The organism is Micromonospora sp. NPDC049114, from assembly GCF_040648635.1.
Classification (GTDB): Bacteria; Actinomycetota; Actinomycetes; order Mycobacteriales; family Micromonosporaceae; genus Micromonospora.
The window spans coordinates 1-56752 of record NZ_JBEZEA010000018.1 but is presented as its reverse complement, the minus strand read 5'-3'; the positions used below and the strand labels follow the sequence as shown (position 1 = coordinate 56752).

Below are 56752 nucleotides of genomic sequence, written 5' to 3'. Positions count from 1 at the left end.
CCTCGGAAGTGGTTCGGTGTTACCTGTGCTGGTGTTATCGGGTGACGCGGCGGCGGCCACCCACACCGGCGACCAGCGCGACAGCGATCGCGGCGACCACGACCTGCACCAGCAGCTCGGTCCAGTCGATACCGGCGGTCTCGGTCGCGATACCCATCGCCCGCGCCAGCACCGTGCCCAGCAGAGCCGCACCGACACCGATCAGCAGGTGCAGCCACATCGGCATGTTCTGCCGACCCGGAACAACCAGGCGGCCGAGCGCCCCGACGATGAGACCAACAACGATGGCAGTGATGATGCCCCACACGGTGAGCTCCACGGTCGCCCTCCTTCTAAGAATGTCTGACACACAATGTGTGCTTCCTGTCGTGACGACTAAGTTCCCGACCCACCGAAAAACCAAACCGACTCAGCCGCACAGAAGTTGCCGGCGTCGATGCCGAACGGCTGCGTCGATTGGGGTGGGAGCGCGTCCACACAGGTCAGGCAACATGTTGCCCAGGGCGACGACCCCGCCTCACGGCCAAAAAAATTCCTCCACCATCGACCCGCCCGGGCGGGCTTACGCCCACCCGGGCCGGTGATCAAGAGGTTCGCGTCAGGATCCGGACCTCAACTGACGCAAACCTCTTGATCACCGGGACGCAGGAGGCGTCACCGGGACGCAGGAGGAAGGACCGGAGCGCAGGAGGCAGGTACCGGGACGCAGGAGGCGGGACCGGGGGGACCGGGGACGGGGGGCTTACTTCTTTGGGGCCTTGGTGTCGCCGGAGTCGGAGGACAGGGCGGCGATGAAGGCTTCCTGCGGCACCTCGACGCGGCCGACCATCTTCATCCGCTTCTTGCCTTCCTTCTGCTTCTCCAGCAGCTTGCGCTTACGGCTGATGTCACCGCCGTAGCACTTGGCGAGCACGTCCTTGCGGATCGCGCGGATGGTCTCCCGGGCGATGACCCGGCTGCCGATGGCCGCCTGGATGGGCACCTCGAACTGCTGGCGCGGGATCAGGGTGCGCAGCTTGGCGGCGATGGTGACGCCGTAGTTGTACGCCTTGTCCTTGTGCACGATGGCGCTGAACGCGTCCACCGGCTCGCCGTGCAGCAGGATGTCCACCTTCACCAGGTCGGACGCCTGCTCGCCGGACGGCTCGTAGTCGAGTGAGGCGTAGCCCTTGGTCCGGCTCTTCAACTGGTCGAAGAAGTCGTAGATGATCTCGGCGAGGGGCAGCGTGTAGCGCAGCTCCACCCGGTCGGCGGAGAGGTAGTCCATCCCGAGCAGGCTGCCGCGCCGGCCCTGGCAGAGCTCCATCACCGCGCCCACGTAGTCGTTGGGCGTCAGCACGGTGGCCCGCACCACCGGCTCGTACACCTCGGCGATCTTGCCGTTGGGGTACTCGCTGGGGTTGGTGACGACGATCTCGGCGCCGTCGTCGGTGATCGCCCGGTACACCACGTTGGGGGCGGTGGAGATCAGGTCGAGGTTGTACTCGCGCTCCAGCCGCTCCCGGATGATCTCCAGGTGGAGCAGGCCGAGGAAGCCGCAGCGGAAGCCGAAGCCGAGCGCGCCGGAGGTTTCCGGCTCGTAGTCCAGGGCGGCGTCGTTGAGCTTGAGCTTGTCCAGGGCCTCACGCAGGTTCGGGTAGTCGGACCCGTCGATCGGGTAGAGGCCGGAGTAGACCATCGGCTTCGGGTCCTTGTAGCCACCCAGCGGCTCGGCCGCCGGCCGGGCGTTGATGGTGACCGTGTCACCGACCCGGGACTGCCGGACGTCCTTCACACCGGTGATGAGGTAGCCGACCTCGCCGACGCCCAGCGCCTCGGCCTTGACCATCTCGGGTGAGATGACACCGATCTCCAGCAGCTCGTGCACCGCGCCGGTGGACATCATCTTGATCCGGTCGCGGGCGCTGATCCGGCCGTCGATGACCCGGACGTACGTGACGACGCCGCGGTACACGTCGTACACCGAGTCGAAGATCATCGCCCGGGCGGGCGCCTCGGCGTCGCCGGTCGGGGGGATGAACTGCCGGACGATCTCGTCGAGCAGGTGCGGCACGCCCTCGCCGGTCTTGCCGGAGACCCGGATGCAGTCGGCGGGGTCACCGCCGATGAGGTGGGCCAGCTCCTCGGCGTACTTCTCCGGCTGGGCGGCCGGCAGGTCGATCTTGTTGAGCACCGGGATGATGCGCAGGTCGTTCTCGAGCGCCAGGTAGAGGTTGGCCAGGGTCTGCGCCTCGATGCCCTGCGCGGCGTCGACAAGCAGCACGGCGCCCTCGCAGGCGGCCAGCGACCGGGACACCTCGTAGGTGAAGTCGACGTGCCCCGGGGTGTCGATCATGTTGAGCACCGCGTGCTCACCGGCCCGCTCGCCCTCGCGGATGGTCCACGGCATCCGGACGGCCTGGCTCTTGATGGTGATGCCGCGCTCGCGCTCGATGTCCATCCGGTCCAGGTACTGCGCGCGCATCTGCCGCGGGTCGACCACGCCGGTGAGCTGCAACATCCGGTCGGCCAGGGTCGACTTCCCGTGGTCGATGTGGGCGATGATGCCGAAGTTCCGGATGCGACCGGGGTCGGTGGCACCAGGGGCGTTCGCGCCGGGATCGAGCTTCGGTGGCACAGCGGTCCGTTCTGGTCGGCTGACGTGAACAGGCCGGCGCACCGCCGGCCCCCTCCATGTTCCCACGCCGCCGGGGTACGCCCACTGCGCGGGCGACGGATCGGTCCCGAGGACCTCTCACTCCAGGGGCGGCTCGACGAACAGCGCGGCCAGCCGGGGCAGGCGGCGGCGGGCCTCCTCCTCGTCGTCGAAGTCCCAGAAGTCGTTGAGATCGGGCGTACGCACCGGCTCGCGGTCCTCCGGCAGCTCCGACGCGGTGGCCTTGCGGTACGCGTCCCAGGGCACCGAGAGCATCTGCTCGGCGGAGAACTCCTCCCCGCTGAGCGAGGCGGCCCGCACCTGGGGCAGTTCGGCCAGCGAGTCGGGGTCGCCGACCGCGCGGGCGAAGACCGCCCGCCCCTGGGTCATCAGCCAGCCCCGGAAGTGCTCGAAGCCGTCCGCCGACGCGCCGCCGTTGATCAGGTACGCCGCGCCCCACAGATCCGCCTTGTGCGAGGCCGCCAGCACCCGCCGCTGGTGGTGGGCGTACCCGACGATGTCCTCCGGGTCGCGCTCGGCGAGCAGCGCGACGGCCCGCGCGGCGACCGGCCCGGGCTCTCCCCCGCCTCCGGCGCGGGCCTGGTCGATCAGCTGCCAGAAGTCCTCGGTCCTCATGGCTTGGCAGTCTGGCAGTGTCGCCGCGCGCCGCGCACGTACCCCGGGGCAGCATGGTGGGGTGTCCTCCCCGCCGCTGCCCCCGGTGCCGTACCACGCGGGTGCGCTGCGCCCGTCGTGGCAAGACCTCCCGGCCGCGCTGCGGGCCGCGATCGCCGGACGCCTCGGCGTGCCGGTGGTCACCGCCCGGACCGCCGCCGCCGGCTTCACCCGGGGGTTCGCCGCCGTGCTCCACACCGCCGACGGTGGTCGGGCCTTCGTCAAGGCGGCACCCGCCGTCGAGCAACCGCGCCTCGTGCAGGCGTACGCGCGGGAGGCCGCGATCCTCGACCGGCTGCCGGCCGGCCTGCCGGCGCCCCGCCTGCGATGGACGCTGGACGAGGCCGGCTGGTTCGCGCTGTGCACCGACGCGGTCGACGGCCACACCCCGCGCCTGCCCTGGACGCTCACCGAGCTGGACGCCACGCTCGCCGCGTACGCCCAGGTCGCCGCCGCCCTGGCCACCCCGCCGGCCGGGCTGACCGCGCTCGGCCTGCCCCAGCTCGCCGAGCTGGCCCGCGCGGACATCCTCTGGTGGGAGGAGGTCGCCGCCGGCCGGGAGCCGCTCCCGGCGCTGCCCTGCGCCGCCCGGGGCCGACTACCCGAGCTGGTAGCGCTGGAGTCCCGCCTCCCCCGGTACGCGGACGGCGCGACCGGCATGATCCACGGCGACCTGCGGGTGGACAACGTGCTCATCGGCGGTGACGGACGGGCGTGGTTCTGCGACTGGACCTGGACCTGTTCCGGGCCGGCCTGGTTCGACCTCGTGGGCCTGCTGCTCACCGCGTACGCCAGCGGCCTGGACACCGACCGCCTCTTCGCCGAACACCCGGCGTCGGCGGGCGCTCCCCCGGACGCGCTGGACGCCACCCTGGCCGCGCTGGCCGGCTACTACCTCACCGGAGCGGACGCGACAGCGGCCACGGCCTCCCCGCACCGGTCGGCGCACCAGCGGTGGAGCGGCGAACAGGCCCTCGACTGGCTCGCCCGCCGACAGGGCTGGCGGTGACGCGGGGCCGGCCCGGCGCACGCGGAGCCGGTCTGGCGGTGACGCCCCCGCCGGCTGCCGGTGACGCGGAGCCGGCCTGGCGGGGGCGTAGTCTGGTGGTCGTCGGGCCGGGATGGGCCGCGCGATGACCGAGCCGTTTTGGCTCGTCCCGGGCGACCTGGTAACCTGGCTCTTCGCGCAGCGATGACGCATGTTCGTCATCCCGCGCAATAAGCTGACCAACCCGAGCTATCAAGACGAGGCTGTCGCGTGGCGAACATCAAGTCCCAGATCAAGCGCAACCGGCAGAACGAGAAGGCCCGGCTGCGCAACAAGTCGGTCAAGTCGTCGCTGAAGACCGCCGTCCGGAAGTTCAACGAGGCTGCCGAGGCCGGTGACGTCGAGAAGGCCACCGCCCTCATGCTGGACGCCTCTCGCAAGCTGGACAAGGCCGTCAGCAAGGGCGTGATCCACTCCAACCAGGCCGCGAACCGCAAGTCCGCGATCGCGAAGCGCGTGGTGGCGCTCTCCGCCTGACGACTTCACCGTCAGACTGATTCGGAAAGCCCCGGACCCTCGGTCCGGGGCTTCCGTGTGTCCACGGACAGGTCGACGGCCTGACGTGGGGCCGGCGGCCCGATCGGCGTGCCCGTGCCTCGGCCGGCGGTCAGTCCAACGGGTCGGTGCGGCGGGTGGGCCGCACCGGGTCGGCCGTGACCACCACCGAGGTCACCGCGTTCGCGACCCGGGCCCGGCCGACGACCGGCTCCATCTGCCGACGGAAACGGTCCCGCTCCTGCTCGGGCACGAGCGCGGCGGAACGGACCACCACGGCGGCCACCATGTCGTTGAGCTTGACCATCGCCGCCACCACCACGGGCAGCACCACCACCGCCCACCAGGTCACCAGCTCCGCCAGGGCGAGCAGCACCGCCAGGGCGATGGCGCCTTCGAAGAAGAGGAAGCAGAGCACCCCGCCGGGGTTGACGAACCGCAGGCCGAGGAGCCGGGCGTAGAGCGGCCGGTACCTCTCCTCGTCGGCGGGCATGGTGGCCCACGCCGTACGGTTCGGCCGCGTCACCGGCCGCTGCCCTGCCGGGCGGCCGCCACCGAGAAGACCGCGCGCTCCAGGGCGTACGCCCGGTCGTCCGAGCCGCCCTTGACTGCCGCGTTGCACTCGGCGGCGACCTGCATGGCCTGGACAAGCCCCTCCGGCGTCCAGCCGCGCCCCTGCCGCTGCGCCCGCTCGATCTTCCAGGCCGGCATGCCCAGACTGCTGGCGAGCTGGTACGGGTTGCCCCGCCCGGCCGACGCCACCCGGGCCACCGTACGCACCCCGTCGGCCAGGGCGTCGGCGATGGGCACCGGGTCGACACCGACGTGCAGGGCCCAGCGCAGCGCCTCCAGGGCGGCCGGCACATCGCCGACCATAGTGGCATCCGCCACCGTGAAGCCGGTCACCTCGACCCGCCCCCGGTAGTAGCGGGCCACCGTCTCGGCGCTGATCCGCCCGTCGGTGTCGGCGATGAGCTGGGAGCAGGCGGCGGCCAGTTCGCGCAGGTCGTTGCCGACCGCCGCGATCAACGCCTCGGCGGCGTCGTCGGTGCACCTGCCGCCGGACCGGCGGATCTCGTCTCGGACGAAGGCGACCCGCTCGCGGTGCCCCTTGAGCTTGGCCGCCGGGATCACCGTCGCGCCTGCCGACCGCAGCCCGTCGGCGAACGCCTTGCCCTTGGCGCCACCCAGGTGCAGCACCAGCAACTGGACGTCCGGGTCGGGGTTCTTCGCGTACGCCAGGAGCGCGGCGACCAGGTCCTTGCGGGCGTCCTGACCGGAGCGCAGGATGAGCAGCCGCCGCCCCCCGAACAGCGACGGGCTGAGCATCTCGGCGATCTCACCGACGGTGAGCGCACCTGCCTGGTACTCGCGAACGTCCACCTCGGTCTCGACGCTGCGGACCCGCTCGACAGCTTCGGTCACGGCGCGCGTGGCGAGCAGCTCCTCGTCGCCGAGGACGAGCAGAATGGGGGCGAGGCTGGCGGGGGTCACGTCGCCCATATTCGCACGGCCCACGGCGGGTACGTGCCTGCTCATTCGCCGCCCGGTCGGTGCAGCCCGCACTAAGCGCAAATCCAGACATTTACCTCGATTCGCCATTTAATCCGCAAGACGGTCGCCATTTCATCAGCCGCGCTGCAATTTCCACGGCAGAACCGGCCCACTCCCGCGACGGCAGAGCCGGCCCACCTCGCGACGGCAGAGCCCGCCTGCCCGCCGTCGAGTCTCACGGCGGCCGCCCGGGTCGCACCCCTCGACGGGCCACCGCCAGCCCGTCGCCGGTCCGGATCGCCGCCAGGTCACCATCGGTGTCGGTCCGCAGGACCCGGGCGCCGCCTCTGCTGAGCCGGGCCAGAAGCGACGGGCTCGGGTGCCCGTAGGTGTTGCCCGCGCCGACCGGCACCAACGCGACGGCCGGCCGGACGGCGGCCAGAAAGCTGTCGTCCTGGTACGCCGAGCCGTGGTGGGCGACCTTCAGCACGTCCGCCCTCAGCTGCTCCGCCGCCGTCCGGGCCAGCACGGCGTGCTGCTCCTCGGTCTCGGCGTCGCCGGGCAGCAGGATCCGCACGCCGGCGACCGTGGCCCGCAACATCAACGAATTGTTGTTCGGATCGGACCTGGTGCCGGCCAGCGGGTACGGCGGACCGAGCACGAGCAGGTCGACACCGCCGACCCGATGCAGCGCCCCGGCGGTGGTGCCGAGCAGCGTGGCCCGCCCGCCCATCGCCGCCGCGCGGACCGCGTCCCGGCCACTCGCCGGGTCCGTCGATGGCGGGGTCAGCACGGCGGACACCCGCCGGCCCCGGAAGACGCCGGCCACGCCGCCCACGTGGTCGACGTGGAAGTGGCTGACCACGAGCAGCGGCACCTCGGAGATGCCGAGCCGGCGCAGGCACGCGTCCACCGCGCTCGGGTCCGGGCCGGCGTCGACCACCACCGCCCGACCAGGAGCGACGGGCAGCACCAGGGCGTCACCCTGACCCACCGCGCAGGCCACCACCACCCAACCGCGCGGCGGCCAGCCGGTGGCGATCAGCCGGACTCCGAGGACGCCGAGCAGCGCCGCGGCGGCGACGACCGCCACCAGCCGGCGCACCAGCGGTCGACGTGCGGCGACCAGCAGCGCCACGGTCAGCCCGGCCAGCAGCAGTGCGCCCCACGCGCCACCCGGCCAGGGCAGGGTGCCGGCCGGGAGGCGGGCGCCCTGGCGGGCGATGATGACCAGCCACCAGGCGGGCCAGCTTGCCAGCCACGCGACGAACCCGGCCCCCGCCGGCCAGAGCGGTGACAGCACGGCGGCCGTCACGCCCAGCACCGTCGCGGGGGCGATGGCCGGCACCGCCAGCAGGTTGGCCGGTACGGCCACCAGGCTGACCGTGCCGGAGATGCCGGCGACGACCGGGCCGCAGGCCACCTGGGCGGCCGCCGGCACCGCCAACGCTTCGGCCAGTCCGGCCGGGACGCCCCGGCGGCGCAGCCCGTCGCGCCAGCGCGGCGCGAGCAGCAGCAGACCGCCGGTGGCCAGCACGGACAGCGCGAACCCGGCGTCGCCGGCCAACTCGGGGTCGACCAGCACCAGCACCGTCACGGCGGCGGCCAGCGCGGGCAGCGCGGCCCGAGGTCGGCCGGCGGCCAGTGCGACGAGGCCGATCGCCCCCATCGTGGCGGCCCGGACGACGCTCGGCGACGGCCGGACCAGGATGACGAACCCCACCAGCGCCACCCCGCAGAGCAGACCGGCGAGCCACGGGCCGGCGCGCGCCCAGCGGGCCAACAACAGCACCGCACCCAACACGATCGCGACGTTGCTGCCCGAAACGGCATTGAGGTGCGTCATTCCGGTCGCCCGAAAGTCCTCCTCGACGGCGGGCGACAGGCGGCTCGTGTCGCCCACCACCAGCCCGGGAAGCAGGCCACCTGGATCGTCGGGAAGGGGAGCGCAGGCCCGTTGCAGGCCGGCGCGCAGCGTGCCGGCGGCGCGCTGTGCCCAGGACGGCGCACCATGACGCTCGGGGGGTCCGGTGGCGCCGAGCACCGCCGCGGTGAGATCGCCGCCGCGCGGAACGCCGAGGCGACCCTCGGCCCTCACGCGCTGACCAGGCAGCAGACCTCGCCAGCCCGGGTCGGTGGCCAGGACCAGCAGCCGCGCCGACGTCCGAATCCGCTGGCCGTTTGGACCGGTCAGCCGGATCAGCTCACTCGACGTCAGCAGCATGCCGGGACGGCCGGCGGATCGGATCGGGCGCGGATCGTCGCGGACAACCAGCTCGGCGCTGACCGGAGCGCGCTGCTCGGCCAGGACACGGATCGGCGGCGCGTCCCGGACGGCCAGGCGGCCAGCGGTCGCCGCCGCGCCACAGAGCACCCCGAGGCCGACCGCGACGGCGACCCAGCCGTGCCGACGAGCGGCAGCGCGGGGGTGGCCGAGTCGGCCGAGCAGGTGCAGGGCGCTCAGCGCCGACAGCACGGCCGCCGTCCCGCCCACCAGCAGGAGCGGACGGACGCCGACGTGCAGGCCGGTGAGCGCGGTGAGCCAGGCTGCCACGGCCAGCCCGGCGAGCCGGAGATCCGGCGGTGGCGTCCGGGGTCGGACGGGGTCCGGGTGGCTCGACGGCGTGGGATGCGTGCCGCTCACACCGTCACCAGATCCTTGAGCTGTTCGTAGCGCGCGTCACCGATGCCGTCCACCTGACGCAGATCCCCGACGCCCTTGAACCCGCCGTGCTGATCCCGGTAGGCGAGGATCCGCTGGGCGAGCACCGGCCCCACCCCGGGCAGCGCGTCGAGCTGGGCCAGCGTCGCGGTGTTGAGGTTCAGCGGACCGCCGGCGGCCGGTCCCCCACCGGCAGCAGGATCGGGCGCACCCCCCGGCACCGGTGGCGGCGTCACCCCGACCACGATCAACTCGCCGTCGGTGACCTTGCGGGCGGGGTTGAGCAGCGCCACGTCGACCCCGGGCAGCGGGCCACCGGCCGCCTGCACGGCGTCGGCGAGCCGGGCACCGGCTGGCAGACGCACCAGCCCGGGCCTGCGCACCTTGCCCGCGACGGCCACCACCAGCTCGCCGGCCGGCGACGCGCTCCCCTGCTCCGCCGGGACGGCCGGGGTCGCCGCGCCGGTCGACTGGGTTACCGGTTCCGCGTGCGGCCGGGACCGCCACGCCCAACCAGCGGCGGCCAGCACCACCACGAGGGCGACGACCGCCAACGCGCGGACGCCCCGCCGCCCCGGATCGAACGCACCCGGGCCGGGCAGCCGTGCGGCGGCGCCGCCGTCGGGCTCGGCGGGAACGTGCGCAGCCGGGTCGGTCACCGGCGCACCGACCCGGGGTGGCGGCACGCCGAGCGGGAGCGCCTCCGCGAGCGACGCCGCGCCACCCGTGGTGGCCGTCAACCGGCGCAGACGCTGACGTACCGCTGTCTCCTCGTCGTCTGACACGCCGCGACGCTAGGACGCCGGACGCCACGAGAGAGTCATCGCGGGCCCGACCTGTGGACAGCCGACGCCTCTGTGGACAACGCCCTGATCATGCTCGCGTCTGCTAGGACCGGGCCTCCCCTGGCCGCCGGAGGTAGCGACAGACGCATGGATGAAGGTTAATGTTAGCGTTATCATGCGTGACGCCGTCCCCCACCACCACCGCCACCGCCACCGCCACCGCAAGGGGAATCCATGGACATGAAGAGAAGGCTGCACCGTTCGCTGGCCGCAGCGGGGACCCTGCTGGTCCTCGTCGCCGGGGCCGGCGTCTACGTGGTCTCCGGGACGCCCGGCGTCGCCCGGGCAGCCGGCACCGGCCCGTGCGACATCTACGCCTCCGGCGGCACGCCGTGCGTGGCCGCGCACAGCACCACCCGAGCCCTGTACGGGGCGTACAACGGCCCGCTCTACCAGGTCCGCCGCTCGTCGGACAACACCACCCGCGACGTCGGCGTGCTCACTGCCGGGGGCGTCGCCAACGCCGCCACCCAGGACACGTTCTGCGCCAACACGAACTGCGTCATCACGGTCATCTACGACCAGTCCGGCCGCAACAACCGCCTCACCCAGGCGCCCCCGGGCGGCTTCACCGGCCCCGCCGCCGGCGGGTACGACAACCTCGCCGACGCGAAGGCGGCACCGGTCACCATCGGCGGCCAGAAGGCGTACGGCGTCTACATCGCGCCCGGCACCGGTTACCGCAACAACAACACGAACGGCGTCGCGACCGGCGACCAGCCCGAGGGCATCTACGCCGTCGTCGACGGCACGCACTACAACCAGTGGTGCTGCTTCGACTACGGCAACGCGCAGACCAACGTCCAGGCCGACGAGCGCGCCATCATGGAGACGGTCTACTTCGGCGCCAACAAGCAGTGGGGCTACGGAGCGGGGGCGGGCCCCTGGATCATGGCTGACCTGGAGTGGGGCCTGTTCTCGGGGGTGAACGCGGGTTACAACAACATCGCGTCGATCAACCACCGCTTCGTGACCGCCATGGTCAAGGGCGAGCCGAACCACTGGGCGATCAGGGGTGGGAACGCGCAGTCGGGCGGCCTGACCACGTACTTCGACGGCCGACGCCCCAACGGCTACAACCCCATGAAGAAGGAGGGGGCGATCCTGCTCGGCATCGGTGGCGACAACAGCATCACCGGCCGGGGCACCTTCTTCGAGGGTGTGTTGACGTCCGGCTACCCGTCGGCCGCCACCGACGACGCCGTGCAGGCCAACATCGCCGCTGCCGCCTACACCCCCGCCAGCGGCGGCAACCCGCAGCAGAACGTCCAGGTCGTGGGCGCCCAGTCCGGCCGCTGCGTCGACGTGCCGAACGGCACGACCACCAACGGCACCCAGGTGCAACTGTGGGACTGCATCAGCAACAGCACCGCCCAACGCTGGACCTACACCGCCGGAAAGCAGATCCAGGTGTACGGCAACAAGTGCCTCGACGCCAACGGTCAGGGCACCACCAACGGCACCCAGGTCATCATCTGGGACTGCCACGGCGGCACCAACCAGCAGTGGAACGTCAACGCGAACGGCTCCATCACCGGCGTCCAGTCCGGGCTCTGCCTCGACGCCAACGGCGCCGCCACCGCCAACGGCACGAAGCTCATCCTCTGGGCCTGCAACGGGCAGCAGAACCAGCAGTGGGCCCTGCGTAGCTGATCAGGCCGCCGATCGCGCCGTCTCCGGGTCGTCACCACGGCCCGGAGGCGGCACGCCCGCGCCGGGTCAGCGGGCCTCCGGGTCGAGGCCGAGCACGGCTCGTCCGCCGTCGACCGGCAGCGTCACCCCGTTGACGAAGCTCGCCGCCGGCGACAGCAGGTACGCGACCGCCTCCGCCACCTCGTCCGCGCGCCCGATCCGGCCCACCGGATGCAGCCGGGTCAGCTCGGCGTCGATCCACTCGGCCTGGGACGGCTCCTGCGCGGCGAGGAACTCGGCGTGCCGCTCGGTGGCGATCGAGCCGAGCGCGACGGCGTTGGCGCGGATGCCGTGCCGCCCGTACTCGACTGCTAGCGCCCGGGTCAGCCCCTCCACGGCGGCCTTCGCCGTGGCGTACGGCAGGGCGCCCGACACCGGCCGGCGGGCCTGGTGCGACGAGACGTTCACGATGGCCCCGCCCGTGCCGGCGGCCAAAAACCGGCGGACCGCCACCGCCGCGCCCACCACGGCCGGGCGCAGGTTCAGCCCGATCAGGTCCAGGACGGTGTCGGCCGACGCCGAGTGCAGTGCCGCGTCCCGGAAGACCGCTGCGTTGTTCACCCAGCCGGTGAGACGGCCGGCGCGCTCGGCCACCTCGGCGGCGCGCTCGGCCACCCGCTCGTCGCCGGCGTCGCCGACCACCGGCAGCAGGCGGTCGGCGGCCGGGTGCCCGGCCAGCCAGTCCACCGCCTCGGCGTCGCGCTCCACGACGACGACTGTGACGCCGGTGGTCACCAGCCGTTGCACCACCGCCCGGCCGATGCCACGGCCGCCACCTGTCACCACGCACGCGGTGGCCACCGGGTCAGCCGTCCGATCGGCGGTGCACGACCACGCACGCCAGCCCCGGCCCGGCGTGCGCGGCGACCACCGCGCCGGCCTCGGAGACGTACGTGTCGTGCAGCCGTGCGCCGAGCCGCTCGGTGAGCGCGGCGAGCAGCGCCTCGGCACGTTCCGGCGCAGCCAGGTGGTGGACGCCGAGGTCCACGTCGTCGTCGCCGGCCGCCTCGACGGCCAGGTCGACGAGACGGGCCACTCCCCGGCTGGCGGTACGCACCTTCTCGCGGAGCACGATCGCCCCGTCCGGCATGTGCATGATCGGCTTGACCGACAGGGCGGTGCCGAACAGCGCCTCGGCCGCGTTGATCCGGCCACCCCGGCGGAGGAACTCCAACGTGTCGACGTAGAACCAGACGGTGGTCCGGGCGACGGCGGCGAGCGCCGCGTCGCGTACACCGGCGAGGTCTGCCCCGGCCTCGGCGGCCCTGGCGGCCGCGACGGCCGGGAAGCCGAGCCCCATGCCGGCGGAGCGGCTGTCGACGACCTCGACCCGACCGTCGAAGTCGGCGGCGGCCAGCCGGGCCGCCTCGACGGTGCCGGACAGGCCGGCGGACAGGTGTACCGAGACGACGCCGTCGGCGCCCTCGTCGAGGAGGCGGCGGTACGTCCGGGCGAACTGCTCGGGCGCCGGGCGGGAGGTGCTGGCCGAGACCCGCCGCTCGCGCAGCGCCCTGGTGGCGTCGGCGGGCTGGGTCTCCACCCCCTCCAGACCCTCCGCGCCGTTGAGCACGACGGTCAGCGGAACGACGGTCAGCCGGTGCCGACGCACCAGCTCGGGCGGGAGGTAGGCGGTGGAGTCGGTGACGACCGCGACGGGCATGCCCGGCACGCTAGCCGATCACGACGGGATACGCCGAGGCGCGAGCGCGCCGACCCCGGGTGGGGACGGCGCTCAGACCGCGTCGACGACGGCCGGGGCGGTGACCAGGCCGACGTTGTGCCCCCGTAGTTGCCAGCCTCGAACGTCGTCGTGCCGCAGCTCGGACCAGTGGCAGTTGGCCAGCGAGCCGATGGTGCGCAGCACGTCGGTGGGCCAGCCGAGCAGGTGGCCGATGCCCTGGCGGGAGCCGCCGCCGTGGGTGGCGAGGACCACGGTCCCGCCGGGGGTCACGTCGGCCGCCGCCAGGAACGCCGCCGCAACCCGCTCGCCGAGGTCGTGCAGCGGCTCCAGGTCGGCTCCCGGCGCCGGGTCGCCGGCCCGCCAGCGGGCGTACTCGGCGGGGAAGCGCTCGGCGACCTCGGTGAGGTGCAGGCCCTGCCACTTGCCGAAGTGCCGCTCGCGCAACCGGGCGTCGGTGCGGACCGGCAGCCCGGTCAGCGCGGCCAACGCCGCAGCGGTCTCCGCGGCGCGGCTCAGGTCGCTGGACACGATGGCGTCGGGACGCAGCGACGCGAGCAGCGGTGCGGCGGTGCGGGCCTGGTCGCGGCCCAGCTCGTTGAGGGGTACGTCGGTCTGCCCCTGGACGCGGTTGGCGGCGTTCCAGTCGGTGTTGCCGTGCCGCCAGACGATCAGCCGGGTCATTCGGCTGCGGCGGTCCCGCTGGCGTCGGCCTCGACCAGGTCGCGGTCGACGAACGGGATGGTGGGGCAGTCCTTCCAGAGGCGGTCGAGCCCGTAGAACTCGCGCTCCTCGGTGTGCTGGACGTGCACCACGATGTCGACGTAGTCGAGCAGCACCCAGCGGCCGCCACGCTCACCCTCGCGCCGGATCGGCTTGGCCTTCTCCGGAAGCTCCAGCAGGCGCTCCTCGATGGCGTCGACGATGGCGAGCACCTGACGCTCGTTGGGGGCGGCGGCGAGCAGGAACGCGTCGGTGATGGCGAGCTGGTCGCCGACGTCGATGATCGCGATGTCCTGCGCCTTCTTGTCGGCGGCGGCCTGGGCGGCGGCGATCGCCAGCTCGTGAGCGCGTTCGGAAACTGTCACCGTTCTCCTTCGATCAACCGTGCGATCCTCCAAGCGTCTCACACCCGGCGAGGTCACGACCTGTCAGTTCTGGTCGATTAGGCGCACGGAACGGTGCATACCGGACGTGATCAGGGCTGATAGAGGCGTCGCTTGGCGATGTACTGCACCACACCGTCGGGCACCAGATACCAGACCGGTTCACCCCGGGCGACCCGGGCACGGCAGTCGGTCGACGAGATGGACATCGCGGGCACCTGGATCAGGCTGACCGTGTCCGCCGGAAGGTGCTCGTCGGTCAGCGGGAAGCCGGGACGGGTCACCCCGATGAAGTGCGCCAGCTCGAAGATCTCGTCCAGGTCCTTCCAGGACAGGATGCGTTGCAGCGCGTCCGCGCCGGTGATGAAGAACAGCTGCACCTTGGGGCCGTACTCGGCCTGGAGGTCGCGCAGGGTGTCGACCGTGTACGTCGGGCCGCTGCGGTCGATGTCGACCCGGCTGACCTGGAAGCGGGGGTTGGAGGCGGTGGCGATGACAGTCATGAGGTACCGGTCCTCGGCGGGGCTGACCGGTTCGTCAGCCTTCTGCCAGGGCTGCCCGGTCGGTACGAACACCACCTCGTCCAGGCCGAACCGGTCCGCCACCTCACTGGCCGCGACGAGGTGCCCGTGGTGGATCGGGTCGAAGGTGCCGCCCATGATCCCGATCCGCCGGATATCTTCCTCCACCCCGTGATCGTAGGCCGGGCGCCGAGGCAGGCCGCCAGGGCCCGGTGCCGGCGCGTGGGGGTCGCCAGGGGGCCGGTCCCGTGCATATACTCGTCTGCGAGTAGTCGTCAGCGAGTAAGGGGACGTCATGTCGAAGCGGCGCAAGGTCGGCAACCTGCTGGCACTGGCCGTGCTCTCTGCCCTCGTCCAGCGGCCCATGCACCCCTACGAGATGGCCAGCACCCTGCGCGCCCGGGGCAAGGACCAGGACATGGAGATCAAGTGGGGCTCCTTCTACACGGTCATCCGCAACATGGAGAAGCACCAGTTGATCGCCGCAGTGGAGAGCGTCCGCGAGGGCCGACGTCCGGAACGCACCGTCTACCGGATCACCGACGCGGGGCGGGCCGAGCTTGTCGACTGGGCGCGTGAGCTGGTCGCCACGCCGATGCCGGAGCATCCCCGCTTCCGGGCCGGCCTGTCCGTCCTCGCCGCCCTGCATCCCGACGAGGCCATCGACCTGCTCCGGCAGCGACTCGACCGGCTGGACGACGCGCTTCACCAGGACCGCGAGACGCTCGACGCCCACCTGCGGGAGATCCCCCGGCTGTTCCTGGTCGAGTCGGAGTACGACCTGGCCATGCGCGCCGCGGAGACGACCTGGCTGCGGGCCCTGCTCGCCGAGCTGACCTCGGGCAGCTACCCGGGGCTGGACACGTGGCGGGCCTTCCACGAGACCGGCGAGATGCCGGCCGAGCTGACCGAGCTGGCCGAGAGGACCAGCAGCGACCCCGACCCTGCCGACTGAGAAGACAGCTCCGGCGGGGTGCGCCAACACCCCGCCGGAGCCCTACCTCGAACCGACACCTGAGCAGGCACCCGGCCCGAAGCGGCAAGCACGAGGATAACCGGGTTCCCTCCCAGGTCGGTTCGTACGCACGCACCCGACGACACCCAGGGAGAGAACATGACCACGGCACGAACCGCGATCGTCATCGGCGGCGGCATCGCCGGCCCGGTGACGGCGCTCGCGCTGCACCGCGCCGGCATCACCGCCACCGTTCACGAGGCGTACCCGGCCACCTCCGCCGGAGTGGGCGGCATCGGCGGCACCCTCGCGCTCGCGCCCAACGGCGTGGCGGCCCTGCGGGCCGTCGGCGCGGACGAGGCGGTGACGGCGATCGCCACCGGAATCCACCGCACCGTCATGGCCGTCGGCCGTCGGCGCATCGACCTGCCCACGTTGGCCGGAGTGCCGCCGCTGCGCGTGGTGCACCGGGCCGAGCTGCACCGCGTGCTGCACGACCGGGCGGTCGCCGAGGGCGTCGCCTTCGCATACGGGCGGCGGCTGGTCGCCGTCGAGCAGACCGACAGCGGCGTGACCGCGCGCTTCGAGGACGGCAGCACGGCCACCGCCGACGTCCTGGTCGGCGCGGACGGCATCCGGTCCACGGTCCGTGGCCTCATCGACCCGGCCGCGCCCGGCCCCCGGTTCACCGGGCTGCTCGGCTTCGAGGCGGTCGCCCGGCACGAGGTGGACGCCGAGGCGGGCACGATGACGTTCGCGTTCGGCCGACGCGGCTACTACCTGTACTGGCCGGAGCCCGGCGGCGGCACCCGCTGGGGGGCCAACCTGCCGCAGCAGCGGCCGATGAGCCTCGTCGAGGCCCGCGCGGTGCCGGCCGAACAGTGGCTGGACACGCTGCGCAGGACCTACGGCGACGACGACCCGGGCGGGCAGCTGATGGCCACCAGCAGCGCCGCCGAACTCCAGGCCGTCGGGTCGTTGCAGATCATGCCGCCGGTGCCGCACTGGCACCGGGGGCGGATGGTGCTGGTCGGCGACGCTGCGCACGCGCCGTCGAACAGCTCCGGGCAGGGCGCCTCGCTCGCCATCGAGAGCGGGGTGCAGCTCGCCCGCTGCCTGCGGGACCTGCCCGACGTGGCGTCCGCGTTCGACGCGTACGTGCGACTGCGCCGCACCCGGGTCGAGAAGGTCGCCGCCCGCGCGGCCCGGATCAACCACACCAAGGCCCCGGGACCGGTCGCGCGGACGCTGATGCCGCTGCTGATGCCGCTGCTCGTGCGCACGGCGATGGACCCGGAGCGGACCATCGCCCACGAGCAGCGCCACGTCATCGACTTCGACGCCCCCGTGACCGCGGAGCCCGCGCTGCGCTGACCGCCGTGCGCGGGGTGGCCTGGCCAGCCCGCGCACGGCCGGTGCCGAAACGCTCCGGCGGGACGACCTCGGGCTGCCGCCGTGACCCCGCCTCAGGCCGAGGCGGCGGCCACCGCCGTCCGGGCGACGAGCGCGCGTCGCAGGTCGTCGTCCGCGTCGGTGACCACCCGGCGCAGGCCCGGGGTCAGGTCGTCGCGGGCCAGCAGCGCCACGGCCGCCTCCCGCGTCGGCTGCGCCACGGCGTAGCGGGGAAACGCCAGCTTGGCCACCAGATCGGCCATCCAGCCGGTACGCCGACTCGTGGCGGCCGGCATCTCCGTGAAGTACCGCTCGACGTACGCGGCGGTCAGGTCGGCCTGCTCGGGCTGCCAGAACCCCTCGGCCGTCGCCTCCAGCAGCCGGTTGGACAGCCCGGTGTCGCCCACGATGATCTCCCATGCCGCCTGCTTCGCCGCCGGGTCACCCACTGCGGCCCGGCAGCGGGCTGCCCGTTCCGCGCCGGTGGCGCTGACGTCGGCGGCCGCCTCGGCGGCGATCTCCGGCTCCCCCGCCGCGCCCAGCACCACGAGCCGGCGCAGCACTGCCCACCGCAGCTCGGCGTCGACCTTCAGCCCCGCCGGGACGTCCCGGCCGGCGAGCCAACCGACGAGCAGGTCCGCGTCGGTGGTCGCGGCGATCCAGCCCCGCGCGGCGGCGAGCTGCAACGACTCCCCCGGCGCCGCGCCGTCCAGCAACTGGCGGCACGCCTCGGCGACGCGGGCCAGCGCCGCCGAACGGGCCAGCGGGTCGAGGTAGCGGTCCACCAGGGACCGGCTGAGGGTCAGCACGTCCTCCGCGATGATCACCTCGGTCTCGGCGGGCAGGGCCTCGACCATCAGGTCGACCAGGCCGCCGACCGGCCGTTCCCCGTCGGTCACCGCGTCCAGTGCCTCGCCCCAGAGCACCGCCCGGGTGAGCGGGTCGGTCAGGCGCGGCAGGAGCAGCGCGACGGCGTCCGCCGACGCCGGGTCGAGGCGCACCTTGGCGTAGGTGAGGTCACCGTCATTGAGCAGCAGCACCTGGGCCGCCGGCTCGCCGGCCAGCTCGTCGAGCACGGTCCGGCCACCGTCGACGGCCGGGTCGAGATCCACCTCGGTACGCCGCACCGTGCCGTCCGCCGCGTACCGGCCCACGCCGATGCGGTGCGGACGCAGCACCGGATGCGACTCGGGCGCGGTCTGCACCACGGCGACCTCGGTGTAGCGGCCGTCGGCGTCGACGGATACCTCGGCGCGCAGCGTGTTGACCTGCGGCTGACGCAGCCACAGCTCGGCCCAACCGGACAGGTCCCGGCCGCTGGCCGCGCTCAGGCTGGCCAGCAGGTCGGCGAGGGTGGCGTTGCCGAAGCGGTGCGCCGCGAAGTGCGCGTTCAGGCCGGCGAGGAACGCCTCGTCGCCGAGCCACGCCACGAGCTGCCGCAGCACTGAGGCGCCCTTGGCGTACGAGATGCCGTCGAAGTTGAGCAGACCCTCGTCGGCGTCGGCCACCTCCTGCGGGGCAACCGGGTGGGTGGAGGGTCGCTGGTCGGCCGCGTACCCCCAGGCCTTGCGGCGCATGGCGAACGTGGTCCACGACTGCCCGAAGCGGGTCGCCTCGGCGGTGACCCGGGTGCCCAGGTACTCCGCGAACGACTCGTTGAGCCACAGGTCGTCCCACCAGCGCATGGTGACCAGGTCACCGAACCACATGTGGGCCATCTCGTGGGCGATCGTGGTGGCCCGGAGCTCGCGCTGGGTGTCGGTGACCGCCGAGCGGAACACGTAGTCGTCGCGGAAGGTGACGATGCCCGGATTCTCCATCGCGCCGGCGTTGAACTCGGGGACGAACGCCTGGTCGTACTTGCCGAACGGGTAGCGCTCGGCGAAGAGCTGGTGGAACCGGTCCAGGCACTGCCGGGTGACGGTGAAGATCTCCTCGGCGTCGGCGTCGAGGTGCTCGGCGAGCGACCGTCGACAGTAGAGGCCCAGCGGCACGCCGTCGTGCTCGGTGCGTCGCACGTGGTACGGCCCGGCGATCAGCGAGAAGAAGTACGTGGACAGCGGCGCGCTCGGGGCGAACTCCCAGCGCCCCGGGGCCGGATTGGCGGCCACCTCGGCGTTGCTGGAGACGGTCCACTCCGGCGGCGCGGTGACCGCGAGGGTGAACGACGCCTTGAGGTCGGGCTGGTCGAACGCCGCGAAGATGCGCTGGACGTTGTCCAGGAACGTCACCGCGTAGAGGTAGGTCTCCCCGTCGGCCGGGTCGACGAAGCGGTGCATCCCCTCGCCGGTGTTGGAGTACGCCATCTCCGCCTCGACGACGAGGGTGTTGGTGGCGGCGAGGTCATCCAACGGCAGCCGGTTGTCGGTCAACGTGCCGGGGTCGACGTCGCGGTCGTTGAGGCGTACGGCCAGGAGGTTGGCGGGCTTGACCTCGGCGAAGGTGTCGCTGCCGGGGGTCGCCCGGAACTGGATCTCGACGCGGGAGCGGAACAGCTCCCCGTCGCCGGTCAGGTCGAGGTCCACCTGATAGGACTCGACAGTAATCGCCGCGCCACGCGCGGTCGCCTCTACACGGGTCAGGCTCGGCATCCGCTTATCCTGCCCGATGGGGATCGGCACGCGATCCCCAGACGGCCCCCGCACTGGAGGAAAGAACCATGGCGCAGCACCCCAAGGGCGACTTCGACCTCTCCCGGGCCGTCTGGCAACGGGCCGAGGGGGACACCTCGGAGAGCGCCGTCGAGGTCGCGTTCGTCGACGATCTGATCGGGATGCGCAACTCCGCCGAGCCGGAGGGCCCGGTGCTCGTCTTCACCCAGGCCGAGTGGGACGCCTTCGTCGCCGGTGCGCAGGACGGCGAGTTCGACCTGGACTGATCGCCCGGCGGTCGCGGGTGGCGTGGATCGACCGCCACCCGCGACGCCAGGTCAGGCGTCACCGTCGCCCCAGCCGAGACCGCCGGGACCCGGCGCGTGGTGGAAGCCGGGATGCTCGGCGACATCGACGCAGCGCTCCCCGTCCGGGCCGACCGCCCCACAGAACAGCCGCTCGGCACGGTGCCACGCGTCGGCCGGCGACAGGGCCGCCGCGCCGAGGGCCACCTCCGGACGAAGCAGGCTCAGCGCCTCCGCGTACGTCACCGCCTGCTCGCGGGCGTCGGCCGCGTCCGGCGCGGTGAACCCCAGGTGCACGGTGAAGAACCGGCGCGGTCTCCTCGGCCGGCCGGGCGGGCCGATGAGTGGACGCAGGGCACGATCCGCGCCCGTCGCCGCGACCGCCCGCCGTTGCCGCCAGTGCGGCGACCTGTTGTCGTGCATCTCGCCCTCCCCGTGGTCGTGGCCATCGGCCCACCGAGGACCGGACCGGCTGACCGGTGCTGCCGGCGCACGGCGGCCCCACCAGCCAGCCAACCAGGTTCCGCCGCCCGTGGGAGGGGCCAGCCAACGCGCTGTCGCCGCGGGGATTCAGCGGCGGCGACACGGGTAGACGCAGCGCGACGGCGACGCCGGCCACCGCCCGCACCCGAGGAGACCCCGATGGCGACCATGCCGGCCGACCGCACGCCGGACAGCACCCTCGCGCTGCTGCGCTCCGGCTACCGGTTCATCGGTGAGCGCTGCGAGCGGCACGGCAGCGACGTCTTTCAGGCCCGGATCCTGCTCGCACCGACCATCTGCCTGCGGGGCCGGCCGGCGGCGATGCTCTTCTACGACAGCGAACGCTTCCAGCGGGACAGCGCGATGCCCCTGCGGGTGCAGCGGACGCTCACCGGTCGGGGTGGCGTGCAGGGGTTGGACGGATCGGCGCACTCCGACCGCAAGGCCATGTTCATGTCGATCATGACGCCGGCGGCCATCCAGCGCCTCGGGCAGCTCTTCGACGACGAGTGGCGGGCGCGGATCCCCGCGTGGGAGGCGGCCGGGCCGGTGCCGCTCTACGACGAGCTGGGCCGCCTGCTGACCCGGGCGGTCTGCGCGTGGGCCGGGGTGCCGCTGGCCAGCTCGCAGGTCAACCGACGCGCGGTCGAACTACACGCCATGATCGAGGGCCCGGCGGTCGTCGGCCCCCGGCACTGGCGGGGCCTCCTCGCCCGTCGTCGCGCCGAGCGCTGGATCGGAGACCTCGTCGAACGGGCCCGCACGGGCATCCACCCGGCGCCCGTCGGCAGCCCGTTGGAGATCGTGTCCGAGCACCGCGACGCGAGCGGGGCGCTGCTCCCCCGCCCCATCGCCGCCGTCGAACTGCTCAACCTGCTGCGCCCGGTGGTCGCCGTGGACCGGTACATCGTCTTCGCCGCGCTCGCCCTGCGCGACCATCCCGGCTGGCGGGAGCGGGTCGACGGCGACGACGAGGCCACCGAGCAGTTCGTCCAGGAGGTACGTCGCTACTACCCGTTCTTTCCGATGGCCGCCGCCCGGGTCCGGCGCTCGTTCGACTGGGAGGGCCACCACTTCCCACGCGGACGCCGGGTGCTGCTCGACCTCTACGGCACCAACCACCACCCGGCGATCTGGCCCGAGCCGGAGCTGTTCCGTCCCGAGCGGTTCGCCGGCCGCCGGGTGGACCCGTTCGAACTGGTCCCGCAGGGCGGGGGCGACTACACCGCCGGGCACCGCTGCGCCGGCGAGTGGATCACCATTGACCTCATGAAGCGGGCGGTCACCCACCTGACCGGCGGCATGCGCTACGAGGTCCCGCCGCAGGACCTGACCCTGGACCTGCGGCGCATGCCCGCGCTGCCGCCCAGCGGACTGACCCTCACCAACGTCCGCCGCGCCTGAGGGCGTCCCGCCACGCCTGTCGCGGACCGCCTGTCCAGGAGGCACCGATGTCCTTGGGGGCCCACGGTGACGCCGCCCGGCGGGCCGGGCGCGACAACACCGGCACGACGCCGACCACCCGGGCGCCGACCGTCCTGCCGATGTCATACGTGCTGCCGCTGCGCTGGGGCACCGACAGCGGTCTGGACGAGCTGACCGGCTACCTGCGCCGGCTGAGCGGCCTCGTCGAGGTGATCGTCGTCGACGGCTCGCCTCCGGAGCTCTTCGCGCGGCACGCGGCGGCCTGGCAGGGGCTGGTCCGGCACCTTCCGCCCGATCCCGGCGGGCGCGGGCTCAACGGCAAGGTGGTCGGGGTGCACACCGGCGTCGACGCGGCACACCACGAACACGTGGTGATCGCCGACGACGACGTCCGGTACGACGAGGCCGGGCTGCGGGCCGTGCACCGGCTGCTGGGCCGGGTCGACCTGGTCCGGCCGCAGAACTACTTCGACCCCCTGCCCTGGCACGCCTGGTGGGACACCGGGCGGACGCTGCTCAACCGGGCGCTCGGAAACGACTACCCCGGCACCCTCGCGGTGCGCCGCAGCACGTTCCACGCCATGGGCGGGTACGACCCGGACGTGCTCTTCGAGAACCTGGAGCTGATCCGCACCGTGCGCGCGTACGGCGGGGTCGAGGCCGCGCCGCCGGGGCTGTACGTACGCCGACTACCGCCGGACGCGACGCACTTTCGTGGCCAGCGGGTCCGCCAGGCGTACGACGACCTGGCCCAGCCGGCCCGCCTGCTGACCGCGCTCGCGGTCCTGCCGGCGCTGGCCGCGGCGGTCGCGTCCCGCCGGCCCCGACTGCTGCTCGGCACGGCGGTAGCTGTCGTCGCCGTGGCCGAGGTGGGCCGCCGACGCGCCGACGGCGGGATCGTGTTCCCACCGAGCACCTCGCTGGCCGCCCCACTCTGGCTGCTCGAACGGGGCATCTGCAGCTGGCTGGCGCTCGCCCAGCGCGTCCTTCACGGCGGGGTCCGCTACGGCGACCGCAGAATCCGCCGACCAGCCCGCCCGCACCACCACGTCCCCGCGATCTTGCACTTTCTGCTCGGACAAAAGCCTCGCTAGACACCAGAACGGCGACAGAAAGTGCAAGATCGCGGAGAACGCGGCGACGGCTCACCGCCACCGGAGTGGCCGTGAGCCGTCGTCGACGCCGGTGGGCTCAGGAACTGACCTGCTGGCGGGCCTGCTGGGCCTGGTCCTTGACGTCCTGGGCAGCCGACCGGCCGTCGTCCTTGACCGCGTGCACGGCGTCCTGGGCGGTGGACCGCACCGACTCGGCGGCGTGCTGGGCCGGCTCGCGCAGCTCGTCCTTGAGCTCGCTGGCCACCTCGCCCAGCTTCTCCTTCACGGCGCCGCTGTGCTCGCTGACCTTGTCCTTGACCTGGGCGGCGGCCTGCTGCTCCCGGCGGGAGGCCGGGATCAGCGAGGAGGCCAGCCAGCCGACCCCGAAGGCGATCAGGCCGGCCGCGAGGGGGTTGCCCTGCGACTTCTGCCGGATCACCCGGGGCGCGCTGTGGGCGGCGTCGCTGACGCTGGAGGCCGCCGAGTGGGCGGCGTCGCTGACGCTGGAGGCCGCCGAGGAGGCGCGGTCACCCACCGAGTGGGCGGCGTGGCCGGTGCCGTGGCCGAGGTCAGACGCGGTTCCCATGACCTTGTCCCTCACATTCTGCAGCGCGGAACGGGCCCGCTGCTTGCGGTCGTCGACGATGCGGCTCGGGCTGACCTTGTACGCCAGCGCGTCCACATCGGAGCTGAGGCTGTTGCGGGTGGCTTCGATCTCCCGGCGGATCTGGTCGGGGTCGGTGCTCATCGGGTGACTCCCTCCGGGTGGGGCTTGAGCGCGTCGGGGATCCGCTGCACGCTGTCGTTGGTCTGCTTGAGCCCGCGTACGTGCTGGGCGTTCTTCTTGGCCATCGAGTAGAGGACCGCGGCGACCACGGCCCAGATGATGGCCACGATCAGCGCGGCCAGGCCGGAGTCCATGACGTTGTCCAGGAACTGCCACACGGCGATGGAGACGAACAACGCCACCATGTAGCCGCCGAAGCCGGCGCCGCCGAAGAGGCCCGCGGCCTTGCCGGCCTTCTTGCCCTCCTGGCGGATCTCGGCCTTGGCCAGCTCGACCTCCTGACGCATCAGCGTCGACAGGTCGGTGGTGACCTGGCGCATCAGGTCACCGAGCGAGCTGCCCTTCACGTCCGCCGCGGTGTGCGGGGCGCCCGCCTCGGGGTGGTAACCGGAGTCCAGGCCGGACCCCTGCGTCGGCATGGTCATGCCGTCGCCTCCCTTCGGATGACTCGGCGCCTCACGGGCGGGGGCTGCCGCTGGACGGCACGCCCGGCAGCGGGTCGGTCTGGGTCACCGGCGGCAGCGGCTGACCGGTGCTGGTCGGCTCGGTGTAGCCGTCCTGGCGGGTCGGGTCGCTGTAGCCGCCCGGCGTCGGGTCGTTGTAGCCGCCGGAGGTCGGCTCGGTGTACGTGCCGGGGGTCGGGTCGAGGTAGCCGCCCGCCGGGGTGGTGTCCGCGGCCGTCCGGGGTGCCGGCGGCGGAGTGGGGATCACCGCGGTCTGCTCCGGGTCGTACGCCCCGTTGCCGCGGTAGCCCGCCGAGCCGTTGCCGGAGTGGTCACCGGAGTCGGAGATGCTGCGGGTCAGGCGCCCGGCAAGCACGCCGAGCACCGCCGCGCCGACCAGGAAGGTGCCCGGGTTGCGCCGCGCGTAGTCGCGTACCTCGGTGATCAGGTCGCCGGGCTCGCGCTCCTCCAGCCAGCCGGCCACACCGTGCACCCGGTCGGCGGCCTGGCGGGCCAGCTCGCTCACCGGGCCGGCCTGGCCACCCTGCTCGGCCATCGTGCGCATCTCGTCGGCGATCGACCGCAGTCCGCCGGCGGCCCGGCGCTGCTGCTCACCGGTCTGGCTGGCGAGCTGAGTGCGGGCCTCGCCGTAGAGGTTGCGGGCCTGCCGGGCGGCCTCGCGGCCAACCTCGGCGCCCTGCTCCTTCGCGGTCTGGGCGACCGCGCCACCGGCGTGCGCCGCCTCGGACCCGACGTGGCGGGCCTGCTCGCGGACGCCGCCGCCGTTGGTGGACTCGTGCCCGTACGTGGAAGACGTGGGTGACACTTCGTAAGTCATGATTTCCCTTCCGCTCGGAAAGTCGTCGCGGTTGTGCTGGGGGGATGCGGCCGTGACGCCGTGGCCGCTGACAACTCACCTACCCTGCGTTTGCGCTTCCATACCTGTTCGTGCATTTCTCTGCGCGGCCGGCGGGATCGACTTCAAAATGGAGGATCGTCGGGCTGCGTCACGTCGCCGCTGCGGACAGCGAGGTTCGCGGTACCGGCAGATCCACGAAGAGGGGGCAGGGATGGCACGAGACGCGCGAGGTGGCCGACCTGCCGCCCCCCGGCCCCGGGTGCAGGTGGTCGCGCTGGTCGTGGCCGGGGTCTTCCTGCTGATCGGAATCCTCGGCTTCATCCCCGGCATCACCACCGACTACGGCGAGCTGACCTTCGCCGGGCACCACTCGGACGCCAAGCTGCTCGGACTGTTCCAGGTGTCGATCCTGCACAACGCGCTGCACCTGCTGTTCGGGCTTGCGGGTCTGGTGCTGGCCCGCAGCATCGCCGGCGCCCGGCTCTTCCTGGCCGGCGGCGGCGCGATCTACCTGGCCCTCTGGCTGTACGGCCTGGCGATCGAGGCGGTCGACCCCGAGGCCACCGCGAACATCCTGCCGGTCAACGACGCCGACAACTGGCTGCACCTCGCCCTCGGCTTCGGCATGCTCGCGCTCGGGCTGCTGCTGTCCAACCAGGTGGGCACCGGTGGGCGCCTGGACAGCCCGATCGACCGGCCCTGACCTGCCGATTCACGTGTTTGACGGCGACGGCGGCGTGGGTAGGTGACCGCCTGAGAATCCGTGGAAGGGGTCGATGATGCCTCGCTGGATACGCGACAACGCGCTGACCGCCGCCATGCTGGGCGCGTTTGGAGTCTTCCTGGTCCTGCAGAGCGTCTTCGGCTGGCAGACCCACAATGAGGAGCTCACCGAGTTCGGCGCCGCCCCGCTGAGCTGGCCGGCGTACCTGGCCAGCGGCCACTTCGCCGAGGCGGTCTTCGAGAACTGGGAGTCGGAGTTCCTCCAGATGGGCGGGTACGTGCTGCTCACCGCGTACCTGGTGCAGCGGGGCTCGGCCGAGTCCAAGCCGGTGGACCAGACCGACCGGCCGGAGGACGACGAGCGCCGGGCCACCGCCCGGTCACCGTGGCCGGTACGCGCCGGCGGCCTTCCGCTGGTGGTCTACCGCAACAGCCTCTCCCTCGCGCTGCTGCTGATCTTCGCCGGCTCGTTCGTTGGGCACCTGCTCGGCGGCACCGCCGCCTACAACGAGGAGCAGGCGTTGCAGAGCGGAGCGCCGCCGATCAGCGCGTGGGACTTCTTCGGCACCAGCGACTTCTGGTTCCAGTCCATGCAGAACTGGCAGAGCGAGTTCCTGGCGGTCGGCGCCCTGATCCTGCTGAGCATCGTCCTGCGGCAGCACGCGTCGCCGGAGTCGAAGCCGGTCACCGTCGCGCACGCCGAGACCGGCGCCTGACCGACCCGTCGCGCAGGACCGGCCCGCCGTGGCCGGCGGGACCGGCCGCCGTCAGGCCGCGACCGGGAGCCGCTTGGCGAAACAGACGCTGTACGGGTTGCCGACGTACTCCCCGTACACCGGGACCGGTTCGTAGCCGCACGAGGTGTACAGCCCGATCGCCGCCGGCAGGTACGTGCCGGTCTCCAGGCAGACCACCGTGTGCCCCTGCCGGAACGCGCACTCCTCCAACGCGGCGAGCAGTTGGCGGGCGATGCCCCGGCCCCGGTACGCCGGCCGGACGTACATCCGCTTGACCTCGCCGGTGACGGCGCCGAGCGACTGGAGCCCGCCGCAGGCGACCGCCCGACCGTGCACCACCACCGCCAGGTAGCGGATGTCGTCGTGGGTGACGGTGACCTGGCCGTCCAGCCCGCCGTCGGCCTCGCGCAGCTCACGCTGCTGGGCGACGACCAGGGTGGCGATCTCGGGATCGGTGGCGGGCCGCGACTCGATCAGCATCACCCCACGCTAGGAGGGGTGGATTTCGCGGAGGTTTCCGGCAGTCGTCCCGATCACGGAGAGCAACGGGCTACTCGGCGTCGTCGGAGTCCTCGATGTCCTCGAGGTCGTCGTCGGACGAGTCCGCGCCGACCTCGTCCGCCGAGCGCACCCGGCGGGCCTTGCGCGCGGCGAGCCGCTCCGCCGCCGAGGCCCGGTTCGACTTCTCCTCCAGGCGGACGTCGGTGCCCCGGTTGCCGGGCACGAACTCCACACCCGCGTACAGCGTCGGCTGCCAGTCGAACTCGCGCTCGCCGATCCGGACCAGGTCACCGGGCTGGGCGCCGGCCTTGGCGAGCTTGTCCTCCACGCCGAGCCGGGCCAGCCGGTCGGCGAGGTAACCGACGGCCTCGTCGTTGTCGAAGTTGGTCTGCTTGACCCACCGCTCCGGGCGTACGCCCCGGACGGTGAACGAGCCGTCAACCTCGGCCGTGATGGTGAAGCCGTCGTCGTCCACGGCCATCGGCCGGATCACGATCCGGGTCGGCTCGGCCGGCGGGGCGGCCTTGCGCTCCGCCTCGACCAGCTCGGCCATCGCGTACGTCAGCTCCTTGAGCCCTTCGCGGGTGGCCGCGGAGACCTCGAACACGCGGTAACCGCGCTCCTCCAGGTCCGGGCGGACGATCTCGGCGAGGTCCCGGCCGTCCGGCACGTCGACCTTGTTCACGGCCACCAGCCGTGGACGGTCGGTCAGGCCGCCGTACTGGCTCAGCTCGGCCTCGATGGCGTCGATGTCGGCGACCGGGTCGCGGCCGGGCTCCAGGGTCGCCGAGTCGATGACGTGCACCAGCACCGCGCAGCGCTCGATGTGCCGCAGGAACTCCAGACCCAGGCCCTTGCCGGTGGCCGCGCCCGGGATCAGGCCCGGCACGTCGGCGACGGTGAAGGTGTGGTTGTCCATCCGGACCACACCGAGGTTGGGCACGAGGGTGGTGAACGGGTAGTCGGCGATCTTCGGCTTCGCGGCGGAGATCACCGAGATCAGCGACGACTTACCTGCCGACGGGAAGCCCACCAGGCCCACGTCGGCGACGCTCTTCAGCTCCAGCACGATGTCCAGCTGGTCGCCGGGCTCGCCCAGCTCGGCGAAGCCGGGCGCCTTGCGCTTGGCGTTGGCCAGCGACGCGTTGCCGCGCCCGCCGCGGCCGCCCCGGGCCACCTCGAAGGTGGTGCCGGCGCCGACCATGTCGGCCAGCACGGTGCCGTCGGTGGTCTGGACCACAGTGCCGTTGGGCACCTTCAGCACCAGGTTGTGGCCGTTGGCCCCGTCCCGGTTCGACCCGGCGCCGCCCTTGCCGTTGTCGGCCTTGACGTGCGGGTGGAAATGGAAGTCGAGCAGCGTGGTCACCTGCGGGTCGACCACCAGCGACACGCTGCCGCCGTGCCCGCCGTTGCCGCCGTCCGGCCCGCCGAAGGGCTTGAACTTCTCGCGGTGGATCGAGACACAACCGTGCCCACCATCGCCGGCCTGCAGATGCAGGACGACCCGGTCAACGAACGTCGCCACGGCGTCAATCCTTCCAGCGAGGGTCGACCCCGCACTTGAAAAAGCGAAGCGGGCCGGGACCCGGAGGTCCGCGGCCCGCCCAGCGAAGAGAACTACTGCTGCGGAACGATGCTGACGGTCTTGCGACCGCGCTTCGTGCCGAACAGGACCGCACCGGCCGACAGCGCGAACAGCGTGTCGTCGCCGCCACGGCCGACCAGGTCACCGGGGTGGAACTTGGTGCCACGCTGCCGGATGAGGATCTCACCGGCGCTGACGACCTGACCACCGAAGCGCTTCACGCCAAGTCGCTGGGCCGCGGAGTCACGACCGTTACGCGAGCTGGACGCACCCTTTTTGTGAGCCATTGGAGGACGACCTACTTCCCGCTGGAGATGCCGGTCACCTTGACCTGGGTCAACGGCTGGCGGTGACCCTGGCGCTTGTGGTAGCCGGTCTTGTTCTTGAACTTGTGGATCCGGATCTTCGGGCCCTTGGTGTGCGCGGCGATCTCGCCGGACACCGCGACCTCGGCAAGCTTCGCCGCGTCGGTCACCAGGTCGTCACCGTCGACGAGGAGCACCGCGGTGAGCTTCACCGCGTCACCGGGGGCACCGGTGAGCTTCTCGACCTCGATCACGTCGCCCTCGGCGACCTTGTACTGCTTGCCGCCGGTCTTGACGATCGCGTACATCGGAGGCGGACTCCCTGTCGTTGAGGCTGCTGGCGGTCGTCCCCGCGGCGGCTCGCCGGGTAGCAGTGCACGGCGGCGCGGGCACACGGGAACTCGGCACACCAAAGGTGGGCCGCAGGCAAGAGTACGCCATCGCCGGCCCGGACCCCAAACCGGCCCGCCCTGGTCAGCGGGCGCAGAGCTGGTCGAGGCGCTGCTGGAGCCGGTCCAGCTCGGTCTCGTCGATCGACTCGACGTCCACGCCGAGTGCGGCGACCTCCGTACCGAGGTCGCTGAGCAGCGTCTTGAGCTGCGGATCGGTGGACCGCGCCGACTGCTCGCGCAGTGCGGCCCGCCAGCCGGCCAGCGCCGTCTGCGCCCTCGTGCGGGCCGCATCGGCGGTGGCGGTGTCCCCCGCACCAACGGCCGCGACCATCCGGCCCAGCTCCGCCACGTACTCCCGGACGGCGGTGGCGCCGGCCTGCTGCGCCTCGGCGCAGACCTGCGGGTTGCCGGCCGCGGCACCGCCACCTCCCGGCGTACCTGTCGACCCGCCGGGAGCGCCCCCGGACCCGGCAGCCGGGCCGGAAGCCCCGGCGGTCGCGCCGGTCGGGCCCGCATCGACCGACCGGTCGGCGGAGCAGCCGGCCCCGAGGGCGAGCACGGCTACCAGCACGGTGACGGCGAGCAGGCGACGCATCTTCTTCTCCTGACCGGGGCCGACCACTCCCGGCCCGGGGTGACCGGAGGCGGCGAGGTCCCCTCCCCGTCAATATGCCGGGAAAGGGACCTCGTCAAACACCGGGCCGGTCAGGACCGTCAGGGGCGGGTCCGCCGGCGGGCGCCGCCGCGGCGGGAGCGGCGACGCCCCGCGCCACCGGCCTCCTCGTCGGTGTCACCGTCGGCGACCGCGTCCGGGTCGTCCGCGGCGGCCAGCCGGGCCGACTCGCCCTGCTGGCTGTCGGACACCGCCGGCGCCGCCTCGGTCTCCGCCTCGTAGCGGGACAGGTCGTACCCCATGGTGTCCTGGTAGTCGGCGTCCGGTTCGGCGCTGGTGTCGGTGTCGACGACCTCGACCACCGCGCGCTCGGCCGGGGCGCTCTTGCGCGCCCGGCGGCGCGACGACGCGGTGCCGGCCTCGACGGCCGGAGTGGCCGGCGCGGCCGGCGCCGACGAGGCGACCGCCTTGACCTTCTCCGCGGTCCCGCCGGTACGCGGCTTCTCGGGCACCGGCTCGGTGTGGATGATGACGCCCCGACCCTTGCAGCACTCGCAGGTCTCGCTGAACGCCTCCAGCAGACCCGCGCCGATCCGCTTACGGGTCATCTGCACCAGGCCGAGCGAGGTGATCTCGGTGACCTGGTGCTTGGTGCGGTCCCGGCCCAGGCACTCGGTGAGCCGGCGCAGCACCAGCTCCCGGTTCGACTCCAGCACCATGTCGATGAAGTCGATCACCACGATGCCGCCGATGTCGCGCAACCGGAGCTGGCGGACGATCTCCTCCGCCGCCTCCAGGTTGTTGCGGGTGACCGTCTCCTCCAGGTTGCCGCCGGAGCCGGTGTACTTGCCGGTGTTGACGTCGACGACCGTCATGGCCTCGGTCTTGTCGATCACCAGCGAGCCGCCGGAGGGCAGGAACACCTTGCGGTCCAGGCCCTTGATGATCTGCTCGTCGATCCGGTACTCGGCGAACACGTCGCTCGTGCCGACGTGCCGGCGCACCCGGTCGACCAGATCCGGAGAGACGTGCGACAGGTACGACTCAACCATGCCGTACGACTGCTCGCCCTCGATGACCAGCTCGCGGAAGTCCTCGTTGAACAGGTCCCGGACCACCCGGATGACCAGGTCGGGCTCCTCGTAGAGCAGCACCGGGGCACCGCCCTCGGCGGCCTTGGCCTGGATGTCCTCCCACTGCGCCTGGAGCCGCTTGACGTCGCGGGCCAGCTCGTCCTCGCTGGCGCCCTCGGCGGCGGTACGGACGATCACGCCGGCGCCGTCCGGGACCAGCTTCTTGAGCACGTCGCGCAGCCGCTTGCGCTCGGTGTCCGGCAGCTTGCGGCTGATCCCGGACGCGTTGCCGTTGGGCACGTAGACCAGGTGCCGGCCGGAGAGGGCGATGTGGCTGGTCAGCCGCGCGCCCTTGTGCCCGATCGGGTCCTTGGTGACCTGGACCAGCACCGAGTCGCCGGAGCGCAGCGCCTGCTCGATCGAGCGGGCACGCCCCTCCAGCCCGGAGGTGTCCCAGTTGACCTCGCCGGCGTACAGCACCGCGTTGCGGCCCCGGCCGACGTCGACGAACGCCGCCTCCATGCTGGGCAGCACGTTCTGCACCTTGCCCAGGTAGACGTTGCCGGCCATGGTGCCGGAGGAGTTGCGGGTGACGTAGTGCTCGACCAGCACACCGTCCTCCAGGACGGCGATCTGGGTGCGGTCACCCCGCTGGCGGACCGCCATGACCCGGTCGACCGCCTCCCGGCGGGCCAGGAACTCCGACTCGCTGAGGATCGGCGGCCGCGTACGCCGCTGCTCCCGGCCGTCCCGGCGACGCTGGCGCTTGGCCTCCAGCCGGGTCGAGCCGGACACGCCCTGGACCTCGTCGACAGTGCGACGCGGCTCGCGGATCTTGACCACGGTGGGCACGCCGTCGTCGGCGGCGCCCTCGGTGTCACCGGCGCCGCGACGGCGGCGACGACGGCGACGACGGGTCAGCCCGTCCCCGCCCTCGGACTCCTCGTCCTCGTCACCCTCGGCCTCGGCCTCGGCGGTCTCCTCCTCGTCGGCCTGCGCCGCCTCGTCGGACTCCTCGTCCTCGGCGTCGTCGGCGCCGCCCTTGCCCCGGCCCCGACCGCGGCGGCCACGCCGACGGCGGCGACGCGCGGCGGCGCTGTCCTCGTCGTCCTCATCCACCTCGGCGGCCTCGTCGGCCTCCTCGGTCGGCTCCTCCTCGGCCTCGACGGCCTCGACCGGCTCCACCGGCTCGACGTCGCGGCGACCGCGCCGCCGTCGGCGGGACGGCTCGGCCTCGACGGCCGGCTCCTCGGCCACCGGAGCGGGCTCCGCCGGCCGGGTCACCGGCACGGCGTCCGGCTGGGGTGCCATGAACAGCACTGTGGGTGCGGAGAGCGCGGCCCGCCGACGGCGGGTCCGCGGCTGCTCGGGCTCGATCACCTCGGCGGGCTCGATCGGCTCATCTGCCACGTTCGCCACGCCGACACCGGGCGCCACCTCGCCGGAGCGCTCCCGCGCGGCACCGAACGCCTGCTCGGCGGCGGGTCCCGCCGGCGGGGTCTGCGCCTCGTTCAGCTCGGCTTCCGCCTCCCGCAGGTCGGACTCCGCAGGCGTCTCCGCGGTGTCCTCCTCGACGGCGGGCTCCACGGCCTCGGCGGCGGGCTCCGCGGCAGGAGGCTCCTCGACGGCGGCGGGCTCCTCGACGGCCGGCGGCTCCTCGACGGCGGGCGTTGCCTTCTTGCGCCGGGTGCGGGTCACCTTGACCGGAGGTACGACCTCGGGAGAGGCCAGCTCCGCGCTGGCAGCGACCAGCGGCTCCTCGGCGGTCGTCTCGACGGGGGCGGCCTTGCGCCGGCGTCGGGGGGTCTTCGGGGCGACGTCCAGGTCACCGGAGATCGGGGCGAAGACCTCCGCCTGCGGCGACTCGACGGCGCCGGTCCCGCCGGCGGACGCCTCGACGGGCGCCTCGGCCTGCTCCGGCTGGTTGAGCGGGGCGGCCCGACGCCGGGTGGCCCGCGCCCGCCGGGGCGGTGCGGCAGGCTCGGCGCTCTGGGCGCCCGCCTGCTCCAGGCTGGCTGCGCCGTCGGTGGTGGTGCTCTGGTCAGCGGTGTCCCCGGCCGGCTGTGAACCGGTCCGTTCGCCGCCCTCGGGCTCGTTCTCGAGCATGGACGTTCTCCAGTTCTGGCTGCCCCGGGCGCGGGTGAGCGCTGCCACGCAGGGTCGCCGCAAAAGTGTTTCCGCCGGGCGCGCGTGGTGCGCGACCGCCGAAGTCTGCCTGCAAGAGCGCTGACCGTCGGTCAGTGCCCAACGATGGCTGCCCCGCCGCGGTCCGCATCCAACGGATCCACGATCGCACCCTGCGCGGTCAGCGTGCCCTGAGCCAGCCGGGTCACCCTCGGCGAGACCGGCGGCTCCAGGTCGGCCACCACGCGGAGGCCGGAAAGGACGTCATCGGGCCGTACGGACGGGGTGACCTGCCGCACGACCAGTTCGAGTATCGCACACGGTACGGCCGGCGCCCCGGAAGGCGTCTGCGTCGGGGAGAGGACATCGATCGACATGACCGCCGCGCGGGCGTCGAAGGTACGTCGCCCCTGCTTGGTCATCCGCTCGACCAGCACCTCGTCGGCGGCGGTGAAGGCGTCCACGGCAGCGCGCAGTGTCTCCGTGTCGACCTCGGGCAGCTCGATGTGCCAGTGCGACGCCTCGATGCGGTCCGCCAGGCTGCCACCGTCGGCGATCACCACCTCCAGCACGTCCAGCCCGGGTGAGAGCGCGGCGTCGAGCGCGGCGCGCAGCGCCTCCGGCTCGACCGGCGCCTGGAGGCCGATCTCCAGGTACTCCGCCTCGCTCGCCACCCCGGTGGGCGCGGCGCTGGCGTAGGAGATCTTCGGGTGCGGGGTGAAGCCCTGGGAAAACGCGATCGGTACGGCGGCACGGCGCAACGCACGCTCGAACGCCCGGGCGAAGTCCCGGTGCGAGGTGAACCGCAGCGGCCCGCGCTTGGCGTACCGGATGCGGGCGCGCTGAACGACCGGCGCCTGCCCACCCTCCGGCTGGTTTTTCTTACTGATCGTCTCGCTCCTCGGAACTCAGCACCGGTTGATCATGAAGTTATTGTCGGCGACACGCTGTGTTCCGAGCAACAACTTCATGATCGACGCGGGCGACGGGCGGGGCCGGGAGGGCCGGGGTCAGGGCGTGGGGGTTTTCAGGCCCTTGATCGGCGTCAGGGGCAGGAGCTTCTTGCCGGTGGGGCCGATCTGGATCTCGGTGTCCATCGAGGGACAGACGCCGCAGTCGAAGCACGGGGTCCACCGGCAGTCGTCCTGCTCGAACTCGCTCAGCGAATCCTGCCAGTCCTGCCAGAGCCAGTCCTTGTCCAGGCCCGAGTCCAGGTGGTCCCAGGGAAGGACCTCCAGCCCGTCGCGCTGGCGGGTGGTGTACCAGTCGAGATCCACCCCGAACGCCGGCAGCGTCTCGGCCGCCGCCTGCACCCAGCGCTGGTAGGAGAAGTGCTCGCTCCACCCGTCGAACCGGCCGCCGTTCTCCCAGACCTTGCGGATCACCGAGCCGACCCGACGGTCACCCCGGGAGAGCAGGCCCTCGATCAGCGACGGCTCGCCGTCGTGGTAGCGGTAGCCGATGGCCCGGCCCAGCGAGCGGTCCGAGTTGATCGCCTGCTTGAGGATCTTGAGCCGGTGGTCGATGACCTCGGGGCGCTCCATGGCGGCCCACTGGAACGGGGTGTGCGGCTTCGGCACGAACCCGCCGATGGAGACCGTGCAGCGGATGTCCTTCGAGCCCGTCGCGGCCCGACCGGCCTTGATCACCTCGTGGGCCATCTCGGCGATCTCGAGGACGTCCTCGTCGGTCTCGGTGGGCAGGCCGCACATGAAGTAGAGCTTCACCTGGCGCCAACCGTTGCTGTACGCGGTGACGACCGTCCGGATCAGGTCTTCCTTCGACACCATCTTGTTGATGACCTTGCGGATCCGCTCCGACCCGCCCTCCGGGGCGAAGGTGAGACCGGTGCGCCGCCCGTTGCGGGACAACTCCTGCGCGAGGTCGATGTTGAAGGCGTCCACCCGGGTCGACGGCAGCGACAGCGAGACGTTGGTGCCCGCGTACTGCTCGGCCAGGCCCGAGCACATGTCGCCGATCTCCGAGTGGTCCGCCGAGGAGAGCGACAGCAGGCCGACCTCGGAGAAGCCGGAGAACTCCAGGCCCTCGCGGACCATCTGCCCGACCGTGGTGATCGACCGCTCCCGCACCGGGCGGGTGATCATGCCAGCCTGGCAGAACCGGCAGCCCCGGGTGCAGCCCCGGAAGATCTCCACCGCGTACCGCTCGTGCACCGTCTCGGCGAGCGGGACGAGGGGCTTCTTCGGGTACGGCCAGGCGTCCAGATCCATCGTCGTGCGCTTGTGCACCCGGAACGGCACGTCCGCCCGGTTCGGCACGACCCGTTGGATCCGCCCGTCGGGGAGGTAGTCGACGTCGTAGAAGCGCGGCACGTACACGCTCTCGGTGCGGGCCAGCCGCAACAGCAGCTCGTCGCGGCCACCCGGGGAGCCCTCGGCCTTCCACTCCCGGACGATCGCGGTGATCTCCAGGACGGCCTCCTCGCCGTCGCCGAGCACTGCGGCGTCGATGAAGTCGGCGATCGGCTCCGGGTTGAAGGCGGCGTGCCCACCGGCCACGATCACCGGGTCGGCGTCGGTGCGGTCGGCGGCCAGCATCGGGATGCCGGCCAGGTCGATCGCGGTGAGCATGTTGGTGTAGCCCAGCTCGGTGGAGAAGGAGATGCCGAAGACGTCGAAATCGCGCACCGGCCGGTGGGCGTCGACGGTGAACTGCGGCACGCCGTGCGTGCGCATCAGGTTCTCCAGGTCGGGCCAGACCGCGTACGTCCGCTCGGCGAGGGTGTCGGGCAACTCGTTGAGCACCTCGTAGAGGATCTGCACACCCTGGTTGGGCAGGCCCACCTCGTACGCGTCGGGGTACATGAGCGCCCAGCGGACCGTCGCCGCGTCCCAGTCCTTGACCACCGCGCCCAGTTCACCGCCGACGTACTGGATGGGCTTGGAAACCTGAGGGAGCAGCGGCTCGAGCCGGGGCCAGACGGAATTGGTCGCGGCCGCGCGCGGCGTCGTGGACGGGGCACTCATGATGCCCAAGGGTACGCGCCCGCCCGTCGGTGACCGCGCGCACGCCACGATGCCGCCCGACAACACTCCTGCACACGCTCCGCCGCGATGCCCGCGCGGCGGTGGTGGCGACGCGGTACTAACCTCGGACCGGCGCGAGAGGAGATTGCCGCGATGCCGGAGCCCCAGCCGGGAGCACGGCCGGCCGACGGGCGCACCCCGGGCCCGGAGCCGGACGACGCTCCGGCGGTCGCCGACGAGTCGACCTCCCCACCCGTACCGCCGGACCACCCCGCCGCCCCCGACCAGTCGGAACCGACGGCCCAGGAACCCACGGCCCAGCCGGAGCCGACGGCCCAGGAACCCGCAGCCCGGAAGCAGGCGGCCCAGCCCGAACCGACGGCCCAGGAGCCGGCGGCCCAGCCGGAGCCCACGGCCCAGGAGCCCGCGGCCCCCGCCGCGTCCGCGGACTCCCCCGCGCCCCGGTGGAGTGGGTCCGCGCCGGTCCCTCCCCCGCTGCCGCGCAGGCGTGCCTGGGGTGAGTCGGCCGAGCCGACCCCGCCGCCGCCTCTGCCCGAGCAGCCACCCGAGCACCGCACCCCGGTCGACCCGTGGGCCGGGGTGGACACCGGTGGCTGGGACCTGCCCTCCGCCGAACTGCCCCCGCTGCCCCCGACGTTGGACTACCCGGCGCCCCCGTCGACCCGGCAGTGGTCCGGGCCGCCCGCACCGCCGGTGGGGACGCACCCGGTGTCGCCGCCACCCGCCCACCCGACGTCGCCCGCCTACCCGGCGCCACCCACCTACCCGGCGCCACCCACCTACCCGGCGCCACCCACCTACCCGGCGCCACCAGCTCACTCGGCGCCGCCCGCCGCCCGGCCGACCCTGCCGGCGCAGCCCGGCACGGCCCGGCCCACCGCGCCGGTGCGACCCGCAAGGGTGCCGAAGCAGCGGCGGGGACGGCGGTCGGCCACGCCACCGCCGGTGACGCCACCACCTGGCTGGGAAGCCCCGAAGGGGTACGTGCCGGTCCCGGTCCGCCGCCGGCGTCGCTGGCCGTGGCTGCTGCTGCTCACCCTGGCCTGCTGCTGCGGATGTCCCGCCTACTACGGCCTACCGATCTCGTCCCAGTACCCCGCCCGCGCCGCGCTGCCCGAGCAGGTCGCCGATCTGAGCCTGCGTCAGGACGACGGCAGCGCCGCGACCTCCCGACAGCTGGAGAACGAGGTACGCCAGGAGAACTGGCTGGCCGAGGACACCTTCGCCGGCGTCTACGCCACGGGGGACGGCAAGCGGGTGACGGTCTTCGGCGGCACCGGCTTCCGGTTGACCCCGGAGGCGGACGCGGACGCGGAGATCACCCGGCTCAGTGAGCGCTACGCGCTGGAGGCGCCGGAGACGGTGCGGACCGGCGTACGAGGTCGGCACGAACGGTGTGCGATCGGCCGGCCGGCCGACGGCGACGTGGTGGTGTGCACCTCTGTCGACCACGGCAGCATCGCCACCGGGGTGTTCACCCGGCTCTCGATCTCCGACAGCGCGGCTCTGCTGGACACCCTGCGCGGCCAGATCGTCCAGCCCGAGCGGGGCTGAGCCCCGCCCGCACGCTGCCTGGCATGCTGGCCCGCCGTGTGCCGGCGTGCTGGCCCGCCGCGTGCTGGCGTGCCGCCGCGCTGGCCCGCCGTGCGCCGCCGGCGTGTTGGTTACTGGGTGCTTGCATGACGCTGCGTCACGCCGCAGGTGGACGACAGGGCGAGCAATGCAGATACCTGTGAGTCATAAATATGACTCACAGGTATATCGCCTCCGACCGGATTGCCCGCCAGCTCGGCGGCCGAGGCCAGCGGGCCCGACAGCAGCAGCCGGGAAACCCCAGCCCCGCCAGCAACACCCCCGACGAACGGCAGCGCCGACAGGCGGCAGCCCGGGTCAGGCGTCGCGGGTCGGGTCCGGGTGGGCGCGCGGCGGGGCGTAGCGCGGGACGTACTCCTGGCCGGTGAGCTTCTGGATCTCGCTCATCAGCTCGTCGGTCATCTGGCGCAGCGAGGTGCGGTCGTCCGGGCGACCGGTGAAGTCCAGCGGCTTGCCGAACCGGACGGTGATCTTGGCGGTGCCGGGACGGGGCACCCGGGCGCCGATCGGCTGGGCCTTGTCCGTGCCGATCGTGCCGACCGGGATGATCGGCACACCGGCGGAGATCGCCAGCCGGGCCGCTCCGGTCCGCCCCCGGTAGAGCTTGCCGTCCGGTGAGCGGGTGCCCTCCGGATAGACCACCACCAGGTCACCACCCTGCAACGCCGGGATGGCGGCGTCGAACGCGGACAGCGCGGCCCGCCCACCGGCCCGCTCGACCGGGATCGCGCCCAGACCGGTGAGGACGAACTTCGAGAACGCGCCCTTCACGCCGGTGCCCTTGAAGTACTCCGACTTGGCCCAGAACGCCAGGTGCCGGGGCACCACAGTGCCGAGGAACAGCTCGTCGGCCACCGAGAGATGGTTGCCGGCGAAGATCGCGCCGCCGGTTTCCGGCACGTGTTCCAGCCCCTCCACGGTCGGGCGGAACGCCAACCGCAGCGTGGGCGCCACGGTGAGCTTGCCGATGGTGTAGAGCAGGGGCACTGGTCCTCCGGCAGATGAGGTGCGAGCAGGCGGTGTCACGGTAGCGGACGCCTCCACACCTCCCGGACGGAGGTGGGGAGGCGTCCGCACCCGCGCGTTACACCCGCCGGACGGTGACCGTCACCCGCTCACCCTCGCCCACCTCGCCGGCGAACCCGTCGAGGCCCTCGGCGAAGTCGATCGAGTCGGCCAGCACCTCACCGGCGACGAAATCGACGTACGCGCTCACCGCCGCGCGCACCTCCTCGGACGCCGACACCGACACCACGATCCGGTCGGAGACGTCCAGGTCGGCGTCGCGGCGGGCCTGCTGCACCACCCGCACCACGTCGCGGGCGAGGCCCTCGGCGGCCAGCTCCGGGGTGACCTCGGTGTCCAGCACGACCACGCCCTCGCCGCCGGGCAGCGGCGCGGAGTGCTCGGCGTCGGCAGCGACGAGGCGCAGCTCGTACTCGCCCTCGGCCAGGGTGACGCCGGCGGCCACCGGGGCGCCGTCGACCAGCTCCCAGTCGCCGGCCTTGACCGCCTTGATCACCTGCTGGACCTGCTTGCCGACGCGCGGACCGAGCGCCCGGGGCACCACTGTCAGCACCTGCTGGCAGTACTCGGACAGTTCCGCGCTGAACTCCACCGCCTTGACGTTCACCTCGTCGGTGATCAGGTCGGTGAACGGTCGCAGCTGCTCCGCCGCCGGGGAGGCCACGGTCAGCTTCGACAGCGGCAGACGTACCCGCAGACCCTTGGCCTTGCGCAGCGACAGCGCCGCCGAGGCCACGGCCCGCACGTTGTCCATGGCGGCGACCAGCTCGTGGTCGGCGGGGAACTCGCTCGCCTCCGGCCAGTCGGTCAGGTGCACCGAGCGCTCCCCGGTCAGCCCGCGCCAGATCTCCTCCGCGGTCAGCGGCGCCAGCGGCGCCACCACCCGGCAGAGCGTCTCCAGCACCGTCGACAGGGTGTCGAACGCGTTGGCGTCGCCGGACCAGAACCGGTCCCGCGAGCGGCGCACGTACCAGTTGGTCAGCGCGTCCAGGTAGGACCGCACGGTGGCGCACGCGCCGGAGATGTCGTACGCGTCCATCTGCGCGCTGACCGTCGACACCAGCTCGTTGGTCTTGGCCAGGATGTACCTGTCGAGCAGGTGCGTCGAGTCGGTGCGCCGCCGCGCCTGGTACCCGTCCGCGTTGGCGTAGAGCGAGAAGAAGTACCAGACGTTCCACAGCGGCAGCAGCACCTGCCGCACGGCGTCGCGGATCAGCGTCTCGGTGACCGCCATGTCCCCGCCGCGCAGCACCGGCGAGGACATCAGCATCCAGCGCATCGCGTCCGACCCGTACGAGTCGAAGACGTGGTAGACGTCCGGGTAATTGCGCAGGCTCTTGGACATCTTGCGCCCGTCCGAGCCGAGCAGGATGCCGTGGCTCAGGCAGTTGCGGAACGCCGGCCTGTCGAACAGCGCGGTCGCCAGCACGTGCATGGTGTAGAACCAGCCCCGGGTCTGCCCGATGTACTCGACGATGAAGTCACCCGGGTAGTGGTGCTCGAACCAGTCCGCGTTCTCGAACGGGTAGTGCACCTGGGCGAACGGCATCGACCCGGACTCGAACCAGCAGTCCAGCACCTCCGGCACCCGGCGCATCATCGACTGACCGGTCGGGTCGTCCGGGTTGGGGCGGACCAGGTCGTCCACCGCCGGCCGGTGCAGGTCGCTCAGGCGTACGCCGAAGTCCCGCTCGATGTCGGCGAGCGAGCCGTAGACGTCCAGGCGCGGGTAGTTCGGGTCGTCGGACTTCCACACCGGGATCGGGGAGCCCCAGAACCGGTTGCGGCTGATCGACCAGTCGCGGGCGTTGGCCAGCCACTTGCCGAACGAGCCGTCCTTGATGTGGCCGGGCGTCCAGTTGATCTCCTGGTTCAGCTCGACCATCCGGTCCCGGAACTTGGTCACGGCCACGAACCACGACGACACCGCCTTGTAGACCAGCGGGGTGTCGCAGCGCCAGCAGTGCGGGTACGAGTGGGTGTAGGTGTCCTGCTTGAGCACCACCCCCCGGTCCTTCAGCTCCCGGATCACCGGCTTGTTGACGTCGAAGACCTGCTCACCCTGGTACGGCGGGACCAGCGCGGTGAACCGGGTGTGGTCGTCGACAGTGACGATGGTGGGGATGCCGGCGGCGTTGCAGACGTTCTGGTCGTCCTCACCGAACGCCGGGGCGAGGTGCACGATCCCGGTGCCGTCCTCGGTGGTGACGAACTCCGCGCCGAGCACCTGGTACGCGTTCTCGCCGGCCTGCTCGACGAGGAAGTCGAACAGCGGGGTGTAGCGGCGTCCGACCAGGTCGCGGCCGTACACGGTGCCGACCTGCTCGTAGCCGTCCAGTTCCTTGGCGTACGCGGCCAGCCGCGCCGCGCCCACCACGTAGCGGTCGCCGTCGCGCTCCAGGACCGCGTACTCGATGTCCGGTCCGACGGCGAGGGCCAGGTTCGACGGCAGGGTCCACGGCGTGGTCGTCCAGACGCCCAGCTTGACCGGCCCGCGCACCAGCTCCGGTGCGGACTCGTCGGCGGTCAGCCCGAACCACACCGACAACGTCGGGTCGTGCCGGTCCCGGTAGACGTCGTCCATCCGGGTCTCGGTGTTCGACAGCGGCGTCTCACAGCGCCAGCAGTACGCCAGCACCCGGAAACCCTCGTAGATCAGACCCTTCTCGTGCAGGGTCTTGAAGGCCCACATGACGCTTTCCATGTAGTCCAGGTCGAGGGTCTTGTAGTCGTTGGCGAAGTCGACCCAGCGGGCCTGCCGGTTGATGTACCGCTCCCAGTCCTGGGTGAACTCCAGCACGGAGGTGCGGCAGGCCTCGTTGAACCGGGCCACGCCCAGGTCGATGATCTCCGCCTTGCTGGTGATGCCGAGCTGCTTCTCGGCCACCACCTCGGCGGGCAGGCCGTGGCAGTCCCAGCCGAACCGCCGCTCCACGTGCCGCCCGCGCATGGTCTGGTAGCGCGGCACCACGTCCTTGACGTACCCGGTGAAGAGGTGGCCGTAGTGCGGCAGGCCGTTGGCGAACGGCGGGCCGTCGTAGAAGACGTACTCGTTCTTGCCGTCGTCGCCGGCCGGTCGGGCCTCGACGGACGCCTCGAAGGTCTTGTCGGCCGTCCAGTGCTCCAGCACCCGGCGCTCGACCGCGGGCAGGTCCGGGCTCGCCGGGACACCGGCAGCGGTCGGGTCGTGCAACGGATAGGCCATCGGGTGTCGTTCTCCTCGCAGCTCACTCAACGTGGGTCTGCGAGGACGAACCTTCCGGGTACGCCGACGACGGCGCTCCCGGGTGGCCCGCGGTACCACCCCGCTTGGCGGTCAGGATCGACCGCCCGCTCATTTGCCGGCTGTGACGGGCCGCACCCGTCCGGTTCTACTGGGCCGGTTGCCCGGCTGTTCTTCCGGAGGCTCACCGGTGATGGCCGGGTCATCGCCTTACGGTGCACAACGATACTCGACAGGCCCACCGCCGCGCCGCCGAGTAATGGCGCGCGCGGGCACCCTAGGCTGGCCGGGTGATCCGGATCGAGTTGGACGAGCCGACGCTGGCCCGCACCCGGATCGCGATCAGCCCGCTCTGGGAGGTGCTGACCAGCCTGTACGTGCTGCACCGCAATCCGGGCGAGGCGCCCTGGCCGTACACGGGTTGGGCGCGGCACGCGCGGCGGGTGCTCGCCGAGGTGCCGGCGACGGCGCCGGTCCGGGTGTTGACGATCGGTTCACGTGCGCCGGACTTCCTCACGCCCGTCCCCTCGTCCGCCGCGCCGACGCTGGCCGAGCAGCTCGCCGAGCTGCGCGCGACACCCGCGGAGGTGATCGCCGAGCAGATCCCCCGCTACCACCGCCTCGACGACCTGCCCGGGTGGCTGGGCCCGTTCGTGACGGACCGGCAGGCCGCCCTGGACCGGCTCGCCGACGGCATCGAGGCGTACTGGGACGCGGCGATCGCGCCCTGGTGGCCGGCGATGCGGGCGGCGCTGGACGAGGAGGTGCTGCACCGGGCGCGGGCGCTCGCCGCCGACGGCCCGGACGCGCTGCTGGCCGACCTGCACGAACGGGTGCGCTGGGACAAGCCGGTGCTGACGCTCGTGAAGCCGTTGGAGCAGCGCTTCGAGGCCGTGAACCAGCGCCTGCTGCTGGTTCCGTTGATCTTTTCGCGGGGTGCGCTCACCTGCTCCACCGATCATCCCGAGATCGTCGCCGTCTCCTACCAGGCGCGCGGGGCGGTGCTGCTCGCCGAGGGCGGGCCGGTACCGGCGCCGGGTGCCGCACCGACCACCGACCGGCTGGCGGTGCTGGTCGGTCGGGGTCGGGCACAGGTGCTGCGGGCGTTGACCCGACCGGCGACCACAGCCGGTCTCGCCGCGACCCTGGGGCTGGCCCCGAGCACCGTCTCGGAGCAGCTCTCGGCGCTGCTCGCCGCCGGGGTGGTGCACCGCCGCCGGGTCGGCCGTCGGGTGCTGTACGGCCTGGAGCCGGCCGGCGTGGCCCTGGTGCAGCTCGTCGGTGACGAGCCGACGACGGCATCGGCCTGAGGATTCGGCCCGGTCCGAATTCGTTTCCCACCCACCCCGGCCACTCCTAACCTCCCGACATGAGCGAACACGCGATCGAGGCGGTCGGGTTGCGGCGCACGTACCGCAGCCGCACCGGGTGGTTACGACCCCAGCGCCGGGAGGTCCAGGCGGTCCGCGGCGTCGACCTGACGGTCGGCAACGGGGAGCTGTTCGGCCTGCTCGGGCCGAACGGCGCTGGGAAGACCACGACCATCAAGCTGCTGAACACGCTGCTCATCCCGACCGCCGGTGAGGCCCGGATCTGCGGGTTCGACGTGGTCCGGCAGACCCGGGAGGTACGCCGACGGATCGGGTACGTCTTCGGCGGCGACCGCGGCCTGTACGACAGGCTCTCCGCGCGGGACAACCTGCGCTACTTCGCCGAGCTGTACGGCGTGCCGGGGCGCGAGCAGAAGCGGCGGATCGCCGAGCTGTTCGAGCTGGTCCGCCTGACCGGCCGGGAGAACGACCGGGTGGAGGGCTACTCGCGGGGCATGCGGCAGCGGCTGCACATCGCCCGGGGCCTGCTGCACCGGCCGCGTGTCCTCTTCCTCGACGAGCCGTCGATCGGGGTGGACCCGGTGGCCGCCCGGGAACTGCGGCAGACAGTTGCCGACCTCGCCGCCACCGGCACCACAGTGCTGCTCACCACCCACTACATGGCCGAGGCCGACGAGCTGTGCGGCCGCATCGCCGTGATCGCGAACGGGGCGATCCAGGCCCTCGGCACCCCGGCGGAACTGCGGCACCACGCCGACGGCCGGCAGGTGCTGGAGGTCGAGGCGTACGGGGTGAGCGACGCGCAGCTCGCGCTCATCCACGCCCTTCCCGGGGTACGCGAGGCGAGCGTTGTCGTCACCGGCGCGGCGCAGGTGCTGACCGTGCAGTCCGACGCGGGGGTGGACGTGCAGGCGGACGTGCTGCGGGCACTGGACGGGGTGCGGCTGGGTCGTGTCACGGCCCGGCGGCCCACCCTGGAGGACGCGTACGTGGCGATCGTGAACCGCGTCGACGCCCAGGCCCGACCCGCCGAGGCGGTGGGGGTGTGAGGACGCTGCGCATGATCGCCGTCGGTGCGCTGCTGCACGCCAAGCAGCTCAGCCGCTCGCCGTTCGAGATCGCCACCGCGCTGATCGTGCCGGTGGTGCAGGCGACCCTGGCCGTCTATCTCTTCCGGGCCGGCGGTGAGCCGGGTCGGCTGCTGGAGGCCGCGGTCGGGGCGGGCCTGATGGGCATCTGGTCGTCGGTGTTGTTCGGCTCGGGTGGCGCCATCCAGAACCAGCGGTGGCAGGGCACCCTGGAAATGATCATGCTGGCACCTCGCCCGCCGGCCCTGGTGGTGCTGCCGATCACCCTCGCGACCGCGCTCACCGGCACGTACGCCATGCTCGCCACCCTCGCCTGGGGTCGCCTGCTGTACGGCATCCCGCTGACCTTCGCCGATCCGCTGGCGTTCGCGGTCGCGGTGCCCGGCTGCATCATCGGCCTCGGCATGTTCGGTCTGCTGCTCGCCTCGACGTTCGTGCTGCTGCGCAACGCCAACGCGCTCACCAACACGATGGAGTACCCGATCTGGCTGGTCTCCGGGATGCTCATCCCGATCACCGCGCTGCCCGGCTGGACCGGCCCGATCGGCGCCGTGCTGCCCACCACGTGGGGAGCGCGGGCGGTCCGTGAGGCGGCCACCGGCAGCGGGCCGGTCTGGCCCTCGCTCGGCATCTGCCTCGCGATCAGCGTGGCCTGCCTGGCTCTCGGTGCGCTCATGATGACCCACGTCGAGCGGCGGGCCCGCGCGGCAGCCACCCTCGCCCTGGCCTGAGGAGGCGACGATGACCGCACTGCTGCGCCTGATCGGGACCGGTGGCGTGATCGCCTACCGGGCCCTGTTCAACTGGACCACCCCGGCGATGTTCGTCGGCACGCTGCTCGTCGGCCCGCTGTTCCAACTGCTCTTCTTCGCCTACCTGGGCCGGCAGCTCGGCGTCGCCGACGACGGCTTCTACATCACCGGCAACGCCGTGCTGGCGGCCTCGCTGGCCTGCGTGTTCGGCGGCACCATGGCCGTCTCGAACGAGCGGCGCTTCGGGACCCTCGGGCACGTGCTGCTCTCCCCCCGCAGCCGCACCGCGGTGTTCCTCGGCCGGGTCCTGCCGTACGCCGGCAACGGGCTGCTGATCGCGGTGACCACGCTGACCGCGGCGTCGCTGCTGCTGGGCCTGCGGGTGCCGGTCGACGCGCTGCCGGGGTTGCTGCTCACCCTGGCGGTGGCGGCGTTGGCGTGCGGGTTCTTCGGCCTGACGCTGGGTGCGATCGGGCTGCGGTTCCGCGACGTCTGGCTGGTCTCCAACGTGTCGGTGGCCCTGCTGCTCCTGCTCACCGGGGTGAACGTGCCCGCCGCCGGGCTACCGGCCTGGATGCGGGTCACCGGCGAGCTGCTGCCGATCACCCACGCGGCCGAGGCGGCCCGCCGGCTGGTTGCCGGCGAGGGTTTCCGGGCCGCCGCGCCCCAGCTCGCCGCCGAACTGGCCATCGCCGTCGCGTACGCGATCCTGGCCGCCGTCCTGCTCAAGGTCTTCGAAGCCGAGTCCCGCCGCCGAGCCTCCCTGGAAACCCTCTGACCCCACCGGCCTCGATCACGAAGTTGTCGCCCCCCCGCGCCGACGTGGGGCGACAACTTCGTGATCAGCACGGGGGTTACGGGGCGGGGAGGGTGGTGTTCCAGAGCGAGGCGCCGTCGCGGTCGCGCAGGTGGACCGTCAGGGCCGCCGACTCGCCGTCGATCGACACCTCGCCGAAGTGCTGGAAGCCCTCGGCCGGTGAGGTGTTGGCGCGCGGCGGGGCGTGCACGAAGACCGCCTGCGGGCCGAACGTGCCGTCCAGGGCGTTCGGGCCGAACGCGCCGGCGTGCGCCGGGCCGGAGACGAACTCCCAGAACGGCGTGAAGTCGCCGACCGCCGCCCGGGACGGGTCGTAGTGGTGCGCGGCGGAGTAGTGCACGTCGGCGGTGAGGAGGACCATGCCGGTCACCTGAGCCCGATGGGTTGCTCGCAGCACCTCGGCGAACTCCAGCTCACGACCGAGCGGCGTACCGCTGTCGCCCTGCGCGACACCCTCCTGGGCACCCGGACCGTCCGGCACCACGACCCCGATCGGCAGGTCGTTGGCGATCACCTTCCAGGTCGCCGTGGAGCGCTTCAGCTCCCGGATCAACCACTCCCGCTGCTCGCGGCCGAGCAGACCGCGCTTCGGGTCGGCGTACGTGTTGCCGTCGTTGGGGTCCTTGTGGGTGCGCATGTCGAGCACGAACACGTCCAGCAGCGGCCCGTACGGGATCCGTCGGTACAGCGGCCCGTCGTCCGGCACGGGCAGCCACTCGTGGAACGCCTGACTGGCCCGCGCGGCGAGCACGTCGACGCGCTGCTCGGTGTAGCGCGGGTCGTCCAGGATCTCCCCGGGGTACCAGTTGTTGAGGACCTCGTGGTCGTCCCACTGGTTGATCTGCGGCACCGCCGCGGCGAACTCCCGCAGGTGCGTGTCGAGCAGGTTGTAGGCGAACTGTCCCCGGTACTCGGTGAGCGTCTCGGCGACCTTGCTCTTCTCGGGGGTCACCAGGTTGCGCCAGATCCGCCCGTCGGGCAGCGTCACCGACTCGACCAGCGGCCCGTCGGCGTACACGGTGTCGCCGCTGCACAGGTAGAAGTCCGGACGGACCTCCCGCATCGCCCGGAAGATCGACAGTCCGCCGTAGGTGGGGTCGATCCCCCAGCCCTGCCCGACGATGTCCCCGGTCCACACGAACGACACATCGCGTCGCCGGTGCCGGCCCGGCGCGGTGGTCAGCGACCCGGTAAGCGGCTCGCTGACCACCCCGTGCCGCTCCAGGCTCTCCACCCGGACCCGGTAGTGCAGCCGCTCGGCGTCCGGCAGGCCCCGCAGCCGCACCTTGCCGGTGAAGTCCCCGCTCGGGCCGAGCACCGGACCCCGCAGCTGCCGGGCGCCCCGGAAGTCGGGCCGCCGACTCACCTCGACAAGCATCCGGCCCGGACGGTCGGCCCGCGTCCAGACCAGCGCCGAATCGGCGGTCACGTCGCCGCTCTGCACGCCGTGGGTGAGCACGGGGCGTCCCGCCGGGCGCCAGGCCGGGGCGGCGTTCGCGCCGCCGCCGCCCAGCAGCGCACCGCCGGCGACTCCGGCCCCGGCCACCAAACCAGCCCGCAGCAGGGTACGTCGATCAAGCTCGGTCATGCTTCCTCCCGGTCATGGGTTGACCCCGTCGGTCTACCGGGCGGAGATGACAGCGACCGGCGGCCCGGATGACCGGGGCCCGAACGCCTGCTGTCCGGCCGGAACGCTTCCGACCGGCCCACCACGCGTGACCGGGGTCACCACGACGGTTGTCACGGCAGGCCCCGCTCGGACCGTCGTAGCGGTGTCGGATCGAACAGGGAGTTGGTCATGCAACGAATGAGGCTCTTCGAGGTCGCGCCGCAGGGATACCAGGCCGTTTCGGGCCTGGAGAAGTACGTCCAGGCGAACGTCGACCACACCGTGCTGGAGCTGGTCAAGCTGCGGGCGTCGATGCTGAACGGCTGCGCGTACTGCGTGGACATGCACAGCCGCGACGCCCTCGCCGCCGGCGAGTCGAGCCGGCGGCTGTTCGCGGTGTCCGCCTGGCGGGAGGCGCTGTCGTTCTTCGACGAGCGGGAGCAGACCGCGCTGGCGCTCACCGACGCGGTGACCCGGCTCGGCGAGCACGGGGTGTCGGACGAGGTGTGGGACGCCGCCGCGAAGGTCTGGTCGGAGAAGGAACTGGCCGATCTGGTCCTCGCGATCGCCACAATCAACGTGTGGAATCGTATCGCCGTGACGACGCACACGGAGCCCCCGGCGCAGGTGTGACGACCGGGGCGGCAGAGGCGGCCGGTGCGCTCCAGGCGCACCGGCCGATGCTGCTCGGGCTCGCCTACCGCCTGCTCGGCAGCCGGCACGACGCCGAGGACGTGCTCCAGGAGGCGTACCTGCGGTGGCTCGGCGTGGACCGCGCCACCGTGGTCGAGCCGCGTCGCTACCTGTCCCGGGTGGTCACGCGGCTCGCGATGGACCGGCTGCGGACCCGGCAGGCGGCCCGCGAGACGTACGTCGGGCCATGGCTGCCCGAGCCGGTGCCGACCGAGCCCTCACCGTTCGGCCCACTGGACCGCGCGGAGCTGCGCGACTCGCTGTCCACCGCCCTGCTGCACGTCCTGGAGCGGCTCACCCCGCCGGAGCGCGCGGTGTACGTCCTGCACACCGCGTTCGACCTGCCGTACGCCGAGATCGCGGAGATCCTGGACCGGAGCCCCGAGGACTGTCGGCAACTGCACCACCGGGCGGCCACCCGGGTACGCCAGGAGCGCCGCCGCTTCACCGCCAGCCGGTCGGAGCGTGAGCGGCTGCTGGAGGCGTTCCTCGCCGCCGCCCGAAACGGCGACCTGGCGACGCTCACCAGTCTGGTGGCCGCGGACGTGACGGCGTGGAACGACGGCGGCGGCCGGGTGCGTTCCGCCCGCAACCCGCTGCACGGCGCCGACCGGGTCGTCCGGTTCTACGCCGGGATCTACGGCCCCCGCCGCGAGTGGACGGCGCGTCGGGTCGAGTTGAACGGCGAACCGGCCATCCTGCTGACCCGCCGCTCGGACGGCGGCCGGTACACGATGACCGTCACCGCCGACGCCGGCCGGATCACCGGGATCTACGTCGTGGGCAACCCGGAGAAGCTGCCGCCGGTCGACTGAACCCCCGCGCTGTCAGCTGAGCTCGGGGAACCAGAGCCCGATCTCGCGCTTGGCGCTGTCCGTCGAGTCGGAGGCGTGTACGAGGTTCTCCCGGTTGGACAGCGACAGGTCGCCCCGGATCGTGCCGGCGGCCGCCTTGCGGCCGTCGGTCGCGCCGACCAGCCCGCGGACCACGTCGATGACCTGGTCGCCGGAGAGCACCAGGGCGACCAGCGGGCCGCCGGTCATGAAGTCCTTCAGCGGCGGGTAGAACGCCTTGTCGACGTGCTCGGCGTAGTGCGCGTCGGCGAGCGCGGCGTCCATCGTCCGGTGCACCATCGCGTCGATCCGCAGCCCCTTGCGCTCGAAGCGGGAGAGGACCTCGCCGACCAGACCGCGGCGGACCGCGTCGGGCTTGATCAGCACGAGGCTGCGCTCATCCGGGCTGTTCCTGGACACGCTGGGTTCCTCCTGTACGCGCAGAACGCTTGGGCTCGGTACGGTCAGCCTAGCGACCCGGTCCCGGCGCCGGCGCGGCGGCCGGTCTTTCCCCCGGTGGCCGATCCGGCCTAGCCTGGCCCTGACCCCCGGGAGGTCCACTGTGGCGAATGGCGGGAACCGGCCCATCGCGCCGGTACGCAAGCTCATCGGCACGGTGCTCGGCACCGTGGCCACCTTCGTCGTCCTCTTCGGGCTGGGCATGACCAGCTGGGCCATCGTGGCCCTCGGGGTCGCCCTGCTGGTGCTGGCGATCGCGCTCGCGACCGTACGCGGCGGCGGGCGCACCTGGGTGGTGGGCGTGGCGCACGTGCACAGCGCCTCCGAACCACCCACCCAGTACGCGTTCGGCCGGTGCGAGCTGCAACTGGTCATCGACGCGCCAGGTCTGCCACCCCGATCCAAGAAGATCATCGAGCCGCGGGTGCCGGTCTCGAAGTGGCCGTCGCTGGGTCAGACCCTGCCGATCCGGGTCGCGTTGGACGACCAGCGGCACGTCAAGGTCCTCTGGGACGAGGTGCCCACCCACGCCGAGACCGCGGCGGCCGTCGCCGACCTCCCACCGGAGTTCGGCGACATCGACGCCGTGGACGACGTGATCATCCAACAGGACGCCCCGCCGTGGGCCGACCGCGCTGCCGACGACGACTTCCGGGACGGGTGCGACGCCGAAGGGTTCCTTGACCCGCGTGCCCGCGACGGCGACCCGTTCCGCGACGCCCGCGACGGTGATCCGTTCCGCGACGCCCGCGACGGTGACCCGTTCCGCGACCCGCGCGGCCCCGAGGTGTTCCGTGACGCGCGCGGCCCCGACCCGCTGCGCGACGACCCGGCACTCGCACCCGACGAGCGCGAGCCGGTGGTCATGAGCCAGAGCCCGGGCGGTCCGGTGGTGCTCGAAGGCGTCGTCGTCGAGCCGCAGCCCGGTTCGGGGCTGCCCCGACGGGCGACCCCCGCACCGCGTCCACCGGCGGAGGAGCACTTCGACGAGCCCGACGCCGACCCGCTCGCCCCGATCGACGACCGCATCGACCAGGCCGACGACCGCATCGACCCGACTACCGACGACCGGCGCGCGACCGCCGAGGCCCGCCTCGACCCGCCCGCCGCGCCGCGCGTCGATCCACCTCCGGCGCAGCGCACCGGCCCGGTCGCCATGGACCCGTTGGACCCGCTGGACCTGCCGCTGGACGATCCGACCCCGACCGGGACGGCCCGCGAGACCGTCACCGCCGAGGACCTGGACGAGGCGATCTTCGGGTACGACGGCGCGTCCGCGGCCGATCCGGCCGGCCCGATCAGCGGTGTCGGCCTGACCCTGCTGGTCACCGACCTGTCCCGGTCGCTCGCCTTCTACCGCGACATGCTCGGCTTCAGCGAGGTCGACCAGGGCGCCGGCAATGCCGTGCTCGCCTTCGGCACGACCCGGCTGGTGCTGCGCGAGGTGACCGGGGCCGCGCCGATCAGCCGCCGGCTGGTGCACGTCAACCTCGAGGTGGACGACATCGAGGCGGCGTACGGCCGGCTGCGCGACTCCGGCGTGCGCTTCACGTACGCGCCCCGGGTGGTCAACCGGGGCAGCCGGCTGGAGGTGTGGGCGGCGGCCTTCCGCGACCCGGACGGCCACGGCATCGCCCTCACCCAGTGGCGCGAACGCGCCGACGCCTGACCCGGCCGGGTCGTCGGCGCGTCTAGCCGAGGATGACCCGCCGGACGTGCAGCGCGTACGCCCAGACCAGGGCGAAGATGATGCCCAGCACGAGCAGCGACCAGTGCAGCAGACCGGCCAGCAGCAGCAGGCCCTGCAGCACGGTGCCGGCGTGCCAGGCCCAGGGGCGGCGCATCATGCCGGCGAGCAGGACGGCGACGACCGCCAGGGCCACCACCGCCGCGATCGCGGCCCCACCGAGGTCACCACCGACCACCCGGATGGGCTGGATGGCCAGCAGCAGCACCAGGGCCTCCAGGCTGAGCGTCCCGGCGCCCAGGCCGCGTACCGCCCGCTCCGGGTTGCGCAGCCCGGACCGGCGCGGCTGCCCGGCCTCCGACTCCCCCACCGACGGTCCGGTCGTGCCCTGATCGGTGGACCCGCCCGCCTCGCCGTCCGACGGGCCGATCGGGTCGTCGGTGGCGCGTGGGCCGTGCTCGGGGCCGGTCATCGCTTCAACAGCCGGCGGGCGTCGGCCACCGTGACCACCGAACCGGTCACCAGGACCCCGACGCCGCTGAGCTCTCCGGGGACGTCCTCCTCGGCCAGCGCGACCGCCAGCTCGATCGCGTCCGGCAACTCCTCGGCCACCTCGACGCGCTCCTCGCCGAAGATCTCGGCGGCCAGCGCGGCGAGTTCCTTCGTCGGCATCGCCCGTGGCGAACTGTTGCGGGTCACCACCACGACGTCGGCCACCGGCTCCAGCAGCTCCAGCAGGCTGCTCGCGTCCTTGTCGGCGAGCACCCCGACAAGCGCCACCAGCTTGCTGAACGCGAACTCCTCCTGCAGGGCGGTGACCGTCGCGGCCATGCCGTGCGGGTTGTGCGCACCGTCGAGTAGGACCGTGGGTGCACTGCGGACCCGCTCCAACCGGCCCGGGGAGCTGGCCGTGGCAAAGCCCTCCCGGACGGCCTCGATGTCCAGCTGCCGTCGGGCCCCGGCACCGAGGAACGCCTCCACCGCGGCGAGCGCCACCGCGGCGTTCTGCGCCTGGTGCGCGCCGTGCAGCGGGAGGAACACCTCGTCGTAGACGCCACCAAGGCCCTGCAGTTTGAGCACCTGCCCGCCGACGGCGACCGCGCGGCTCAGGACCCCGAACTCGCCGCCCTCGCGGGCGATGGTGGCGCCCACCTCGGCGCAGCGTTCGAGGAGGGGACGTGCGGCCTCCTCCTCCTGCGCCGCGGCGATCACCGTGGCGCCCGGGTGGATGATGCCGGCCTTGGCCAGCGCGATGTCCTGGAGGGTGTCGCCGAGCCACTCGGTGTGGTCCAGACCGATCGGGGTGATCACGCACACCCCGGCCTGGATGACGTTCGTGGCGTCCTCGGCGCCGCCGAGCCCCACCTCGACCACTGCGATGTCGACAGGCGCGTCGGCGAACGTGGCGAACGCCAGCGCGGTGGTCATGTCGAAGTACGTCAGCGGCTCGTCCGACCGGGCGTCGACCAGCTCGGCCAGCGGCTTGATCTCCCCGTACACGGCGGCGAACCGCTCCTCGCTGACCGGCTCGCCGTCCAGGCTGATCCGTTCCCGCACGGTCTCCAGGTGCGGGCTCGTGTACCGGCCGGTGTGCAGCCCGAATGCCCGCAGCAGCGAGTCGATCATCCGCGCGGTGGAGGTCTTGCCGTTGGTGCCGGTCAGGTGGATCGCCGGGTACGCCCGCTGCGGGCTGCCGAGCAGGTCGAGCAGCGACTCGATGCGGTCCAGCTCGAACACCATGCGGGTGAAACCGCGGGCGTTCAGCTCGGCTTCGGCGGCGGCGAAATCGGTACGGTCGGTCACGAGGGCAGTGTCTCCAGAGCAGCGTCGATCCGGACCAGGTCGGCCTCGGCGGTGGCGAGCCGGTCGCGGATCTTCGCGACGACCGGCTCGGGGGCCTTGCCGATGAAGGCAGGGTTGTCGAGCTTCGCCCGGGCCTGCGCGACCTCCTTCTCGGCGGCGGCGCGGTCCTTCGTGAGCCGGGCCCGCTCGGCGGCCAGGTCGATCGACCCCCGGGTGTCCAACGCGACACCTACCGCGCCGGGCATGGCCAGCGTGGCGCTGGCCTGGAAGTCGTCCCCGGCCGGGTCCAGCCGGACCAGCGACCTGATCAGCGGCTCGTGGGCCGCGATGCCGGCCCCGGCCAGCCCGTCCAGGCGGGCGGCCACCCGCTGCGTCGGGCGCAGCCCCTGGTCGGAACGGAACCGGCGGATCTCGGTGACCACCCGCTGCACGCCGGCCAGCTCGGCCTCGGCGGCGTCGTCGATCAGCGACCGGTCGGCCACCGGCCAGGCGGCGGCCTGGACCGTCTCGCCGCCGGTCAGCGCGAGCCACAGCTCCTCGGTGACGAACGGGATGACCGGGTGCAGCAGCCGCAGCAGCTGGTCGAGCACGTGCCCGAGCACCCTCCGGGTGGCGTCGGCCCGCTCGCCGCCCTCGGCGAGCACCGGCTTGCTCAGCTCGACGTACCAGTCGCAGACGTCGTCCCAGGCGAAGTGGTAGAGCAGGTCGCACACCTTGGCGAACTCGTACGCCTCGAACTGCTCGTCGACCTCGGCGGTGACGTGCGCCAGCCGGGACAGGACCCACCTGTCGACTGTGGAGAGCTGCTCGACGGGCGGCAGGTCGCCAGTGGTGTGCGCGCCGTTCATCAGCGCGAACCGGGTGGCGTTCCAGAGCTTGTTGCAGAAGTTGCGCGAACCCTGGCACCACTCCTCGCTGACCGGCACGTCCTGGCCGGGGTTCGCGCCCCGCGCCAGGGTGAACCGGGTGGCGTCGGCGCCGTACCTGTCGATCCAGTCCAGCGGGTCGACCACGTTGCCGAACGACTTCGACATCTTCTTGCCGAACTGGTCCCGCACCATGCCGTGTAGGGCGACCACGTCGAACGGCGGCCGGCCGTCCATCGCGTACAGGCCGAACATCATCATCCGGGCGACCCAGAAGAACAGGATGTCGTACCCGGTGACCAGCACGCTGGTCGGGTAGAACTTCGCCAGGTCCGGGGTCTCTTCGGGCCAGCCGAGGGTGGAGAACGGCCACAGGCCGCTGGAGAACCAGGTGTCCAGGACGTCCTCGTCCTGGTGCCAGCCCTCGCCGGTCGGCGCCTCCTCGTCGGGGCCGACGCAGACGATCTCACCCGCCGGGCCGTACCAGACCGGGATGCGGTGCCCCCACCACAGCTGGCGGGAGATGCACCAGTCGTGCATGTTGTCGACCCAGGCGAAGTAGCGCTTGGCCAGCTCGGCCGGCTCGATGCGCACCCGGCCGTCACGCACCGCGTCGCCGGCGGCCTGCGCGAGCGGGGCGGTGTTGACGAACCACTGCAGCGACAGCCGCGGCTCGACGGTGGTCTTGCAGCGCGAGCAGTGCCCGACCGCGTGCACGTACGGCCGCTTCTCGGCGACGATCCGGCCCTGCTCACGCAGCGCGGCCACGATCGCCGGTCGCGCCTCGAACCGGTCCAGTCCCTCGAACGGGCCGGGCACGGTGATCACACCGCGCTCGTCCATCACGGTCAACGCCGGCAGGTCGTGGCGCTGGCCGATCTCGAAGTCGTTCGGGTCGTGGGCGGGCGTCACCTTGACCATGCCGGTGCCGAAGCTCGGGTCGACGTGCGCGTCGGCGACGATCGGGATCCGCCGGCCGGTGAGCGGCAACTCGACCTCGGTGCCGATCAGGTGCTGGTAGCGCTCGTCGTCGGGGTGCACCGCGACGGCGGTGTCGCCGAGCATCGTCTCGGCCCGGGTGGTGGCCACCACGACCTCGTCGCTGTAGCGGATGGAGATCAGCTCACCGTCGTCGTCGGTGTGCTCGACCTCGATGTCGGAGAGCGCGGTGAGGCAGCGCGGGCACCAGTTGATGATCCGGTTGGCCCGGTAGATGAGACCGTCGTCGAAGAGCTTCTTGAAGATCGTCTGGACGGCGCGGGTCAGCCCCGCGTCCATGGTGAAGCGCTCACGGTCCCAGTCCACGGAGTCGCCGAGGCGGCGCATCTGGCCGAGGATGGCGCCGCCGGACTCGGCCTTCCACTGCCAGACCCGCTCGACGAACTTCTCCCGGCCGAGATCGTGTCGGGACAGGCCCTCGGCGGCGAGCTGACGCTCGACCAGGTTCTGGGTGGCGATGCCGGCGTGGTCCATGCCGGGCAGCCACAGCGCCTCGAAGCCCTGCATCCGCTTACGCCGGGTCAGCGCGTCCATGAGCGTGTGCTCGAACGCGTGGCCCATGTGCAGCGAGCCGGTGACGTTCGGCGGCGGGATGACGATGGTGAAGGGGGGCTTGTCGCTGTCGGCGGAGGCCCGGAAGTGCCCAGCGGCTACCCACTGCTCGTACCGTCGCTGCTCTACCTCGCCGGGCTGGTACTGGCCGGCGAGGGTCGGGGCGTCGGGGCGTCGGGCATCCAGTCTCTCGGTCACCTGACAAGTCTACGGAGGGCTTCCGCGGACCTGACGTGCGCCACCTCTCGTTCGCGTACGGTGTCGGCTATGTCCGACGCACATCTCACCGAACGTTCGCTCGACGACAGTCACGAGCCGATCTTGCTGACCGAGGAGCCGATCCAGCTGAGCACCCGGGACACCGGGGGCGACCCCGACGAACGGTCCGGTGGCTGGTCCCGGGGCCGCAAGATCGGTTGGACGGTCGCGCTGGTCGTGGGTCTCGCGGGCGCGAGCGTGCTGGGAGTCGGCGGGTGGCGTGTGGCGCAGCAGAAGGACACCCGGCTGAGTTCACCGGACCAGGTGGCGGGGTTGACCCGGGACGACAGCGAGCGGGCCAAGAGCACGGCGGACTACCTGCGCAGCGGCCTGGCCGCCGACATCGAACTGGACCGCAGTTTCGGCACCGTCTACCGCGACCCGGCCGACGACAAGCGCTCGGTGCTGATCTTCGGCGGCACCACGCTGCTCTGGCAGCCCGAGCGCGATCTGGACAGCCTCTTCGGCCTGATGTCCGACGAGACCGGCGCGGTGACCGGCCTGCGCGAGGTGCCCGCGGGCGACCTGGGCGGCGTCATGAAGTGCGGCAGCACCAGTGGCGACGGCGGCGACTTCGCGGTGTGTGGCTGGGCGGACCACGGCAGCGTCGTGATGGCGATGTTCCCCGGTAGGTCGGTGACCGACGCCGGCGCCCTGTTCCGTGACCTTCGCGGGGACATGCAGACCCGGGACTGATCCGCGCTCGTCCGGGCGGCGGATCCTCGGTGCCCCTGGCCGTCCCGTGTCGGGGCTGTCCGATGACAGCAAAAACCCCGATGTCAGCGGCACCGGATCGGGGAATGCAGAAAAGGCCACCCCATGGGGGTGGCCTTTTCTGGAAGATTGTCCGGCGGTGTCCTACTCTCCCACACCCTCACGAGTGCAGTACCATCGGCGCTGGAGGGCTTAGCTTCCGG

At 72.5% G+C, this 56752-nt stretch carries 51 protein-coding genes; 19 read left to right on the top strand and 32 right to left on the bottom strand.

The window, feature by feature from the left end; translation table 11 throughout:
- Nucleotides 1–34: 34 nt before the first annotated feature.
- The 3 genes from AB0B39_RS30695 to AB0B39_RS30685 all read right to left on the bottom strand — a co-directional run bounded on the left by AB0B39_RS30695 (nt 35) and on the right by AB0B39_RS30685 (nt 3271).
- Nucleotides 35–319, bottom strand: coding sequence for a transglycosylase (locus AB0B39_RS30695; protein WP_007463997.1), 285 nt, complete (start codon nt 317–319; stop codon nt 35–37).
- 423 nt (nt 320–742) lie between these two features.
- Nucleotides 743–2617 carry a translation elongation factor 4 gene (lepA, locus tag AB0B39_RS30690; RefSeq protein WP_357576043.1) on the bottom strand — a complete coding sequence of 625 codons (1875 nt, stop codon included), beginning with the start codon at nt 2615–2617 and terminating at the stop codon, nt 743–745.
- A 117-nt stretch (nt 2618–2734) separates the two neighbouring features.
- Nucleotides 2735–3271 carry a DUF4240 domain-containing protein gene (locus tag AB0B39_RS30685; protein ID WP_234586899.1) on the bottom strand — a complete coding sequence of 179 codons (537 nt, stop codon included), beginning with the start codon at nt 3269–3271 and terminating at the stop codon, nt 2735–2737.
- A 61-nt stretch (nt 3272–3332) separates the two neighbouring features.
- Here AB0B39_RS30685 and AB0B39_RS30680 point away from each other — a divergent pair, with 61 nt between their 5' ends.
- On the top strand, nt 3333–4319 hold the full coding sequence (locus AB0B39_RS30680) for a phosphotransferase (RefSeq protein WP_357498380.1): 987 nt from the start codon (nt 3333–3335) through the stop codon (nt 4317–4319).
- A 249-nt stretch (nt 4320–4568) separates the two neighbouring features.
- Nucleotides 4569–4835 carry a 30S ribosomal protein S20 gene (gene rpsT / locus AB0B39_RS30675; RefSeq protein ID WP_007464006.1) on the top strand — a complete coding sequence of 89 codons (267 nt, stop codon included), beginning with the start codon at nt 4569–4571 and terminating at the stop codon, nt 4833–4835.
- Nucleotides 4836–4965: 130 nt separating this feature from the next.
- On the opposite strand, the gene AB0B39_RS30670 is transcribed toward rpsT, so the two are convergent.
- The 4 genes from AB0B39_RS30670 to AB0B39_RS30655 form a co-directional block, all read right to left on the bottom strand.
- Nucleotides 4966–5346 carry a hypothetical protein gene (locus tag AB0B39_RS30670; RefSeq protein ID WP_357498467.1) on the bottom strand — a complete coding sequence of 127 codons (381 nt, stop codon included), beginning with the start codon at nt 5344–5346 and terminating at the stop codon, nt 4966–4968.
- Nucleotides 5347–5375: 29 nt separating this feature from the next.
- Complete coding sequence (holA, locus tag AB0B39_RS30665; RefSeq protein WP_234586908.1) at nt 5376–6356, bottom strand: DNA polymerase III subunit delta; 981 nt, start codon at nt 6354–6356, stop codon at nt 5376–5378.
- Between the two features lie 226 nt (nt 6357–6582).
- Nucleotides 6583–8991, bottom strand: coding sequence for a ComEC/Rec2 family competence protein (locus AB0B39_RS30660; protein ID WP_357576042.1), 2409 nt, complete (start codon nt 8989–8991; stop codon nt 6583–6585).
- Nucleotides 8988–9794, bottom strand: a complete 807-nt coding sequence (locus AB0B39_RS30655) for a helix-hairpin-helix domain-containing protein (RefSeq protein WP_357576041.1) — start codon at nt 9792–9794, stop codon at nt 8988–8990. The genes AB0B39_RS30660 and AB0B39_RS30655 overlap by 4 nt, the downstream gene beginning before the upstream one ends.
- 234 nt (nt 9795–10028) lie before the next feature.
- Here AB0B39_RS30655 and AB0B39_RS30650 point away from each other — a divergent pair, with 234 nt between their 5' ends.
- Complete coding sequence (locus tag AB0B39_RS30650; protein WP_357576040.1) at nt 10029–11507, top strand: arabinofuranosidase catalytic domain-containing protein; 1479 nt, start codon at nt 10029–10031, stop codon at nt 11505–11507.
- Nucleotides 11508–11573: 66 nt separating this feature from the next.
- Here the strand turns inward: AB0B39_RS30650 and AB0B39_RS30645 are convergent, their stop codons facing one another.
- The 5 genes from AB0B39_RS30645 to nadD all read right to left on the bottom strand — a co-directional run bounded on the left by AB0B39_RS30645 (nt 11574) and on the right by nadD (nt 15019).
- The gene (locus tag AB0B39_RS30645) at nt 11574–12347 is read right to left on the bottom strand and encodes an SDR family oxidoreductase (RefSeq protein WP_234586888.1); all 774 of its coding nucleotides are present in this window, start codon (nt 12345–12347) and stop codon (nt 11574–11576) included.
- A gap of 4 nt (nt 12348–12351) precedes the next feature.
- On the bottom strand, nt 12352–13206 hold the full coding sequence (locus tag AB0B39_RS30640) for a DegV family protein (RefSeq protein ID WP_357498330.1): 855 nt from the start codon (nt 13204–13206) through the stop codon (nt 12352–12354).
- A gap of 72 nt (nt 13207–13278) precedes the next feature.
- Entirely contained in the window at nt 13279–13908 is a 630-nt protein-coding gene (locus AB0B39_RS30635; protein WP_357576039.1) for a histidine phosphatase family protein, read from the bottom strand.
- Nucleotides 13905–14312: a ribosome silencing factor gene (gene rsfS / locus AB0B39_RS30630; protein WP_234586881.1), complete on the bottom strand. Its 408-nt coding sequence runs from the start codon at nt 14310–14312 to the stop codon at nt 13905–13907. The genes AB0B39_RS30635 and rsfS overlap by 4 nt, the downstream gene beginning before the upstream one ends.
- Nucleotides 14313–14422: 110 nt before the next feature.
- Nucleotides 14423–15019, bottom strand: coding sequence for a nicotinate-nucleotide adenylyltransferase (gene nadD / locus AB0B39_RS30625; RefSeq protein ID WP_203178711.1), 597 nt, complete (start codon nt 15017–15019; stop codon nt 14423–14425).
- A gap of 127 nt (nt 15020–15146) precedes the next feature.
- Between nadD and AB0B39_RS30620 the strand changes: the two genes are divergently transcribed.
- Complete coding sequence (locus AB0B39_RS30620) at nt 15147–15806, top strand: PadR family transcriptional regulator (RefSeq protein WP_357576038.1); 660 nt, start codon at nt 15147–15149, stop codon at nt 15804–15806.
- 159 nt (nt 15807–15965) lie between these two features.
- Nucleotides 15966–17180, top strand: coding sequence for an FAD-dependent monooxygenase (locus tag AB0B39_RS30615; RefSeq protein ID WP_357576037.1), 1215 nt, complete (start codon nt 15966–15968; stop codon nt 17178–17180).
- A gap of 92 nt (nt 17181–17272) precedes the next feature.
- Here the strand turns inward: AB0B39_RS30615 and pepN are convergent, their stop codons facing one another.
- Nucleotides 17273–19789 carry an aminopeptidase N gene (gene pepN, locus AB0B39_RS30610; RefSeq protein ID WP_357576036.1) on the bottom strand — a complete coding sequence of 839 codons (2517 nt, stop codon included), beginning with the start codon at nt 19787–19789 and terminating at the stop codon, nt 17273–17275.
- Nucleotides 19790–19857: 68 nt separating this feature from the next.
- Here pepN and AB0B39_RS30605 point away from each other — a divergent pair, with 68 nt between their 5' ends.
- Complete coding sequence (locus AB0B39_RS30605) at nt 19858–20076, top strand: DUF397 domain-containing protein (RefSeq protein ID WP_007464035.1); 219 nt, start codon at nt 19858–19860, stop codon at nt 20074–20076.
- A gap of 51 nt (nt 20077–20127) precedes the next feature.
- On the opposite strand, the gene AB0B39_RS30600 is transcribed toward AB0B39_RS30605, so the two are convergent.
- Nucleotides 20128–20517, bottom strand: a complete 390-nt coding sequence (locus AB0B39_RS30600; RefSeq protein ID WP_357498318.1) for a hypothetical protein — start codon at nt 20515–20517, stop codon at nt 20128–20130.
- Between the two features lie 219 nt (nt 20518–20736).
- On the opposite strand from AB0B39_RS30600, the gene AB0B39_RS30595 reads away from it, so the two are divergent.
- Both AB0B39_RS30595 and AB0B39_RS30590 read left to right on the top strand, forming a co-directional pair.
- A complete protein-coding gene (locus AB0B39_RS30595; RefSeq protein WP_357498316.1) occupies nt 20737–21981 on the top strand; it encodes a cytochrome P450 in 1245 nt (414 codons plus the stop codon).
- 47 nt (nt 21982–22028) lie between these two features.
- Complete coding sequence (locus AB0B39_RS30590) at nt 22029–23096, top strand: glycosyltransferase (RefSeq protein WP_357576035.1); 1068 nt, start codon at nt 22029–22031, stop codon at nt 23094–23096.
- Between the two features lie 97 nt (nt 23097–23193).
- On the opposite strand, the gene AB0B39_RS30585 is transcribed toward AB0B39_RS30590, so the two are convergent.
- From AB0B39_RS30585 to AB0B39_RS30575, 3 genes are read right to left on the bottom strand one after another with little or no spacing between them, the layout of a single operon-like run.
- The gene (locus AB0B39_RS30585; RefSeq protein WP_234586861.1) at nt 23194–23844 is read right to left on the bottom strand and encodes a DUF3618 domain-containing protein; all 651 of its coding nucleotides are present in this window, start codon (nt 23842–23844) and stop codon (nt 23194–23196) included.
- Nucleotides 23841–24308, bottom strand: a complete 468-nt coding sequence (locus AB0B39_RS30580) for a phage holin family protein (protein ID WP_357498312.1) — start codon at nt 24306–24308, stop codon at nt 23841–23843. Before AB0B39_RS30580 ends, AB0B39_RS30585 begins: the two co-directional genes overlap by 4 nt.
- A gap of 31 nt (nt 24309–24339) precedes the next feature.
- A complete protein-coding gene (locus tag AB0B39_RS30575) occupies nt 24340–25164 on the bottom strand; it encodes a hypothetical protein (protein WP_357498310.1) in 825 nt (274 codons plus the stop codon).
- 232 nt (nt 25165–25396) lie between these two features.
- Here AB0B39_RS30575 and AB0B39_RS30570 point away from each other — a divergent pair, with 232 nt between their 5' ends.
- Nucleotides 25397–25888 (top strand): DUF4383 domain-containing protein, encoded by a 492-nt coding sequence (locus tag AB0B39_RS30570; RefSeq protein WP_357498308.1) that lies wholly within the window; start codon nt 25397–25399, stop codon nt 25886–25888.
- A 76-nt stretch (nt 25889–25964) separates the two neighbouring features.
- The gene (locus AB0B39_RS30565) at nt 25965–26624 is read left to right on the top strand and encodes a DUF6766 family protein (protein ID WP_357498306.1); all 660 of its coding nucleotides are present in this window, start codon (nt 25965–25967) and stop codon (nt 26622–26624) included.
- Between the two features lie 51 nt (nt 26625–26675).
- On the opposite strand, the gene AB0B39_RS30560 is transcribed toward AB0B39_RS30565, so the two are convergent.
- The 8 genes from AB0B39_RS30560 to AB0B39_RS30525 form a co-directional block, all read right to left on the bottom strand.
- The gene (locus AB0B39_RS30560) at nt 26676–27125 is read right to left on the bottom strand and encodes a GNAT family N-acetyltransferase (protein ID WP_357498304.1); all 450 of its coding nucleotides are present in this window, start codon (nt 27123–27125) and stop codon (nt 26676–26678) included.
- Between the two features lie 70 nt (nt 27126–27195).
- A complete protein-coding gene (obgE, locus tag AB0B39_RS30555) occupies nt 27196–28671 on the bottom strand; it encodes a GTPase ObgE (RefSeq protein ID WP_357498302.1) in 1476 nt (491 codons plus the stop codon).
- Between the two features lie 92 nt (nt 28672–28763).
- Nucleotides 28764–29018, bottom strand: coding sequence for a 50S ribosomal protein L27 (rpmA, locus tag AB0B39_RS30550; protein WP_074313740.1), 255 nt, complete (start codon nt 29016–29018; stop codon nt 28764–28766).
- Nucleotides 29019–29029: 11 nt separating this feature from the next.
- Nucleotides 29030–29344, bottom strand: a complete 315-nt coding sequence (gene rplU / locus AB0B39_RS30545; protein WP_007464063.1) for a 50S ribosomal protein L21 — start codon at nt 29342–29344, stop codon at nt 29030–29032.
- 166 nt (nt 29345–29510) lie between these two features.
- A complete protein-coding gene (locus AB0B39_RS30540; protein ID WP_357498300.1) occupies nt 29511–30023 on the bottom strand; it encodes a hypothetical protein in 513 nt (170 codons plus the stop codon).
- Nucleotides 30024–30142: 119 nt separating this feature from the next.
- Nucleotides 30143–33220: an Rne/Rng family ribonuclease gene (locus AB0B39_RS30535; protein ID WP_357576034.1), complete on the bottom strand. Its 3078-nt coding sequence runs from the start codon at nt 33218–33220 to the stop codon at nt 30143–30145.
- Nucleotides 33221–33351: 131 nt separating this feature from the next.
- Nucleotides 33352–34071 (bottom strand): TIGR03936 family radical SAM-associated protein, encoded by a 720-nt coding sequence (locus tag AB0B39_RS30530; RefSeq protein WP_308195382.1) that lies wholly within the window; start codon nt 34069–34071, stop codon nt 33352–33354.
- Between the two features lie 177 nt (nt 34072–34248).
- Entirely contained in the window at nt 34249–36225 is a 1977-nt protein-coding gene (locus AB0B39_RS30525; protein ID WP_357498296.1) for a TIGR03960 family B12-binding radical SAM protein, read from the bottom strand.
- 153 nt (nt 36226–36378) lie between these two features.
- Here AB0B39_RS30525 and AB0B39_RS30520 point away from each other — a divergent pair, with 153 nt between their 5' ends.
- On the top strand, nt 36379–37800 hold the full coding sequence (locus AB0B39_RS30520; RefSeq protein ID WP_357576033.1) for a hypothetical protein: 1422 nt from the start codon (nt 36379–36381) through the stop codon (nt 37798–37800).
- Nucleotides 37801–38136: 336 nt separating this feature from the next.
- Here the strand turns inward: AB0B39_RS30520 and AB0B39_RS30515 are convergent, their stop codons facing one another.
- Both AB0B39_RS30515 and ileS read right to left on the bottom strand, forming a co-directional pair.
- Entirely contained in the window at nt 38137–38826 is a 690-nt protein-coding gene (locus AB0B39_RS30515) for a lysophospholipid acyltransferase family protein (RefSeq protein WP_234586837.1), read from the bottom strand.
- A 97-nt stretch (nt 38827–38923) separates the two neighbouring features.
- Entirely contained in the window at nt 38924–42070 is a 3147-nt protein-coding gene (ileS, locus tag AB0B39_RS30510; protein WP_357498291.1) for an isoleucine--tRNA ligase, read from the bottom strand.
- A 308-nt stretch (nt 42071–42378) separates the two neighbouring features.
- On the opposite strand from ileS, the gene AB0B39_RS30505 reads away from it, so the two are divergent.
- Genes AB0B39_RS30505 through AB0B39_RS30490 form a run of 4 tightly spaced genes read left to right on the top strand, consistent with a single transcriptional unit; the run spans nt 42379 to nt 46037 of the window.
- Nucleotides 42379–43398 (top strand): ArsR family transcriptional regulator, encoded by a 1020-nt coding sequence (locus tag AB0B39_RS30505; protein WP_357498289.1) that lies wholly within the window; start codon nt 42379–42381, stop codon nt 43396–43398.
- A 59-nt stretch (nt 43399–43457) separates the two neighbouring features.
- Nucleotides 43458–44468, top strand: a complete 1011-nt coding sequence (locus AB0B39_RS30500; protein WP_234586829.1) for an ABC transporter ATP-binding protein — start codon at nt 43458–43460, stop codon at nt 44466–44468.
- An 11-nt stretch (nt 44469–44479) separates the two neighbouring features.
- Nucleotides 44480–45238 (top strand): ABC transporter permease, encoded by a 759-nt coding sequence (locus tag AB0B39_RS30495; protein ID WP_357576032.1) that lies wholly within the window; start codon nt 44480–44482, stop codon nt 45236–45238.
- Between the two features lie 10 nt (nt 45239–45248).
- Nucleotides 45249–46037 carry an ABC transporter permease gene (locus AB0B39_RS30490; RefSeq protein ID WP_234586825.1) on the top strand — a complete coding sequence of 263 codons (789 nt, stop codon included), beginning with the start codon at nt 45249–45251 and terminating at the stop codon, nt 46035–46037.
- 76 nt (nt 46038–46113) lie between these two features.
- Here AB0B39_RS30490 and AB0B39_RS30485 read toward each other — a convergent pair whose 3' ends face one another.
- Nucleotides 46114–47664, bottom strand: coding sequence for an alkaline phosphatase D family protein (locus AB0B39_RS30485; RefSeq protein WP_357576031.1), 1551 nt, complete (start codon nt 47662–47664; stop codon nt 46114–46116).
- A 210-nt stretch (nt 47665–47874) separates the two neighbouring features.
- Here AB0B39_RS30485 and AB0B39_RS30480 point away from each other — a divergent pair, with 210 nt between their 5' ends.
- Nucleotides 47875–48318 (top strand): carboxymuconolactone decarboxylase family protein, encoded by a 444-nt coding sequence (locus AB0B39_RS30480; RefSeq protein ID WP_234586820.1) that lies wholly within the window; start codon nt 47875–47877, stop codon nt 48316–48318.
- Nucleotides 48315–49193, top strand: a complete 879-nt coding sequence (gene sigJ, locus AB0B39_RS30475) for an RNA polymerase sigma factor SigJ (RefSeq protein ID WP_357576030.1) — start codon at nt 48315–48317, stop codon at nt 49191–49193. The genes AB0B39_RS30480 and sigJ overlap by 4 nt, the downstream gene beginning before the upstream one ends.
- 12 nt (nt 49194–49205) lie before the next feature.
- On the opposite strand, the gene ndk is transcribed toward sigJ, so the two are convergent.
- Complete coding sequence (ndk, locus tag AB0B39_RS30470) at nt 49206–49631, bottom strand: nucleoside-diphosphate kinase (RefSeq protein ID WP_357576029.1); 426 nt, start codon at nt 49629–49631, stop codon at nt 49206–49208.
- Between the two features lie 142 nt (nt 49632–49773).
- On the opposite strand from ndk, the gene AB0B39_RS30465 reads away from it, so the two are divergent.
- The gene (locus AB0B39_RS30465; RefSeq protein ID WP_357576028.1) at nt 49774–51339 is read left to right on the top strand and encodes a VOC family protein; all 1566 of its coding nucleotides are present in this window, start codon (nt 49774–49776) and stop codon (nt 51337–51339) included.
- A gap of 22 nt (nt 51340–51361) precedes the next feature.
- On the opposite strand, the gene AB0B39_RS30460 is transcribed toward AB0B39_RS30465, so the two are convergent.
- Genes AB0B39_RS30460 through AB0B39_RS30450 form a run of 3 tightly spaced genes read right to left on the bottom strand, consistent with a single transcriptional unit; the run spans nt 51362 to nt 55775 of the window.
- The gene (locus tag AB0B39_RS30460; RefSeq protein WP_357576027.1) at nt 51362–51829 is read right to left on the bottom strand and encodes a DUF4233 domain-containing protein; all 468 of its coding nucleotides are present in this window, start codon (nt 51827–51829) and stop codon (nt 51362–51364) included.
- Nucleotides 51826–53160 carry a folylpolyglutamate synthase/dihydrofolate synthase family protein gene (locus AB0B39_RS30455; protein WP_357498273.1) on the bottom strand — a complete coding sequence of 445 codons (1335 nt, stop codon included), beginning with the start codon at nt 53158–53160 and terminating at the stop codon, nt 51826–51828. Before AB0B39_RS30455 ends, AB0B39_RS30460 begins: the two co-directional genes overlap by 4 nt.
- On the bottom strand, nt 53157–55775 hold the full coding sequence (locus AB0B39_RS30450; RefSeq protein WP_357498272.1) for a valine--tRNA ligase: 2619 nt from the start codon (nt 55773–55775) through the stop codon (nt 53157–53159). Before AB0B39_RS30450 ends, AB0B39_RS30455 begins: the two co-directional genes overlap by 4 nt.
- A gap of 69 nt (nt 55776–55844) precedes the next feature.
- Here AB0B39_RS30450 and AB0B39_RS30445 point away from each other — a divergent pair, with 69 nt between their 5' ends.
- A complete protein-coding gene (locus tag AB0B39_RS30445; protein ID WP_357576026.1) occupies nt 55845–56531 on the top strand; it encodes a hypothetical protein in 687 nt (228 codons plus the stop codon).
- Nucleotides 56532–56752: the final 221 nt, after the last annotated feature.

Excerpts from the sequence above, each read along its gene's own strand:
- AB0B39_RS30685 (WP_234586899.1), bottom strand. The coding sequence starts at position 3,271 with ATGAGGACCGAGGACTTCTGGCAGCTGATCGACCAGGCCCGCGCCGGA.
- AB0B39_RS30670 (WP_357498467.1), bottom strand. The coding sequence starts at position 5,346 with ATGCCCGCCGACGAGGAGAGGTACCGGCCGCTCTACGCCCGGCTCCTC.
- holA (WP_234586908.1), bottom strand. The coding sequence starts at position 6,356 with ATGGGCGACGTGACCCCCGCCAGCCTCGCCCCCATTCTGCTCGTCCTC.
- AB0B39_RS30650 (WP_357576040.1), top strand. The coding sequence starts at position 10,029 with ATGGACATGAAGAGAAGGCTGCACCGTTCGCTGGCCGCAGCGGGGACC.
- AB0B39_RS30640 (WP_357498330.1), bottom strand. The coding sequence starts at position 13,206 with ATGCCCGTCGCGGTCGTCACCGACTCCACCGCCTACCTCCCGCCCGAG.
- AB0B39_RS30635 (WP_357576039.1), bottom strand. The coding sequence starts at position 13,908 with ATGACCCGGCTGATCGTCTGGCGGCACGGCAACACCGACTGGAACGCC.
- AB0B39_RS30620 (WP_357576038.1), top strand. The coding sequence starts at position 15,147 with ATGTCGAAGCGGCGCAAGGTCGGCAACCTGCTGGCACTGGCCGTGCTC.
- AB0B39_RS30615 (WP_357576037.1), top strand. The coding sequence starts at position 15,966 with ATGACCACGGCACGAACCGCGATCGTCATCGGCGGCGGCATCGCCGGC.
- pepN (WP_357576036.1), bottom strand. The coding sequence starts at position 19,789 with ATGCCGAGCCTGACCCGTGTAGAGGCGACCGCGCGTGGCGCGGCGATT.
- AB0B39_RS30605 (WP_007464035.1), top strand. The coding sequence starts at position 19,858 with ATGGCGCAGCACCCCAAGGGCGACTTCGACCTCTCCCGGGCCGTCTGG.
- AB0B39_RS30600 (WP_357498318.1), bottom strand. The coding sequence starts at position 20,517 with ATGCACGACAACAGGTCGCCGCACTGGCGGCAACGGCGGGCGGTCGCG.
- AB0B39_RS30595 (WP_357498316.1), top strand. The coding sequence starts at position 20,737 with ATGGCGACCATGCCGGCCGACCGCACGCCGGACAGCACCCTCGCGCTG.
- AB0B39_RS30590 (WP_357576035.1), top strand. The coding sequence starts at position 22,029 with ATGTCCTTGGGGGCCCACGGTGACGCCGCCCGGCGGGCCGGGCGCGAC.
- AB0B39_RS30585 (WP_234586861.1), bottom strand. The coding sequence starts at position 23,844 with ATGAGCACCGACCCCGACCAGATCCGCCGGGAGATCGAAGCCACCCGC.
- AB0B39_RS30580 (WP_357498312.1), bottom strand. The coding sequence starts at position 24,308 with ATGACCATGCCGACGCAGGGGTCCGGCCTGGACTCCGGTTACCACCCC.
- AB0B39_RS30575 (WP_357498310.1), bottom strand. The coding sequence starts at position 25,164 with ATGACTTACGAAGTGTCACCCACGTCTTCCACGTACGGGCACGAGTCC.
- AB0B39_RS30570 (WP_357498308.1), top strand. The coding sequence starts at position 25,397 with ATGGCACGAGACGCGCGAGGTGGCCGACCTGCCGCCCCCCGGCCCCGG.
- AB0B39_RS30565 (WP_357498306.1), top strand. The coding sequence starts at position 25,965 with ATGCCTCGCTGGATACGCGACAACGCGCTGACCGCCGCCATGCTGGGC.
- AB0B39_RS30560 (WP_357498304.1), bottom strand. The coding sequence starts at position 27,125 with ATGCTGATCGAGTCGCGGCCCGCCACCGATCCCGAGATCGCCACCCTG.
- rpmA (WP_074313740.1), bottom strand. The coding sequence starts at position 29,018 with ATGGCTCACAAAAAGGGTGCGTCCAGCTCGCGTAACGGTCGTGACTCC.
- rplU (WP_007464063.1), bottom strand. The coding sequence starts at position 29,344 with ATGTACGCGATCGTCAAGACCGGCGGCAAGCAGTACAAGGTCGCCGAG.
- AB0B39_RS30540 (WP_357498300.1), bottom strand. The coding sequence starts at position 30,023 with ATGCGTCGCCTGCTCGCCGTCACCGTGCTGGTAGCCGTGCTCGCCCTC.
- AB0B39_RS30535 (WP_357576034.1), bottom strand. The coding sequence starts at position 33,220 with ATGCTCGAGAACGAGCCCGAGGGCGGCGAACGGACCGGTTCACAGCCG.
- AB0B39_RS30525 (WP_357498296.1), bottom strand. The coding sequence starts at position 36,225 with ATGAGTGCCCCGTCCACGACGCCGCGCGCGGCCGCGACCAATTCCGTC.
- AB0B39_RS30520 (WP_357576033.1), top strand. The coding sequence starts at position 36,379 with ATGCCGGAGCCCCAGCCGGGAGCACGGCCGGCCGACGGGCGCACCCCG.
- ileS (WP_357498291.1), bottom strand. The coding sequence starts at position 42,070 with ATGGCCTATCCGTTGCACGACCCGACCGCTGCCGGTGTCCCGGCGAGC.
- AB0B39_RS30500 (WP_234586829.1), top strand. The coding sequence starts at position 43,458 with ATGAGCGAACACGCGATCGAGGCGGTCGGGTTGCGGCGCACGTACCGC.
- AB0B39_RS30495 (WP_357576032.1), top strand. The coding sequence starts at position 44,480 with ATGATCGCCGTCGGTGCGCTGCTGCACGCCAAGCAGCTCAGCCGCTCG.
- AB0B39_RS30490 (WP_234586825.1), top strand. The coding sequence starts at position 45,249 with ATGACCGCACTGCTGCGCCTGATCGGGACCGGTGGCGTGATCGCCTAC.
- AB0B39_RS30485 (WP_357576031.1), bottom strand. The coding sequence starts at position 47,664 with ATGACCGAGCTTGATCGACGTACCCTGCTGCGGGCTGGTTTGGTGGCC.
- AB0B39_RS30480 (WP_234586820.1), top strand. The coding sequence starts at position 47,875 with ATGCAACGAATGAGGCTCTTCGAGGTCGCGCCGCAGGGATACCAGGCC.
- AB0B39_RS30460 (WP_357576027.1), bottom strand. The coding sequence starts at position 51,829 with ATGACCGGCCCCGAGCACGGCCCACGCGCCACCGACGACCCGATCGGC.
- AB0B39_RS30445 (WP_357576026.1), top strand. The coding sequence starts at position 55,845 with ATGTCCGACGCACATCTCACCGAACGTTCGCTCGACGACAGTCACGAG.